This window comes from Pseudorhodoferax aquiterrae (assembly GCF_014652235.1).
Classification (GTDB): domain Bacteria; phylum Pseudomonadota; class Gammaproteobacteria; order Burkholderiales; family Burkholderiaceae_C; genus Pseudorhodoferax; species Pseudorhodoferax aquiterrae.
Map to the genome: position 1 here is coordinate 279,294 of NZ_BMYK01000003.1, position 54,695 is coordinate 333,988.

Annotated in this window: 54 protein-coding genes and 1 tRNA gene (2 of these 55 cut by a window edge); 34 read left to right on the plus strand and 21 right to left on the minus strand. The window is 69.8% G+C overall.

The window, feature by feature from the left end:
* On the plus strand, positions 1 to 389 hold the 3' portion of the coding sequence (locus tag IE209_RS06615) for a hypothetical protein (protein ID WP_189686166.1). 2,101 nt of this gene lie to the left of the window's left edge; the window shows 389 of its 2,490 coding nt (coding positions 2,102-2,490); its start codon lies off the left edge, out of view; the stop codon is at positions 387 to 389.
* Positions 390 to 422: 33 nt separating this feature from the next.
* Positions 423 to 2,210 carry an ATP-binding response regulator gene (locus IE209_RS06620; protein WP_189686167.1) on the plus strand — a complete coding sequence of 596 codons (1,788 nt, stop codon included), beginning with the start codon at positions 423 to 425 and terminating at the stop codon, positions 2,208 to 2,210.
* On the opposite strand, the gene IE209_RS06625 is transcribed toward IE209_RS06620, so the two are convergent.
* The 5 genes from IE209_RS06625 to IE209_RS06645 all read right to left on the minus strand — a co-directional run bounded on the left by IE209_RS06625 (position 2,170) and on the right by IE209_RS06645 (position 6,732).
* Entirely contained in the window at positions 2,170 to 3,333 is a 1,164-nt protein-coding gene (locus IE209_RS06625) for an acyl-CoA dehydrogenase family protein (protein WP_189686168.1), read from the minus strand. The two genes, IE209_RS06620 and IE209_RS06625, sit on opposite strands and share 41 nt — an antisense overlap.
* Positions 3,334 to 3,341: 8 nt before the next feature.
* Entirely contained in the window at positions 3,342 to 3,719 is a 378-nt protein-coding gene (locus IE209_RS06630) for a cupin domain-containing protein (RefSeq protein ID WP_189686169.1), read from the minus strand.
* Positions 3,716 to 4,945, minus strand: a complete 1,230-nt coding sequence (locus tag IE209_RS06635) for a CaiB/BaiF CoA transferase family protein (RefSeq protein WP_189686170.1) — start codon at positions 4,943 to 4,945, stop codon at positions 3,716 to 3,718. The genes IE209_RS06630 and IE209_RS06635 overlap by 4 nt, the downstream gene beginning before the upstream one ends.
* Entirely contained in the window at positions 4,942 to 5,907 is a 966-nt protein-coding gene (locus IE209_RS06640) for a Bug family tripartite tricarboxylate transporter substrate binding protein (RefSeq protein WP_189686171.1), read from the minus strand. Before IE209_RS06640 ends, IE209_RS06635 begins: the two co-directional genes overlap by 4 nt.
* Before the next feature lie 132 nt (positions 5,908 to 6,039).
* Positions 6,040 to 6,732, minus strand: a complete 693-nt coding sequence (locus tag IE209_RS06645; protein WP_189686172.1) for a histidine phosphatase family protein — start codon at positions 6,730 to 6,732, stop codon at positions 6,040 to 6,042.
* A gap of 75 nt (positions 6,733 to 6,807) precedes the next feature.
* On the opposite strand from IE209_RS06645, the gene IE209_RS06650 reads away from it, so the two are divergent.
* Positions 6,808 to 7,509, plus strand: a complete 702-nt coding sequence (locus IE209_RS06650; protein WP_189686173.1) for an alpha/beta fold hydrolase — start codon at positions 6,808 to 6,810, stop codon at positions 7,507 to 7,509.
* A gap of 4 nt (positions 7,510 to 7,513) precedes the next feature.
* Here the strand turns inward: IE209_RS06650 and coaD are convergent, their stop codons facing one another.
* From coaD to IE209_RS06665, 3 genes are read right to left on the minus strand one after another with little or no spacing between them, the layout of a single operon-like run.
* A complete protein-coding gene (gene coaD, locus IE209_RS06655) occupies positions 7,514 to 8,008 on the minus strand; it encodes a pantetheine-phosphate adenylyltransferase (protein ID WP_189686174.1) in 495 nt (164 codons plus the stop codon).
* A 39-nt stretch (positions 8,009 to 8,047) separates the two neighbouring features.
* Positions 8,048 to 8,650: a 16S rRNA (guanine(966)-N(2))-methyltransferase RsmD gene (rsmD, locus tag IE209_RS06660; RefSeq protein ID WP_189686175.1), complete on the minus strand. Its 603-nt coding sequence runs from the start codon at positions 8,648 to 8,650 to the stop codon at positions 8,048 to 8,050.
* 9 nt (positions 8,651 to 8,659) lie between these two features.
* On the minus strand, positions 8,660 to 9,274 hold the full coding sequence (locus IE209_RS06665) for a LysE/ArgO family amino acid transporter (RefSeq protein WP_189686176.1): 615 nt from the start codon (positions 9,272 to 9,274) through the stop codon (positions 8,660 to 8,662).
* A gap of 87 nt (positions 9,275 to 9,361) precedes the next feature.
* On the opposite strand from IE209_RS06665, the gene IE209_RS06670 reads away from it, so the two are divergent.
* Complete coding sequence (locus tag IE209_RS06670) at positions 9,362 to 10,249, plus strand: LysR family transcriptional regulator ArgP (protein ID WP_189686177.1); 888 nt, start codon at positions 9,362 to 9,364, stop codon at positions 10,247 to 10,249.
* A gap of 5 nt (positions 10,250 to 10,254) precedes the next feature.
* Here IE209_RS06670 and IE209_RS06675 read toward each other — a convergent pair whose 3' ends face one another.
* Together IE209_RS06675 and IE209_RS06680 are read right to left on the minus strand one after the other, a co-directional pair.
* Positions 10,255 to 11,589 (minus strand): M16 family metallopeptidase, encoded by a 1,335-nt coding sequence (locus IE209_RS06675; protein ID WP_189686178.1) that lies wholly within the window; start codon positions 11,587 to 11,589, stop codon positions 10,255 to 10,257.
* Positions 11,586 to 13,016, minus strand: a complete 1,431-nt coding sequence (locus IE209_RS06680; protein ID WP_373305294.1) for a M16 family metallopeptidase — start codon at positions 13,014 to 13,016, stop codon at positions 11,586 to 11,588. The genes IE209_RS06675 and IE209_RS06680 overlap by 4 nt, the downstream gene beginning before the upstream one ends.
* A gap of 29 nt (positions 13,017 to 13,045) precedes the next feature.
* Here IE209_RS06680 and ftsY point away from each other — a divergent pair, with 29 nt between their 5' ends.
* Positions 13,046 to 14,137, plus strand: a complete 1,092-nt coding sequence (gene ftsY / locus IE209_RS06685) for a signal recognition particle-docking protein FtsY (RefSeq protein ID WP_189686179.1) — start codon at positions 13,046 to 13,048, stop codon at positions 14,135 to 14,137.
* 6 nt (positions 14,138 to 14,143) lie between these two features.
* On the opposite strand, the gene IE209_RS06690 is transcribed toward ftsY, so the two are convergent.
* A complete protein-coding gene (locus tag IE209_RS06690) occupies positions 14,144 to 14,806 on the minus strand; it encodes a hypothetical protein (protein WP_189686180.1) in 663 nt (220 codons plus the stop codon).
* Positions 14,807 to 14,915: 109 nt separating this feature from the next.
* Entirely contained in the window at positions 14,916 to 15,800 is an 885-nt protein-coding gene (locus tag IE209_RS06695) for a transporter substrate-binding domain-containing protein (RefSeq protein WP_189686181.1), read from the minus strand.
* 192 nt (positions 15,801 to 15,992) lie between these two features.
* On the opposite strand from IE209_RS06695, the gene IE209_RS06700 reads away from it, so the two are divergent.
* Positions 15,993 to 16,970, plus strand: coding sequence for a Bug family tripartite tricarboxylate transporter substrate binding protein (locus IE209_RS06700; RefSeq protein WP_189686182.1), 978 nt, complete (start codon positions 15,993 to 15,995; stop codon positions 16,968 to 16,970).
* Between the two features lie 315 nt (positions 16,971 to 17,285).
* Here the strand turns inward: IE209_RS06700 and IE209_RS06705 are convergent, their stop codons facing one another.
* Complete coding sequence (locus IE209_RS06705) at positions 17,286 to 17,465, minus strand: hypothetical protein (protein WP_189686183.1); 180 nt, start codon at positions 17,463 to 17,465, stop codon at positions 17,286 to 17,288.
* A gap of 475 nt (positions 17,466 to 17,940) precedes the next feature.
* Here IE209_RS06705 and IE209_RS06710 point away from each other — a divergent pair, with 475 nt between their 5' ends.
* The 4 genes from IE209_RS06710 (at position 17,941) to IE209_RS34160 (ending at position 19,312) form a co-directional block, all read left to right on the plus strand.
* On the plus strand, positions 17,941 to 18,174 hold the full coding sequence (locus IE209_RS06710) for a hypothetical protein (RefSeq protein WP_189686184.1): 234 nt from the start codon (positions 17,941 to 17,943) through the stop codon (positions 18,172 to 18,174).
* Between the two features lie 99 nt (positions 18,175 to 18,273).
* Positions 18,274 to 18,480, plus strand: a complete 207-nt coding sequence (locus IE209_RS06715; protein ID WP_189686185.1) for a hypothetical protein — start codon at positions 18,274 to 18,276, stop codon at positions 18,478 to 18,480.
* A 369-nt stretch (positions 18,481 to 18,849) separates the two neighbouring features.
* Positions 18,850 to 19,044, plus strand: coding sequence for a hypothetical protein (locus IE209_RS06720; protein WP_189686186.1), 195 nt, complete (start codon positions 18,850 to 18,852; stop codon positions 19,042 to 19,044).
* A gap of 136 nt (positions 19,045 to 19,180) precedes the next feature.
* Positions 19,181 to 19,312: a hypothetical protein gene (locus tag IE209_RS34160; protein WP_268245947.1), complete on the plus strand. Its 132-nt coding sequence runs from the start codon at positions 19,181 to 19,183 to the stop codon at positions 19,310 to 19,312.
* 289 nt (positions 19,313 to 19,601) lie between these two features.
* Here the strand turns inward: IE209_RS34160 and IE209_RS06725 are convergent.
* The 3 genes from IE209_RS06725 to IE209_RS06735 form a co-directional block, all read right to left on the minus strand.
* Positions 19,602 to 19,678, minus strand: a tRNA-Met gene (locus IE209_RS06725).
* A gap of 35 nt (positions 19,679 to 19,713) precedes the next feature.
* A complete protein-coding gene (locus tag IE209_RS06730; protein WP_189686187.1) occupies positions 19,714 to 20,493 on the minus strand; it encodes an enoyl-CoA hydratase in 780 nt (259 codons plus the stop codon).
* Positions 20,494 to 20,557: 64 nt separating this feature from the next.
* The gene (locus IE209_RS06735) at positions 20,558 to 22,246 is read right to left on the minus strand and encodes an AMP-binding protein (protein WP_189686188.1); all 1,689 of its coding nucleotides are present in this window, start codon (positions 22,244 to 22,246) and stop codon (positions 20,558 to 20,560) included.
* A 101-nt stretch (positions 22,247 to 22,347) separates the two neighbouring features.
* On the opposite strand from IE209_RS06735, the gene IE209_RS06740 reads away from it, so the two are divergent.
* On the plus strand, positions 22,348 to 23,238 hold the full coding sequence (locus IE209_RS06740; RefSeq protein ID WP_189686189.1) for an esterase/lipase family protein: 891 nt from the start codon (positions 22,348 to 22,350) through the stop codon (positions 23,236 to 23,238).
* 47 nt (positions 23,239 to 23,285) lie between these two features.
* Entirely contained in the window at positions 23,286 to 23,759 is a 474-nt protein-coding gene (locus tag IE209_RS06745) for an Lrp/AsnC family transcriptional regulator (protein WP_189686190.1), read from the plus strand.
* Between the two features lie 6 nt (positions 23,760 to 23,765).
* On the opposite strand, the gene IE209_RS06750 is transcribed toward IE209_RS06745, so the two are convergent.
* On the minus strand, positions 23,766 to 24,188 hold the full coding sequence (locus tag IE209_RS06750; RefSeq protein ID WP_189686191.1) for a hypothetical protein: 423 nt from the start codon (positions 24,186 to 24,188) through the stop codon (positions 23,766 to 23,768).
* A 181-nt stretch (positions 24,189 to 24,369) separates the two neighbouring features.
* Here IE209_RS06750 and IE209_RS06755 point away from each other — a divergent pair, with 181 nt between their 5' ends.
* The 9 genes from IE209_RS06755 to IE209_RS06795 all read left to right on the plus strand — a co-directional run bounded on the left by IE209_RS06755 (position 24,370) and on the right by IE209_RS06795 (position 33,567).
* Positions 24,370 to 25,089: a GNAT family N-acetyltransferase gene (locus IE209_RS06755; protein WP_189686192.1), complete on the plus strand. Its 720-nt coding sequence runs from the start codon at positions 24,370 to 24,372 to the stop codon at positions 25,087 to 25,089.
* Positions 25,090 to 25,179: 90 nt separating this feature from the next.
* Positions 25,180 to 26,070, plus strand: coding sequence for a CorC family transporter (locus IE209_RS06760; RefSeq protein ID WP_189686193.1), 891 nt, complete (start codon positions 25,180 to 25,182; stop codon positions 26,068 to 26,070).
* Positions 26,067 to 27,611 (plus strand): apolipoprotein N-acyltransferase, encoded by a 1,545-nt coding sequence (lnt, locus tag IE209_RS06765; protein WP_189686194.1) that lies wholly within the window; start codon positions 26,067 to 26,069, stop codon positions 27,609 to 27,611. The genes IE209_RS06760 and lnt overlap by 4 nt, the downstream gene beginning before the upstream one ends.
* A gap of 73 nt (positions 27,612 to 27,684) precedes the next feature.
* The gene (gene glyQ, locus IE209_RS06770; protein WP_189686195.1) at positions 27,685 to 28,593 is read left to right on the plus strand and encodes a glycine--tRNA ligase subunit alpha; all 909 of its coding nucleotides are present in this window, start codon (positions 27,685 to 27,687) and stop codon (positions 28,591 to 28,593) included.
* Positions 28,594 to 28,599: 6 nt separating this feature from the next.
* The gene (glyS, locus tag IE209_RS06775; protein WP_189686196.1) at positions 28,600 to 30,717 is read left to right on the plus strand and encodes a glycine--tRNA ligase subunit beta; all 2,118 of its coding nucleotides are present in this window, start codon (positions 28,600 to 28,602) and stop codon (positions 30,715 to 30,717) included.
* A gap of 7 nt (positions 30,718 to 30,724) precedes the next feature.
* The gene (gene gmhB / locus IE209_RS06780; RefSeq protein WP_189686197.1) at positions 30,725 to 31,312 is read left to right on the plus strand and encodes a D-glycero-beta-D-manno-heptose 1,7-bisphosphate 7-phosphatase; all 588 of its coding nucleotides are present in this window, start codon (positions 30,725 to 30,727) and stop codon (positions 31,310 to 31,312) included.
* A gap of 29 nt (positions 31,313 to 31,341) precedes the next feature.
* A complete protein-coding gene (locus IE209_RS06785; protein ID WP_189686415.1) occupies positions 31,342 to 32,085 on the plus strand; it encodes a lysophospholipid acyltransferase family protein in 744 nt (247 codons plus the stop codon).
* Positions 32,082 to 32,930 carry a M48 family metallopeptidase gene (locus IE209_RS06790; protein ID WP_189686198.1) on the plus strand — a complete coding sequence of 283 codons (849 nt, stop codon included), beginning with the start codon at positions 32,082 to 32,084 and terminating at the stop codon, positions 32,928 to 32,930. The genes IE209_RS06785 and IE209_RS06790 overlap by 4 nt, the downstream gene beginning before the upstream one ends.
* A 16-nt stretch (positions 32,931 to 32,946) precedes the next feature.
* On the plus strand, positions 32,947 to 33,567 hold the full coding sequence (locus IE209_RS06795) for a hypothetical protein (RefSeq protein ID WP_189686199.1): 621 nt from the start codon (positions 32,947 to 32,949) through the stop codon (positions 33,565 to 33,567).
* Between the two features lie 15 nt (positions 33,568 to 33,582).
* On the opposite strand, the gene IE209_RS06800 is transcribed toward IE209_RS06795, so the two are convergent.
* Positions 33,583 to 35,706, minus strand: coding sequence for an FUSC family protein (locus IE209_RS06800; protein WP_189686200.1), 2,124 nt, complete (start codon positions 35,704 to 35,706; stop codon positions 33,583 to 33,585).
* A complete protein-coding gene (locus tag IE209_RS06805; RefSeq protein WP_189686201.1) occupies positions 35,703 to 36,662 on the minus strand; it encodes a LysR family transcriptional regulator in 960 nt (319 codons plus the stop codon). The genes IE209_RS06800 and IE209_RS06805 overlap by 4 nt, the downstream gene beginning before the upstream one ends.
* A gap of 109 nt (positions 36,663 to 36,771) precedes the next feature.
* On the opposite strand from IE209_RS06805, the gene IE209_RS06810 reads away from it, so the two are divergent.
* The gene (locus IE209_RS06810) at positions 36,772 to 38,001 is read left to right on the plus strand and encodes an MFS transporter (RefSeq protein WP_189686202.1); all 1,230 of its coding nucleotides are present in this window, start codon (positions 36,772 to 36,774) and stop codon (positions 37,999 to 38,001) included.
* Here IE209_RS06810 and uraD read toward each other — a convergent pair whose 3' ends face one another.
* Positions 38,002 to 38,886: a 2-oxo-4-hydroxy-4-carboxy-5-ureidoimidazoline decarboxylase gene (gene uraD, locus IE209_RS06815; protein WP_189686203.1), complete on the minus strand. Its 885-nt coding sequence runs from the start codon at positions 38,884 to 38,886 to the stop codon at positions 38,002 to 38,004.
* Between the two features lie 86 nt (positions 38,887 to 38,972).
* Between uraD and IE209_RS06820 the strand changes: the two genes are divergently transcribed.
* The 11 genes from IE209_RS06820 to IE209_RS06870 all read left to right on the plus strand — a co-directional run bounded on the left by IE209_RS06820 (position 38,973) and on the right by IE209_RS06870 (position 52,764).
* Positions 38,973 to 39,929 (plus strand): LysR family transcriptional regulator, encoded by a 957-nt coding sequence (locus IE209_RS06820; RefSeq protein ID WP_189686204.1) that lies wholly within the window; start codon positions 38,973 to 38,975, stop codon positions 39,927 to 39,929.
* Positions 39,930 to 39,934: 5 nt separating this feature from the next.
* Positions 39,935 to 40,354 (plus strand): hypothetical protein, encoded by a 420-nt coding sequence (locus IE209_RS06825; protein ID WP_189686205.1) that lies wholly within the window; start codon positions 39,935 to 39,937, stop codon positions 40,352 to 40,354.
* Between the two features lie 71 nt (positions 40,355 to 40,425).
* Complete coding sequence (gene miaB / locus IE209_RS06830) at positions 40,426 to 41,778, plus strand: tRNA (N6-isopentenyl adenosine(37)-C2)-methylthiotransferase MiaB (protein ID WP_189686206.1); 1,353 nt, start codon at positions 40,426 to 40,428, stop codon at positions 41,776 to 41,778.
* Positions 41,775 to 43,193 carry a HAMP domain-containing sensor histidine kinase gene (locus IE209_RS06835; RefSeq protein WP_189686207.1) on the plus strand — a complete coding sequence of 473 codons (1,419 nt, stop codon included), beginning with the start codon at positions 41,775 to 41,777 and terminating at the stop codon, positions 43,191 to 43,193. Before miaB ends, IE209_RS06835 begins: the two co-directional genes overlap by 4 nt.
* 170 nt (positions 43,194 to 43,363) lie before the next feature.
* Positions 43,364 to 43,858, plus strand: a complete 495-nt coding sequence (locus tag IE209_RS06840; protein WP_189686208.1) for a hypothetical protein — start codon at positions 43,364 to 43,366, stop codon at positions 43,856 to 43,858.
* Between the two features lie 2 nt (positions 43,859 to 43,860).
* Positions 43,861 to 45,279: a sigma 54-interacting transcriptional regulator gene (locus IE209_RS06845; RefSeq protein WP_189686209.1), complete on the plus strand. Its 1,419-nt coding sequence runs from the start codon at positions 43,861 to 43,863 to the stop codon at positions 45,277 to 45,279.
* 223 nt (positions 45,280 to 45,502) lie between these two features.
* Positions 45,503 to 47,548, plus strand: coding sequence for a glucans biosynthesis glucosyltransferase MdoH (gene mdoH / locus IE209_RS06850; protein ID WP_189686210.1), 2,046 nt, complete (start codon positions 45,503 to 45,505; stop codon positions 47,546 to 47,548).
* Positions 47,549 to 47,705: 157 nt separating this feature from the next.
* A complete protein-coding gene (locus tag IE209_RS06855; RefSeq protein WP_189686211.1) occupies positions 47,706 to 48,755 on the plus strand; it encodes a purine-nucleoside phosphorylase in 1,050 nt (349 codons plus the stop codon).
* A 7-nt stretch (positions 48,756 to 48,762) separates the two neighbouring features.
* Entirely contained in the window at positions 48,763 to 49,677 is a 915-nt protein-coding gene (locus tag IE209_RS06860; RefSeq protein ID WP_189686212.1) for a LysR family transcriptional regulator, read from the plus strand.
* Positions 49,678 to 49,816: 139 nt separating this feature from the next.
* Entirely contained in the window at positions 49,817 to 51,898 is a 2,082-nt protein-coding gene (locus IE209_RS06865) for a LamG-like jellyroll fold domain-containing protein (protein ID WP_189686213.1), read from the plus strand.
* Between the two features lie 77 nt (positions 51,899 to 51,975).
* Positions 51,976 to 52,764 (plus strand): PEP-CTERM sorting domain-containing protein, encoded by a 789-nt coding sequence (locus tag IE209_RS06870; protein WP_189686214.1) that lies wholly within the window; start codon positions 51,976 to 51,978, stop codon positions 52,762 to 52,764.
* Positions 52,765 to 52,825: 61 nt separating this feature from the next.
* On the opposite strand, the gene ffh is transcribed toward IE209_RS06870, so the two are convergent.
* On the minus strand, positions 52,826 to 54,217 hold the full coding sequence (gene ffh, locus IE209_RS06875) for a signal recognition particle protein (RefSeq protein ID WP_189686215.1): 1,392 nt from the start codon (positions 54,215 to 54,217) through the stop codon (positions 52,826 to 52,828).
* Between the two features lie 87 nt (positions 54,218 to 54,304).
* Here ffh and IE209_RS06880 point away from each other — a divergent pair, with 87 nt between their 5' ends.
* A protein-coding gene (locus IE209_RS06880; RefSeq protein WP_189686216.1) for a cytochrome C assembly family protein crosses the window boundary here: on the plus strand, positions 54,305 to 54,695 show its 5' portion. Its footprint extends 422 nt past the window's final position; only the first 391 of its 813 coding nucleotides appear in the window; its start codon is at positions 54,305 to 54,307; its stop codon lies off the right edge, out of view.

Here is a 54,695-nt window from a genome sequence, read left to right on the forward strand (position 1 = left end):
GGCAGGAAGGCATCGGCGATGTGAACACGCTCTGGTCGCGCAGCTACCAGACCACGACCGGCTGGAACGGCACGGTGCAACAGGTCGACGCCGCCCTGCCCGCCACCGACGCCATGGCCAGGCTGTGCCTCGCCAGCGACGCGGGCGGCGACGCGATCGCGGTCTGGTCGCACAAGGCGGCGGGCGGCCACCGCGACCTCTATGCGAGCCGCTGGAGCCCGGCCGGCAGCGCCTGGAGCACCGCCACGCTGCTGGAGACCGACGACAGCGGCAGCATGGGCGTGGACCAGTGCGGCCTGGGCACGGACGCAGGCGGCAATGCCGTCGCGCTCTGGAACCAGGCCGGCAGCGACGACGTCTTCCGTCTGCACAGCAGCCTGTTCCGCTGAACCGCTGCGCGCCGGGCCCTAACATGGGGTCCCATGCCCCCAGCCCCGCCCTCCGCCAGCACCGATGCGCGCGTGCTGCGCGAACAGGTGGCCGCGCTGTACGCCACGATGCCGGCGTCCACCGCCATCGACGTGCTGCTGGCCTGGGGCCTTTGCGCCCTGCTGTACTGGCAGACGCGCAACGCAGGCATCCTCGTCTGGCTGGGCCTGCACTTCATCCAGGTGCTGCGCTACCCGCTGATCCACGCCTACTTCCGCGACCCGCAGGCGGCCGAGCGCAGCGCCTTCTGGGCCCGACGCCATTGGCGCGAACTGCTGTACTACAGCATCACCTGGGGCCTGGCGCCCTGGCTGTTCCTGCCGGCCGACAGCCTGCCGCTGACGGCGCTGATGATGCTCACCATGCTGGGCCTGTGCAGCGGCGGCGTGCCCTCGGTGGCACCGCGCTGGCCCTCGGTGCTGGCCTTCGTCGTGCCGATGACGGTGGGACTCATCACGGCCCTGGCCTGGCGCGCCGACACCATCCACCTGTTCCTGGCGGCCTGCGCCGTTCTGCACGTGGGCGCCACGCTGCACTTCGCGCACGCCCAGCACCGGCTGCTGACCACGGCACTGACCACGCGCTTCGAGAAGGAGGCCCTGGCCGACGCGCTGGCGCACCAGGTGCAGATCACGCAGCAGGCCAGCGAAGAGAAGACGCGCTTCTTCGCGGCCGCCAGCCACGACCTGCGCCAGCCGCTGCACGCGATCGCGCTGTTCGGCGTGGTGCTCGAGCGCGAGCTGCAAGGCCATGCGAGCCAGCCGCATGCGCAGCGCCTCATGCGCGCCGTGAACGCACTGAGCGGCTCGCTGGACACCATGCTGGACGTCTCGCAGCTCGACGCCGGCGTGGTGCCCGCGCAGCCGCAGGCCGTGCCGCTGCGCAGCGTGCTGCTGGCCGTGCAGGCCCTGGCCGCCACGCGCGCCGAGGCGCGCGCGCTGCAGCTGCGCGTGCGCACCACGCCGCTGTGGGTGCGCACCGACCCGCAGCTGCTGCAGCGCCTGCTGGCCAACCTGGTGGAGAACGCCATCAAGTACACGCCCACCGGCGGCGTGCTGGTGCTCGCGCGTGCGCGCGGCGCCGAGGTCTGGCTGGACGTGGTGGACACCGGCGTGGGCATCGCGCCCGAGCACCACGAGCGCGTGTTCCAGGAGTTCTACCAGGTGCACAACCCGGGCCGCGACCGCGCCCAGGGCCTGGGCATCGGCCTGTCCATCGTCCGCCGGCTCTCGCGCCTGCTGGACCATCCGGTCGCGCTGCACTCGCGGCCCGGCCGCGGCAGCCGCTTCCGCGTGCGGCTGCCGCTGGCCCAGGCACCGGCCCAACTGCCCACGCCGGCCGCCGCACCGGCGGGCGCGCTGGCCGCCGCCACCCTCCCACGCCATGTGCTGCTGCTAGACGACGAGGCCGACATCACCGATGCGCTGGCCGCCTTCCTGCGCGGCGAGGGCATCGCCACCGCAAGCGCGCGCGACGAGCACGAAGCCATGCAGCAGCTGGAGCGGGCCACGGCCGCCGGCCAGCCCTTCGACGCACTGCTGTGCGACTACCGCCTGGCCGACGGCGCCGACGGCCTGGACGCCGCGCTACGCCTGCAGGCACATGCGGGCAATACTCCGGGCCTGCTGCTCATCACCGGTGAGACCGCGCCCGAGCGCCTGCAGCGCGTGCACGACTCGGGCGTGCCGGTGCTGTTCAAACCGGTACAGCCCGAGCGGCTGCTGCAGGCGCTGGCCGAACTCAGTACGACTTCGGCAGGCCCAGCACCTTCTCCGCGATGAAGCACAGGATCAGCTGCGGGCTGACCGGCGCTAGCCGCGGGATCCAGGCCTCGCGCATGTAGCGCTCCACGTGGTATTCCTTGGCGTAGCCCATGCCGCCGTGCGTGAGGATGGCGTTCTCGCAGGCGTGGAAGCAGGCCTCGGCCCCCAGGTACTTGGCGGCATTGGCCTCGGCACCGCAGGGCTGGTGGGCGTCGTAGAGGCTCGCGGCCTTGTGCACCATGAGGTGGGCCGCCTCGAGTTCCATCCACGACTTCGCCAGGGGATGCTGGATGCCCTGGTTCTGGCCGATCGGCCGGTCGAACACCACGCGCTCCTTCGCGTACTGGGCACCACGCGCGAGTGCCGCGCGGCCCAGGCCGATGGCCTCGGCCGCGATCAGGATGCGCTCGGGGTTCAGGCCGTGCAGGATGTAGCTGAAACCCTTGCCTTCCTCGCCGATGCGGTCCTCCACCGGAATGCGCAGGCCGTCGATGAAGACCTGGTTGGAGTCCACCGCCTTGCGGCCCATCTTCTCGATCTCGCGCACCTCCACCGTGCTGCGGTCCAGGTCGGTGTAGAACAGGGAGAGGCCCTCGGTTCCGCGCGCCTCCTCCACCGGCGTGGTGCGCGCCAGCAGCAGGATCTTGTTGGCCACCTGGGCCGTGGAGATCCAGACCTTCTGGCCCGACACCCGGTAGTGGTCGCCCTGGCGCACGGCGCGCGTCTTCAGGCGCAGCGTGTTCAGGCCGGTGTTGGGCTCGGTCACGCCGAAGCAGGCCTTGTCGCGCCCGGCGATCAAGGGCGGCAGCCAGCGCTGCCTCTGCGCGTCGCTGCCGAAGACCACGGCCGGATGCAGGCCGAAGATGTTCATGTGCACGGCCGAGGCGCCCGACAGGCCGGCGCCCGTGGCGCTGATGGTGTGCATCATGAGCGCGGCCTCGGTGATGCCCAGGCCGGCCCCGCCATAGGCCTCGGGCATGGCGATGCCGAGCCAGCCGGCCTGCGCCATGGCCTGGTGGAAGTCGTCGGGAAAGCCGCCCTCGCGGTCGCGGCGCAGCCAGTAGTCGGCATCGAAGGGCGCGCAGACGCGCTGCACGGCATCGACGATCTGCTGCTGTTGTTCGCTCAGGTTGAAGTCCATGGGGGCTCTCAGGGGCGGCGGACCAGGGCCGGGTTCTCGCCGTAGGGGGGGCTGTAGATGACGAGCAGGCGCGCGGGCTGTTCGCTCGTCACGGTGAAGACATGCATGGTGTCGGCCGGGAACAGGCAGCAGTCGCCGGGCTGCATCTCGAACACCTCGCCGCCGACCTCGGCGCGCGCCTGGCCTTCGAGCAGGTAGCAGACCTGCTCCATGCCTGGGTGCGCATGGGGCAGCGCGCCGCCGCCGGCGCCTATGGTGCCCAGCACCACTTCCAGATGCCGCGCGCCGTTGGCCGGGCCGATCAGGCGCTGGTTGTGGGTGTGGTCGTGGTTGGCCGGGCTGTAGGCGGGCACTTCGCTGCTGCGCACGAACAGGGGCGATCTCATGGGCAGGTCTCCTCGGGGGCTTGGTGGCAGGCGCCGCTGTGCAGCAAGGCGGTGATCTCGGTTTCGGTGAAGCCGGCCTCGCGCAGCACCGCGTGTGAGTCCTGGCCCAGCCGCGGCGCGGGGCCGGGCTGGTCGGCCGGCGGCGTGCCGCTCCAGCGCGTGGGCACGCCGGTGCCGACCAGCCGGCCTTCGCTGGGGTGGTCGAAACGGCGCACGAAACCGGTGGCCGCATGGTGCGGGTCGGCCAGCAGTTCGGCCGGCCCCAGCATCGGCATGTTGGGCACGTCGGCTGCGTCCAGCAGCGCCTGCCACTCGGCCGTGCTGCGCCCCCGCATGAGGCGCGCGACCTCGGCGTACACCGCGTCGATGTGCGCGGCACGCGCGCCGTGCGTGGCGAAGCGCGGGTCCTGGGCCAGCGCGGGCGCGTCGATGGCGGCAAAGAAGCTGCGCCAGTGCTTGTCGTTGTAGATCAGCACGCACAGATGGCCGTCGCGCGTGCGGTAGGGCCGGCGGTGCGCCGTGAGCAGCCGCGCGTAACCGGCATCGCCCTGCGGCGGGTCGAAGGCCAGGCCGGCCAGGTGGTCGCCCAGCACGAACTGCGTCATGGCCTCGAACATGGGCACGACCACGGCCTGGCCCTGGCCCGTCTTCTCGCGCGCATAGAGTGCGGCCGTCACGGCGTAGACCACGTGCAGGCCGGTCACGCGGTCGGCCAGCGTGACGGGCGCATAGGCCGGCTCGCCGCCCGCGTAGGCCTGCGTGAGCCAGGGGATGCCGGTGGCGCCCTGGATCAGATCGTCGTAGGCCGGCCGTGCGGCGTAGGGCCCGTCCTGGTCGAAGCCGCAGCAGCTCACATGGACCAGGCGCGGGTGCGCGGCGCGCAGGCTGGCCGCGTCCAGGCCCAGCCGTGCCAGCGCCTGCGGCCGCATGTTGCTGACCAGCACATCGCTTTGCCCGGCCAGGCGCAGCGCGGCGGCCCGCCCGGCCGGCTGCTTCAGGTCGAGCACGATGCTGCGCTTGCCCTGGTTGGCCTGCAGGAAGATGGGGCCCATGCCGGGGTTGCGCATGGGGCCCACATGGCGCATGTTGTCGCCCTCGGGGCTTTCGAGCTTGGTCACCTCGGCGCCCAGCGAGGCCAGGATCTGGGTCGCGAATGGCCCCATGATGACCGCGCTGAGGTCCAGCACCTTGACGCCCGCGAGCGGGCCGCTCGTCCTGGCGCTCATTCCGGCTTCACCCCGGCCTGGCGGATCAGTTGGCCCCAATGCGCCAGCTGGTCGGCCACGTACTGCGTGAACTCCTCGGGCGTCTTCGAGGGCCAGACCTCGAAGCCCAGCTGGCGCAGCTTGTCCTGCGTGTCCGGATCGGCCAGCACCTGCTGCAGCGCGGCGTTGACGCGGTCCACGGCCGGCTTGGGCAGACCGGCCGGGCCGAAGATGCCGTTCCAGGAGGTCAGGTCGAAGCCCTTGACGGTGGCGCCCACGGGCGGCACGCCGGGCAATATCTGCGATTCGCGTGCGGTGGTGATGGCCAGCGTGCGGATCTTGTCGGTCTTGAGCATGGCCATGCCCGAACCGAGGTCGGCCACGTAGACCTGCACCTGGCCGCCGACCAGGTCGGTCATGGCCTGCGGGCTGCTCTTGTAGGGAATCTGTGCGATGTCGATGCCGGCGATGCGCTTGATGGTCTCCATGGCCACCAGCGAGGTGCTGTTGGGCGTGGCGTACGAGAGCTTGCCCGGTTGGGCCTTGGCATAGGCGATGAACTCGGCCAGCGTCTTCGCCGGCACGGACGGGTGCACGGCCAGTGCGAACGGCAGTTCGCCCACGCGCGCGATCGGCGTGAAGTCCTTGATCGGGTCGTAGCGCAGCTCCTTGTACAGGGCCGGATTGGCCGAGTGCGAGGTGTTGGTGGTCATGAACAGCGTGAGCCCGTCGGGCTTGGCCTTGGCCACGTACTGGGCTGCCACCTGGGCGTTGGCGCCGGGCTTGTTGTCGATGACCACGGTCTGGCCCAGCTTCTCGGCCAGCTTCTGGCCCACAGTGCGGGCCACGGCATCGGTGCCGCTGCCGGCCGCGAAGGGCACGACCAGGGTCAGGGGCTGGGTGGTGGGGGCCTGTGCCATCGACAGGCCGGGCAGGCCGGCGGCCAGGGCCACGGCGAGGGCGGTACGGCGCGAAAAGCGCATGGACTTGTCTCCTTCGGAATCGTTGGGCGAAGTGCGCACGCATCTTCCCCATCCCGAGCATTCGAGTCCAATTGCTCTTTCGGCTCAGATCATTGCTTTCGCAAATGGTCGGCCGGCCGCTGGCCGCCGGCGTCAGACGCGCTGGCGGATCTGGGCCAGTCGCGCCTGGTCGTAGACCGGCTGCGGTGGCATGCCGTCCAGGTGGGCGATGTCGGCCCAGTCCAGGATGTCCAGCCGGTGCGGGTCCACATCCACATACACCTGGACGCGGTTGACGCCGCCATTGGGGATGTGCGTCACGCGCGGACCGTCCAAGGACAGCGCGCGGGCGCTGCGCCAGACCATGTCGAGCACGCCACCGTGCGTGACGGCCACCACGGTCTCGCCCGGATGCGCCAGCACCAGCGCACGCAGCGCCGCCATGACCCGGGCGTGGAAATGGCGCGTGCTCTCGCCGCCCTCGAAGGCGTAGTCGGCGCGGTAGTCGATCCACGCGTTCCAGGCGGCGGGATGGCGGCGCTTGATCTCGTCCACGCTCATGCCGTCGACGATGCCGAAGCTCTGCTCGCGCAGGCCGGCGATGGCAACCGGATCCGGCAGGCCACGCCGCGCCAGCAGCTCGGCCAGCGGGTCGGCCGTCTGGCGTGCCCGCACCAGGTCGCTGCTGACCACGCGGTGCACGGGGTCGCCGTCCGCCAGGCGCCGGGCGACCCTCAGCGCCTGCTCGTGGCCCGTGGCGTTCAGCGGCACGTCCACCTGGCCCTGAAAGCGCAGTTGGCGATTCCACTCGGTTTCACCATGGCGCACGAGAATCAGACGGGTCATGCCACGGATTATCCGAAAGCCCTCTGCGGATAAGCTCAGGCAGTGCACGAGTTCCATCGTCGATTCTGAGCATAAATGGACAAGTTGATCCTGATCCCCGGCCTGGCCTGCGATGGCGGGCTCTGGTATGCGCAATTGCAGGCCTTGCCCGCGCGCTGGAGCGCCAGCGTCACGGACGTGGCGGAGCGCAGCGCCAGCATCGAGGAGATGGCGCAGCGCCTGCTGGCCGAACACGCCGGTCCGCTGGTGCTGTGCGGCGCGTCCATGGGTGGCATGGTGGCCATGGAGGCCGCGCGCCAGGCTCCGGCGCGCGTGCGCGGCCTGGCCTTGTTGGGAACCTCGGCCCGGCCCGAGACGCCGGACATACGCCAGTTGCGCGAGCAGGCCATCGGCCTGTTCGAAAGCGGCCGTGCCGACGAGGTGCTGCGCGCCAACGTGCCCTTCGCCTTCGACCGGCGCCATCCCGAGCTCAAGGCCCTGGCCAGGAGCTATCTGGAGATGGTGTTGCGCGTGGGTGCCGCGCAGCTCGTGCGCCAGAACCGCGCCGTGATGGCCCGGCCCGATGCGCGCATGCACCTGCCGCAACTGCGCTGCCCGGTGCTGGTGGCCAGCGGCGAATCCGACAGCCTGACGCCGCCCGACTGCGCGCGCGAGATTGCCGCCCTCGTGCCGCAGGCCGAGCTGCACCTGCTGCCGCTGTGCGGCCACATGCTGACGATGGAGCAGCCCGGCGCGGTCAACGCGCTGCTGCTGGACTGGCTGGCGCGGCTGGCGTGAAGCTTCAGCCCGCGCGGCCGACCTTGGCCAGCAGGCAGCGCAGAACATAAGGCGAGACGAACTTTTCGACCTCGCCGCCCAGTGTGGCGATCTCGCGCACGAAGGTGCTGGAGATGAACTGGTACTTGTCGCCCGGCGTCAGGAACACGGTTTCCACATCGGGCATCAGCGCGCGGTTCATGCCGGCCAGCTGGAATTCGTAGTCGAAATCGGTCACGGCGCGCAGGCCGCGCACCATGGCCTTGCCGCCCTTGGCCACGACGAAGTCGCGCACCAGGCCGGAGAAGCTCTCGACCTGCACCTGCGGATACGGCTTGACCGATTCGCGCACCATCTCGATGCGCTCGTCGAGCGAGAACAGCGTCTTCTTGTGGTGGCCGGCCGCGACCGCCACGATCACGGTGTCGAACAGCTGGGCCGCGCGACGCACCACGTCTTCGTGGCCCAGGGTCATGGGGTCGAAGGTGCCGGGATAGACGGCGATCACAGGGTGGCGCATGGGCGGCTTGCTCCTCTGGGCTTGTCTCGTGCGGCGCGATTATGCGCGGGCCAGCAGGTGGGCATGGACGGCGCCGGCCTTGAGGTGGCGCAATTCCGCCAGGCCCTGGCCGGCTAGCCTGTCGGCCGCCCAATGCTCGGGCGCTTCCAGGTACAGCCGCCCTGACGGAGCAAGCACGCGCAGCGCAACCGCCACGGCGGCCGGGTACTGCGTGGTGCCGAAAGGCGGGTCCAGCAGCACGAGATCGATGCTGCCGGCAGCCAGGCGGCCCGCCAGCGCGATGCCGTCACCGCGCGCGATCTGCAGCGCCCCCGCACCGAGCCGGGCCTTGAGCTGCTGCAGCTGGGCCACCAGGGCTGCATCGGTCTCGAACAGGTGCACTTCTGCGGCGCCGCGCGAGGCCGCCTCCAGGCCCAGCGCACCGGTGCCCGCGAACATGTCCAGGCAGCGCCAGCCCGTGAGGTCCTGGCCGAGCCAGTTGAACAGGGTTTCGCGCACGCGGTCGGGCGTAGGACGCAGGCCGGGCTTGTCGGCCACGGGCAGCTTGGTGCGTTTCCATCGGCCGCCGATGATGCGGACTTCGTGCGGACGGGCCGGCGCAGCGGTGGTCTTGGCGGTCTTCTGTGCAGTGGGACGGGGCATGCGGCGAGCTTACGCGAGCCCAGCGGCACCCAGCGCCAGCCCCGCCGCCAGCGCCAGCATGGTGGCGCCGATCACGCGGTCCAGCCACTGCCAGGCCCGCGGCCGCGCGAACACCGGGGCCAGCCAGCGCGCGCCGAAGCCCAGCGCCGCGAACCAGCCGGCACTGGCCAGCGCCGCACCTGCCACGAAAGCCGCACGCGCCAGCGGTGCGTGCTGGGCGCCGACCGAGCCCACCAGCAGCACCGTGTCCAGGTACACGTGGGGATTCAGCAGTGTGAACGCCGCGGCCTGGGCCAGCACGGCCGCCCTGCCGCCGGCGCCGGTGGCAGCGGCCTGCAGTGCGGCCGGCTGCCGGCTGCGCCACAGCGCGCGCAGGCCGTAGCCGGCCAGGAACACCGCGCCCAGCGCCGCAAGCACGCGCGCCAGCAGCGGCTGCGCGCCCAGCAGGCCGGCCATGCCATAGACGCCGGCGCCCACCAGCAGCGCGTCGGCCAGCGCGCAGAACAGCACCACCTGCGGTACATGGGCACGGCGCAGACCCTGGCGCAACACGAAGGCGTTCTGCGCGCCGATGGCGACGATCAAGGCGAGGCTCAGCGAGAAGCCCTGGAGGAATGCGGACATGGGGTCAGAGCATGCCGGCGCCCTGCCGCGCGGGCCAGCGCAAACTTCTAAACTTGGTTCAGTTCTGCTTCATCGCCAGGAGAGCCCGTGCTGGACTATGCCGCCCTTGCCGCGCTGGCCGCCGTGGTCCGCGAAGGCAGCTTCGAACGCGCTGCCCAGGCGCTGCATGTGACGCCCTCGGCCGTCTCGCAGCGCGTGCGCCTGCTCGAGGAACGCGTGGGCTGCGCGCTGGTGATCCGCGGTCAGCCCTGCCGCGCCACCGAAGTCGGCCAGCACCTGTGCCGCCACCTGGCCCAGGTGCGCCTGCTGGAGCACGACCTGCAGGACGTGCTGCCGGTGGCCGCCCCGACCGCCGAGCGCGCGCGCCTGCCGGTGGCCGTGAACGCGGACAGCCTGGCCAGCTGGTTCGCGCCGGCCGCAGCGCAGTACGCGGCCTCGGCGCCGGTGCTGCTGGAGCTGACCGTGGACGACCAGGACCACACGGCCGAGCGGCTGCGCAGCGGGGCCGTGCTGGCGGCCGTGACGGCGCTGGCCAAGCCCGCGGCCGGCTGCAACAGCCAGGCCCTGGGCACGCTGCGCTACCTGGCCGTGGCCAGCCCCGGCTTCATGGCCCGGCATTTCGCCGAGGGCGTGCAGGCGCGCAGCCTGGCGCTGGCGCCCAGCCTGCTGTTCGACCGTAAGGACCAGCTGCAGGCCCGCTGGGTGCGCCGGCAGTGCCGCAAGGCGGTGCCGCTGCCCTGCCACCTGCTTCCTTCGCCGCAGGCCTTCGTCGAGGCCGGGCTGGCCGGCATGGGCTGGGGCATGCAGCCGCTGCCGCTGGTACAGCCGCTGCTCGCAGCCGGCCGGCTGGTGGAGCTGGTGCCGGGCACGCCAATGGACGTGCCGCTGTACTGGCAGCACGCGCGGGCCGCCTCGGCCTTGCTCGACGGGCTTGGCCGCGCGGTGCTGGCGGCCGCGCGCGCGGCGCTCGGCTGACCCGATCAGGCGCCGCCGACCACCACCGTCACCATGCGCTCGGGCTGCAGCATGCGCGCGAACGCGGCGCGGATCTGCGCCACCGTGACGGCCTCCACCCGCTGCGTCCAGGTGTCCAGGTAGTCCAGCGGCAGGCCGTTCCAGGCGATGTTGGCCACGTTGCCGAGCAGCTTGCGGTTGCTGTCCAGCCGCAGCGCGAAGCCGCCGACCAGGTTGTCCTTGGCGGCCTTGAGCTCTGCCTCGGTCGGTCCTTCGGCGACGAAGCGCGCCAGCGTCTCGCGTGCCACGGCGATGGCCGCATCGGCCTGGTCGGCACGGGTCTGCAGGCCCACCGTGAAAGCGCCCGCATGGCGACCCGGGGAGAAGTCGCTGGACACGCCGTAGGTCAGGCCGCGCTTCTCGCGCACCTCGTGGGTGAGGCGCGAGGTGAAGCCGCCGGCACCCAGGATGTGGTTGCCCACGAGCACGGCGAAGAAATCGGGGTCGTCGCGCTGGATGCCGGGCTGGCCGATCAGCACCTGGGCCTGGTTGGACGCGAACGGAATGCGGCGCTCCTCGGCCTTGGCCAGGGCCGGCACCTCGCCCACCGCAGGCAGCGGTGCACAGGCCGTGTGCGGCAAGCGGGACAGCAGGGCCTGCACCAGCTGGTCGGCCTGCGCGCGGGTCACGGCACCCACCACGCTGACCTTGGCGCGGCAGGGCAGGATGCTTTGGGCATAGAAGGCGCGCAGGTGGTCGACCGAGATGGCGGCCAGGGTCTGCTCCGTGGTCTCGCGGCCATAGGGGTGGCCGCCGTAGACCAGTTGCTGGAAGGCGCGGCCCGCCACGGGGCCGGGGCGCGTGTAGGACTCGCGCAGTGCTGCGCCGATGCGCTCGCGGTCGCGCTGCCACACGGCGGCGTCGAAGGCCGGCGCGCCCAGCTGGCGCGCCGCCAGCGCCACGGCCTTGGGCAGCAGGTCCGGATAGGTCAGCGTGCGCAGCGAGAAACTCATGCGGTCGCGGCTGGCATTGGCGCCGAACGAGGCGCCGAGGTCGGCCCAGGCCTCTCCGAGCGCGTTCTCGTCCAGCGCCGGCTCCTGGCCTTGTGCAGCGATGCCCTTGTTGGCCTGCCCGGCCGTGGCATCGGCCAGGCCCGCCTGGGCGGGCGGGTCGCGGCGCGAGCCGGCATCGAAGTCGAGCTGCACGTCGACCATGGGAATGCCCGGGCTTTCCACGAGGTAGACCTCGGCGCCATTGGCCTGGATCCAGCGCTGCAGCGGAATCGCGGCGCTGGCCCAGCCAGCCGCCACGAGCAGGGTTGCGGCCAGGGGCAGCCGCGCAAGGGACATCAGCTTGTTCATCGGCTCGGCTCGGTGGTGGGGTCCTGGCGGGCACCGGCAGGCGCCTTCTTGCGGGCGGCCGGATCGACGGGCTGCGGCCGCAGCACGGCCACATTGAGCTGGTCGTCGCCGAAGTAGCGCGCCGCCACCGCCTGCACCTGCTCGGCCGTGACCTGCCTCAGCCGCTCGATCAGCCGGTCGGACAGGTCGGGCGCAAAGCCGGTGGCCCACTGGCTGCCGAGTTCGCGCGCCTGGTTGAACAGCGAATCGCGCTTGTAGACCTGGCCGGCCACCCATTGCGTCTTCACACGGGCGAGCTCCGCCGCGCTGACTCCTTCGCGCGCCACGCGCGCCACCTGCTCGCGCAGCGCCGCCTCCAGTTGCTCGGTGGTCTTGCCGGGCGCCGGCACGCCGTCCAGCACGAACAGCTGCGGGCCGCGGCCCATGAGGCCGTTGCTGGCGCCGGCGCTGTCGGCCAGGCGGTCGGGGCCCTGGGTCAGCGCGCGCTCCAGCCGGGCACCGGGGTAGCCATCGAGCACGGCCGACAGCACGGTCAGAGCCAGCGCGTCGTCGCTGGCCTCCAGGGTCGTGAGCTTGGGCACCTTGAAGGCCATGGCCAGGTAGGACTGCTCGGCCGGTGCCTTGAGTTCCAGCCGGCGGATGCCGCGCTGCGCGGGCTCCTCGCGCGGCTTGCGGCCCGGCACGGCGGCAGCGGGGATGGCGCCGTAGATGCGTTCGGCCTGGGCCCGCACCTGGGCCACGTCCACGTCGCCCACGATGACCACGGCGGCATTGGCCGGCACGTACCACTGGCGGTAGAACTGGCGCACATCGTCCGCCGTGAGGCTGTCCAGGTCGCCCATCCAGCCGATGATGGGCCGGCGGTAGGGCGCAGCCTGGTAGGTCATGGCGTAGAGCGCCTCGTACAGCCGGGCGCGCGGCGCATCGTCGGTGCGCATGCGCCGCTCTTCCTTGATGACGGCCAGCTCGCGCGTGAATTCCTCGTCGGCCCAGCGGTTGTGGGCAAAGCGGTCGGCCTCTAGCCGCATCACCTCTTCGAGCCGGCCGGCCGGGATCTGCTGGTAGTAGCCGGTGTAGTCGTAGGAGGTGAAGGCGTTCTCGGAGCCGCCGATGGCCGCCACGCGGCGCGAGAATTCCCCGGGCTTGAGTTGCTCCGTGCCCTTGAACATCATGTGCTCGACGGCGTGGGCGACGCCACTGGTGCCGTCCACCTCGTCCATGCTGCCCACGCGCAGCCAGACCATGTGCACGGCTGTGGGCGCACGCCGGTCCTGCTTGACGATGAGCGTCATGCCGTTGGCCAACTGGAATTGCTGGGCGGTGGCTGCCGCCACGGCAGGCGCGGGGGGTGCGGTCTGGGCTTGCAGACCGGGTGCCGCCCAGGCCAGCGCGAAGGCCATGGTGCACGCAGAAAGAATGCGTTTCATAGAATCATCCGATTCTAAGAACGCCCCAAATGTTCAGTTTCTTCAAGAAAAAACCGCCCGCGGCGGAGCCAGCAGCCGTTGAAGCGCCCCCTGCGCCGGCGGCGCCCGAGCCGGTGGAGCCCGCCGGTCGCAGCTGGTTGCGCAATCCCTTCGCGGCCAAGCCCGAGGCTGCGCCGGAGCCGCCGCCGGCCGAGGCCGCCGCCGAACCCGTGGCCCGCGCGGGCTGGGTGGACCGGCTCAAGCTGGGCCTGCGCAAGACCGGCAGCAGCATCACCACGGTCTTCACGGGCACCCGCATCGACGAGGCCTTGTACGAGGAGCTCGAGGAGGCCCTGCTGATGGCCGACACCGGCGTGAAGGCCACGACGGTGCTGCTGGACGACCTGCGCCGCCGCGTGAAGGAGGCCCGGGCCACCGAACCGGCCGCCGTGCGCGAACTGCTGATCGATGCCATCGCCGACCTGCTGCGTCCGCTGCAGAAGCCGCTGGTCATCGGCGAGCACAAGCCCACCGTGGTGATGGTGGCCGGCGTCAACGGGGCGGGCAAGACCACCTCCATCGGCAAGCTGACCCGGCACCTGGCCGCGCACAAGGCCTCGGTGCTGCTGGCCGCGGCCGACACCTTCCGCGCCGCAGCGCGCGAGCAATTGGCCGTCTGGGCCGATCGCAACTATGTGGAGATCATCAGCCAGCAGGGCGGCGACCCCGCGGCCGTGGCCTTCGATGCGGTGAACGCCGGCCGCGCGCGCGGCAAGGACGTGGTGCTGGTCGATACCGCCGGCCGCCTGCCGACCCAGCTCCATCTGATGGAGGAGCTCAAGAAGATTCGCCGCACGCTGGTCAAGGCCGACACGGCCGGCACCGGCGTGCCGCACGAGGTGCTGCTGGTCATCGATGGCAACACCGGCCAGAACGCGCTGATGCAGGTCAAGGCCTTCGACGACGCGATCGGCCTGACGGGTCTCATCGTGACCAAGCTGGACGGCACGGCCAAGGGCGGCGTGCTGGCCGCCATCGCGCAGGAGCGGCCGGTGCCGGTCTACTTCATCGGCGTGGGCGAGAAGCTGGAAGACCTGGAGACCTTCGACGCGCGCGAATTCGCGCAGGCCCTGCTGGGCTGAACACACTCAGGGCCGGTCGTCGCAATCGCCCTTGAACAGCTGGCGGCCGTTGTCGCGCAGCAAGCGGGCCTGGCGCTTGCGGGTGTCCACGCGCCATTGCGCACCGGTGCCGAACACGACCTCGTCGCCCGCCACGAAACCCGAACTGAGCCACTGCCCGTTCACGGCCACGGCGTTCTCGGCCACGCTGTAGCGCACCTCCACGCGGCGTTCCGCCCGCCCGGCATCGGGCTTCATGCGGCAGTACAGGCTGCGGCTGTCGGGCGGGCTGCCGCGCGCCGCCAGTTCGGCCGCGATCTGTGCGGCACGGCCCGGCGCGCCGCTGGCCTCGCAGCTGAACTGGGCCACCATGGCGGTGCCGTCCATGGTGTGCACGGGCTCGAACACCAGGTTGGTGAGGTCGGTGCGGCCGCTGCGGCGCGGCGGCTGCACGAAGGGCTGCTCGGGCTCGAGCCGGCCCGAGGGCATGACGGAGTTGAGGATGGCGATGCGCTGCGGCGTGCGGCAGTCCACCACGTAGTTGGCATAGCCGACCAGGGGCGATGGCCGCAGGGCGTGCACGAGGAAGTAGGTGCCGGCGACATGGTCGCGGTCGACCACGTCGAGCGCGATGGCGTCCACGCCGACCAGCATCTCGTCGATGCGCTGCACCATGTGGAAGCTGGCCACCGTCTGGGCGGTTGCCGGCAGGGCTAGCAACACGGCGACAACGCAAAGAAGAGGGCGGCAGGAAGGCATCAAGGAATTCAGGGCCCGGCCTGCGCCGCACTGCGCGGACCTACATGGCGGGCTTGTCGCTCAGGGCCTTCAGATTGTCGCGCAGCTGCTGGCTCATCGGCAGGCCGAGGTTGATGCCGCGCGGCGGGATCGGCGACATGAACCACTTGTTGTACAGGCGCTCGAACTCGCCCGACTTCATGGCATCGGCGAACACGCCGTCGACCAGCGCCTTGAAGGCCGGGTCGTCCTTGCGCACCATGCAGGCATAGGGCTCGACCTGCAGCGAATCGCCGACCACCTCGAGCTGCTCGGACATCTTGGAGTTCGCGCGCAGGCCGAACAACAGGATGTCGTCCATCGCGAAGGCGACGGCACGGTCGCTCTCGACCAGCAGTAGCGAATCGTCATGGTCCTTGCCCAGCACCACCGTCATGCCGATGTTGTTGTCCTGGTTGTACTTGCGGATGACCTGCGCATTGGTCGTGCCGGTCGTCGTGGCCACGGTCTTGCCGGCGAGGTCGGCGTAGTTTTTGATGCCCGAACTCTTCTTCACGAGCAGGCGCGTGCCGGTGTAGAAGTGGTTGATGGCGAAGGCCACGTCCTTGCCGCGCGCGGTGTTGTTGGTGGTCGAGCCGCATTCCAGGTCGATGGTGCCGTTGGTGAGCAAGGGGATGCGGTTCTGCGAGGTCACGGCCATGGCGCCAACCTCCAGGTTGGGCTTGTTGAGCTTCTTCTTGACGGCCTCGACGACGGCGTCGGTCAGGTCGACGGCGAATCCCACGGCCTTGGTCGAACCCGCCAGGTAGCTGAACGGTACCGACGATTCGCGGTAGGCCACGGTGATCTTGTTGCTGTCGGCCACCTTCTTCAAGGTGTCGGCATGGACGGCGGACAGGCTGGCGCAGCACAGCGCGATAGCGCTCAGGCGGGACAAGGCAGACATGGGCTTCCTCGGCAAGCGGATGGGGTTTGCAGTGTAGGCAGGCGGCACACGTCGGGAAGCAAGGGATATGCCTGAGACCGGCTCCCTTGCCGCGCGCCAGCGGCCGCCGTGGGCCGGTAAAACCCGCTCACGCGCTCGGCGCAGCTTGCTTACGCTGGCGGCCTCGCCCACACGACAAGGAGACCCGCCACCATGCAGACTGCCCCCCGCCGACTGCTGCTGTCCACCGCCCTGCTCGCCCTCGTGGCCAGCAGCCTGCCCGCCAAGGCGCAGCCGGCGGCCTGGCCGAGCAAGCCGGTCCGCATCGTCGTCACCTTCCCGCCGGGGGGGGCGCCGGACACGTTGGCGCGCCTCCTGGCCGACAAGTGGAGCGCGCTGGGCCAGCCCGTGACGGTGGACAACAAGCCGGGCGCCGGCGGCAACATCGGTGCCGACACAGTGGCCAAGAGCCCGGCCGACGGGGCCACCCTGGTGCTGGGTACGGTGGGGACGCACGCGATCAACGCCGCGCTGTACGACAAGATGCCGTACAACAACCTCAAGGACTTCACGCCGATCAGCTTCCTGGCCAGTACGCCCAACCTGCTGGTGGTCAACAAGGCCGTGCCAGCCAACAACGTGCAGGAGCTGGTGGCGCTGGCCAAGCGCGAGCCACTGGCCTTCGGCTCGTCGGGCAGCGGTACCTCGATCCACCTGTCGGGGGAGCTGTTCAACACGCTGGCCGGCGTGAAGATGCAGCATGTGCCGTACAAAGGGCGCGCTCAGGCGATCCCGGACCTGCTGGGCGGACGCATCGCGATGATTTTCGACAACATGCCGTCGGCGCTGCCGCTCGTGAAGTCCGGCGAACTCAAGGCCCTGGGGGTGACCAGCGCGCAGCGCTCCCCTGCCGCGCCGGACATCCCGACCATCGCCGAGGCCGGCCTGCCCGGATTCGAGGCCACCTCCTGGTTCGCGCTGCTCGGGCCGGCCGGGATGCCGCGCGAGGTTCAGTTGCGCATCAACCAGGAAGTCGCGCGTGTGCTGGCGCTGCCCGATGTGAGGGAGAAGCTCGCCACGCTGGGCCTGGAGCCGAACCCCGGCACCCCCGAAGCCCTGATGTCGCTCATGCAGAGCGAGACCGCCAAGTGGGCCAAGGTGGTCAAGGCGTCCGGCGCGAAGCCCGACTGAGCTACAATCGGGGGCTCACTGGTTCTGCAACCAGTGAAATCGCCTGGCCAGGCAACGCCGAATCTCACGGCGGCACGTCGACAAGATCGCTCACGACGAAAAACGCAGAGTGGTCCTGCATGCGAAAGTGCCGTAAACGTGGACCGCGTAAGAGTCCACGACCAAATTCTTGAAGTCCCGCTGCAACGCCAGTCTGTGTTTTGCCACGACTGGCGTTTTGCATGGTGCGCATGCCCCGTGGCCCCGGCCCGTGTCCTCGCACGCAAAAAAGCCCCGCTCACGCAGGGCTTGGAAAGATGGCGGCCGCAACCCGGCTCAGGTTGGCAGCCCCTTGGTGGCATGCCGTTTGTGGTCTTCGGCGCCGGCGCGGACCGGCACCGATTTGCTCGGCACATATGGAACGGTCATTGCGCTGTTCACATGGGTTCTGGGCTCGACGGCCGCCGATGCAGGCGGTGCGGGCTTGGAACTGTCGCTCCTGGTCTGGTCGCTCATGCTTGAAGAATCCGGTTGGTCATCAGGTCCGCAGGCGTGCTGTCCACGCGTCAGGTGCACCTCGGCGTTGCACAGCCCGAGGCCAACGCATCTCGACGCAACATTCGCGCCATGCGGATGACTGCAATGAAATCAACACGGAACTTGCCGCGCCGATCGCGCGGCGGCCCAGCTTGTAAAAAGGACCGACAGAACGTCCAATTCGCGTCACGCACGGGGGCAATTCGCCTGGACGCCGACCTCTGACCAGAAAAGCCACGATTCCCCTCATGTAGCGCTTGGGGCCTCCCATCTCAAGCCCAGCAACAGCACCACCAACGACACCAAATCAAGGCCGCATCGCGACCATCCATGTGTCCAGTCTTGTAGGACATGGCCGATGACGACCCACGTTACAGGGAGCCCGGGAATACCCTAGGTACTCTCGCAAGTGCTTGAATCTTAAAGGCGGCACAGTGCTTGCTTGGAGTTCATGATGACTCCCATTCAGTTGATGAAGCGTCTCTTGATTGCCATTGCATCGCTGCTTGCTGTGTCAGCGGCGTTCGCATTGGGCGCATACCCCGACCTTCCCTCCGTTCAAGCCCTGCCCGGCGCAGCGGTTTCGTGGGCGACGTCCACGTTCAGTGGCGACCACAGCGGCATGTGGGAAGTGGCGGCGGCGATCGCCGTGATGGCTGTGATTGCCAAGCGCAACGGCAAGACATGATCCACCGGCGCGCCGCGCATGGCCGCGGTGCGCATGCGACATGCAAAACATGTGCGGCATGTCACATTGGAAATACCGTCTCATGGTTACGCTCGCGCGATGAAACAAATTCGCATTGCAAGCACGCGCGAAATCGCGCAGAACGACCAAGGCCAACGTTTCGTCTGCGAGTGGATGGAAGGCTCGCTGATGAACCGGTGGCTGCTGAAGAACCGACTGGCCGAAGCACTGGAGGTGCACGGCACGGGAAGCCACTGGGTTGAAGTCCGGGACGCGCACCCCGTGCGCCACACAGCACCGGCCTGACGTCGAAACAACGTCGCCGAGCGTTGCAGCCGGCAGAGTCGATCAGGCGCGGTGGTCGTGGTCTCGCGCCAACAAAAAGCCTCCCCGGTTCGAAGACCGGAGAGGCTTTGAATTTTGCTGACGCGTCCCGCCGATAGCGCAAAACCAGCGTCCTGAGAGACGCAGTCCCACGGGTCGCGTTGGCCGGATGTGAACGCGACAAGTCAGGGGGCACGGCGCTGCCAATGAAACCGTGCGGAAAGTCGCCAACGGTTTGCATGAGTTCCTGCATCATGCCGCACCTCCGCGCCCCGTGCCGGCCAACTTCCCAGCGCATTGCAGGCAGCCGACGCTCGCCACCTGCGCAGTGCGCATCATCAAAACATGCCAATGAAGCGCGCCCTGATCGCTCTCGTCTCGGTAGTGTCCGTCTCTGCCGTCGTGGCCTTCGGGCCCCGTTCCGACGTTCAACCATCCGCTCAGGAACCGCCGCTGCTGACTGCCAGTTGGTTTGCCGACGACGGCTGGGCGGTGGTCGCGGCGATCATCGCAATGGTTTTGATCGCCAACAGAAGAAATCGTTGAGTGTGCCTGTGGCTTGAACGGCCAGTAGTGGCCAAGAGACGCCACACCAGGGTTTGCACCCGTTCATCAATCCATCGATGGCGCGGAAGATCGCTGGTATCAATTAGTTTCAGATCTCAACGATTGAGACGCTTCCATGACGCTCACCGCACTCATCGCCATCGCTTGCATTGCATGTCTTGCCCGCGGGGCATTGGCGGCCGGCCTCCGGCTGGAGCAAATCAGCAAGGAGCGCCAGGAAAACGCTGAGTTCCGCCAGGCGTCCTGAAGCCTCCGCGAAAGAAACCGTGGGCGCCACCCTCGCGGCCGCTGGAACCGTGCCAATCAACGAGAACGCCGCAACGGCCGCTGTCGGCGACGGCAACAGGCTCTTCCACCCACTGCACGCCCGGATGCAGCGCCGTCAGTGGCACGGGCGGTAGCTGGAAGGCCTCCTCACCCGCTCAACCTGCACTGCAACAAACGCAGTGCGGAAACCGGTGAAGTGCGCAGCCCACACCACACTCCGGAAAATAAAAAAGCCTTCGAAACCATTGATTTCGAAGGCTTTCGGATGTTGGTGGCGCTTCACGGATTCGAACCGCGGACCTGTGGATTATGATTCCATCGCTCTAACCGACTGAGCTAAAGCGCCGAGCCGCTAATTATAGCGTGGATTTCGCGCCGCCTTCAAGTGTTGGTGAAGCCGGCCTTGCGCTTGTTCATGAAGGCGTCCATGCCTTCCTTCTGATCGGCCGTGGCGAACAGGCCGTGGAACAGCCGGCGTTCGAACATGACGCCGTCGGACAAGCCGCTTTCGAAAGCACGGTTGACGGACTCCTTGGCGGCCATCACGGCGATCTGCGAGAACTCGCAGATCGACAGCGCAGCGCCCAGTGCTTCCTCCATCAGCTTGTCCAGCGGCACGACGCGGCTGACCAGGCCGGAGCGCTCAGCTTCGGTCGCGTCCATCATGCGTCCCGTCAATGCCATGTCCATGGCCTTGGCCTTGCCGACCGCGCGCGGCAGACGCTGCGTGCCGCCCGCACCGGGGATCACACCCAACTTGATCTCGGGCTGGCCGAACTTGGCGTTGTCGGCCGCGATGATGAAGTCGCACATCATCGCCAGCTCACAGCCGCCGCCCAGCGCGAAGCCGCTGACGGCCGCAATGACGGGCTTGCGCACGCTGCGGATCTGCTCCCAGTTGCGCGTGATGTAGTCGCCCTTGTAGACGTCGGCGAAGCTGTACTTGGCCATGGCGCCGATGTCGGCACCAGCGGCAAACGCCTTCTCGCTGCCCGTCAGCACGATGCAGCCGATGCTGTCGTCCCGGTCCAGCTTCTTGAGCGCGTCGCCGAGCTCGTTCATGAGCTGGTCGTTCAGCGCATTGAGCTGCTTGGGGCGGTTCAGCGTGACGACGCCGACTTTGCCGGCTTCCACACGCAAGGTGATGGTCTCGTACTCCATGGTCTCTCCGATGTTGTCGAACAGCAAAAAACGCCGACGACTATAGCGAGCACTGGCGCATCCTTCAGGCCCTTTCGCGACGCAGTTCGCGGCGCAGGATCTTGCCTACGTTGCTCTTGGGCAGCTCGTCGCGGAACTCGATGTGCTTGGGGCGCTTGTAGCCGGTCAGGTTGTCCTGGCAATGGCGCGCGACATCCTCTTCCGACAGCGCGGGGTCGCTGCGCACCACGAAGACCTTGATGGCCTCGCCCTGCTTCTCGTCCGGAATGCCGATGGCCGCGCACTCGACCACGCCGGGACACAACGAGATCACGTTCTCCAGTTCGTTCGGGAAGACGTTGAAGCCGCTGACGAGGATCATGTCCTTCTTGCGGTCGACGATGCGGAAGTAGCCGCGCTCGTCCATGGTGCCGATGTCGCCGGTGCGCATGTAGCCATCGGACGTGAAGGCCGCCGCGGTTTCCTCGGCCCGCTGGTAGTAGCCGCGCATCACGTTCGGCCCCTTGATGCAGATCTCGCCGGCCTCGCCCTGCGCCAGCGACAAGCCGTCGTCGTCCTTGATGGCGACCTCGATGCCGGGCAACGGCAGGCCGATGGTGCCGCTGAAGGATGTCGCCGTCACCGGGTTGTTGGTGCCGATCGCCACCGTCTCGCTCATGCCCCAGCCTTCGATCATGGGGCAGCCCGTCACCTCGAACCACTGCCGCGCCGTGCCTTCGGATGCGGCCATGCCGCCGGCCTGCGTGACGCACAGCTGCGAGAAGTCCAGGTGTTTGAACTGCGGATGCTGCAGCAGGGCGTTGAACAGGGTGTTCACCCCCGGCAGCAGATGGAAGGGCCGCGCCTTGAGCACCTCGACGAACTTGCCGATGTCACGCGGGTTCGGGATCAGCGTGAGGTGCGCGCCGAGCCGGACGACCAGCAGGCACAGCGTCAGCGCGAAGATGTGGTACAGCGGCAGCGCCGCGATGCTGTTGACCTTGCGCAGATCGCCCACGCGCGCAAGCGCTGGTGAGAACCAGGCCTCGGACTGGAGCACGCCCGCGATCACATTGGCATGCGTGAGCACTGCGCCCTTGGACAGGCCGGTCGTCCCACCCGTGTATTGCAGGAAGGCGATGCTCTCCAGCGTGGCCTGGCCCGGACGCAGGCTGCGCCGCCCGCCCTCCACCAGCACGGTGCGGAAAGGCGTCACACTGCGCCCCCCCTCCAAGGGCAGCTTGAACTCCGGCACCATCTTGGCGAGGTGGCGCACGGCAAACGTGATCCACGGGCCGTAGAAGGTGCCCAGCATGTCTCCCATCGAGGCCACGACCACGTGCCGCAGCGGCGTCTCGGCGATCACGCTCTCCAGCGTGTGTGCGAAGTTTTCCAGGATCACGATGGCGCTGGCGCCGGAGTCCTTGAGCTGGTGCGCCAGCTCGCGCGCCGTGTAGAGCGGGTTGACGTTCACGCAGGTGTAGCCCGCGCGCAGCACACCGGCCATGGTCACCGCGAACTGCGGAATGTTGGGCAGCATGATGGCCACGCGCGCGCCCTCCTCCAGCCCCATGCCTTGCAACCAGGCGCCCACGGCCGCGGACGCCTCGTCGAGTTCGCGGTAGCTCATCCAGCAATCCATGCAGACCGAGAACGGCTGCGCCGCGTTCTTCTTGAACGACTCTTCCAGCAACTGGGCAAGCGAGCGGTAGCGCGCGACATCCACGTCGTGCGGCACGTTCGGGGGGTAGCTGTCCAACCAGGGCTTTGCCATCTGCGTCTCCTTGTGCGGCGGCATTGTGCTCAGCACCCGCGCCATCGCCAGCGGGGCTTGCCCTAGGACGACAATGCAGGCCGCTCCACCGCCCCGCGCCCATGCTCGCACGCCTGCAACGACTGCTTTGCCTGCTTCTCACCTCATTGGCCCTGGCCTGGCTGCTCGGTTTCTGGTCGTCGTCGCCGTTGCTGGCCTTGGCGGGCCTGGCCTTGCCGGTGCTCGGCTACGGCGCTCTGCTGGCCTGCGAGTTCGCGCTGCTGGCGCGCCAGCACGAGGACCCCGCACCCCGGCCCACGCCGGCGCAGCTGCTGGGGGCCTGGTGGGCCGAGCTGCGCAGCGGCATGCAGGTGTTCTTCTGGCGCCAGCCCTTCCGCGAACATGCCGAGCCCGACCACCTGCCGGCCGGCACACGGCAGCGCGGCGTGGTGTTCGTGCACGGCCTGTTCTGCAACCGCGGCTTCTGGGCACCCTGGATGCGGCGCGCCCGGGCATGGGGCCTGCCCCACGTCGCCGTGAGCCTGGAACCGGTGACCGGCTCGATCGATGCCTATGTGCCGACCATCGATGCCGCGGTCGCCAGGCTCATCGCAGCGACCGGCCAGCCGCCGGTGCTGGTGTGCCACAGCATGGGCGGCCTGGCGGCCCGCGCCTGGCTGCGCACGCCCGGTGCGGCAGCCCGCGTGGCGCATGTGGTCACGATCGCGAGCCCGCACAGCGGCACCTGGATGGCCCAACTGGGCCACGGCGAGAACGCCCGCCAGATGGAGCGCGACAGCCACTGGCTGGCCCAACTGGCGCGCGACGAGGCCCATGCCGCGCCCGTGCCCTTCACCTGCTGGTACTCCAACTGCGACAACGTGGTGTTCCCGGTGTCCACGGCCGCGCGGGCCGGTGCCGACAACCGCTTCCTGCCGGGCCAGGCGCATGTGGCCTTGGCATTCCACGAACGCGTGGTGCACGACAGCCTGCAAGCCGTCCGCAGCGCCTGAATCCAGCGGCAGAATCGCACCCCATTTCCTTCTGAGCAGGAGCGGCCTTGGAAACGCTGGACAAGCTGGATCGCCAGATCCTGAACGCGCTGCAGACCGACGGGCGCGCCACCTACGAGCAGATCGCCGAGCAGGTGGGCCTGTCGGCCAGCGCCGTGCTGCGGCGTGTCAAGCGGCTGGAAGACACTGGCGTGATCGACCGCTACGTGGCGCTCGTCAAGCCCGAGTCCGTGGGCCTGGCGCTCACGGCCTACCTCAACGTGCGGCTGGAAAAGCTGGCCGAGACGCACAAGCGCAACCCCATGGACCTGTTCCGCGCCAGCGTCGTGACCTGGCCCGAGGTCGTGGAATGCGAGGCCCTGACGGGCGACATGGACTATTTGCTGCGCGTGGTGGTGCGCGACATGGCGCACTACCGCAGCTTCGTAATGGGCACGCTGCTCAAGCACCCCAGCGTGCAGGACTGCAAGACCAGTTTCGTGCTGGACCGCGTCAAAGCCACCACCGCGCTGCCGCTGTAGCGTGGCTCAATGGTCGGCGCGCATCTGCGCCGCGTGGCGGACCAGGCCGCGCGGCACGTCGGTGCGCAGCACTTCCAGGCCGGTGCGCGCGTGCTCCTCCCGGTCCAGCAGGCCGGCGAACATGAAGCTGACGTCGCTCATGCGCTGGCGCGCCAGCAGTAGTCCCTCATGGTCCGCGAGTGCCGCCATCCAGTCGCCACGCAGCGCCCACAGTGCCTCCGGATCGGCGGCCGATTTGATCCGGACGGCCAGGCCGGCCCGTTGCTCCGAATCGGCGATGGTCGCGAGCTGGGCCAGCATCAGGCGCCGGATCTCGTCCAGGCGACCTTCCCGGCGGGACCAAAGCCAGCGCAGCCAGCCCTGGCGTCCGGTACGCTGCCCAAAAGCCGAGCGATCGCCGGAAACATTTCCAAGAGGGGTCAAAGGCACGGGGTACTCCTGCTGCGGACCAACTTCACCGACGCAGTATCCAAACGGCTGGTTACAGCCAGATTGCAGCCTGCGCCGCGCTTTGTTTCGTTTGTTGCGCGATACCAATCGCCCCGCAGGCGGGGCCGAAATCCGTGCAGAACTGCCTGCGACAAGCGCGCATTGGTCGTATATTGCTGCAATGCAGCATAACACCCGATCCCCAGCACCGTCCGCGGCCGACGGCATTTCGCGCGCCCATGGGCGCGACGGGGCCGAAAAACGCCGCAGCGCTCCGGTCATCGTGCCGATCCGCTCCCTGGGCCCGGAGCACCGCGAACGCATTTCCCGCCACCTGATGGCGTTGAATCCGCACGACCGCTACCTGCGCTTCGGCTATGCGGCGGCCGACGAGCACGTGCGCCGCTATGTCCACAGTCTGGACTTCGACCGCGACGAGATCTTCGGCATCTACAACCGCCGGCTCGAACTGATCGCCATGGCGCACCTGGCCTTCTCCATCGATCCCTCGCTGACCTCCTGCGCCGAGTTCGGCGTGTCGGTCTCCGAGCATGTGCGCGGACGCGGCTACGGCGCACGCCTGTTCGAGCGGGCCGTCATGCATGCGCGCAACGAGGGCGTGCAAAGCCTGTTCATCCACGCCCTCAGCGAGAACACCGCCATGCTCAAGATCGCGCGCAACGCCGGCGCCACGGTGGAGCGCGATGGCTCGGAGACCGAGGCCTTCCTGCGCCTGCCCGCCGCCACGCTGGACTCGCGCGTGACCGAACTCATGCATCAGCACCTGGGCCTGACGGATTACCACCTCAAGGCGCAGGCCCAGCAGTTCCGCCGCTTCCTGGAAGGCCTGCAGGAAGTACGCCAGGGCGTGCAGGGCGCACGCGGAAAGTCCGGCCGTTGAACGCTGCCGGCCGCCCCCCGGCTGGGTGCCCGGGCAGCGATCCGCTATCCTTGCGGTTCCCCCACAGCCGCACGCCGTGCACCCCCGTCAGTGTCAGACCCCTATCCTGGGCGCTCCGCGCCCGGTAGCCCCGAGCGCGAAGACAAGCGCAGCTTCCTGCAACGCCTGGCCGAATTCATCCATCCCGGCCCGGATTCGCGGGCGGAACTGATCGAAACACTCAACGACGCGGAACAGAACGACATCATCGGGCCGGACGCCCGCGTGATGCTCGAAGGCGTGATCCGCATGGCCGACCAGACGGCCGGCGACGTGATGGTGGCGGCCACGCGCATGGACTGCCTGGACATCGACGCCCCTTACGAAGAACTGCTGCACCAGGTCATCAACACGGCGCACTCGCGCTTTCCCGTCTACGAGGGCGAGCGCGAGAACATCATCGGCATCCTGCTGGCCAAGGACCTGCTCAAGCTGCAGCGCGCGCCCGAACTGAACCTGCGCGCACTGCTGCGCCCGGCCGTGTTCGTGCCCGAGAGCAAAGGCCTGAACGACCTGCTGCGCGAATTCCGCGGCAACCGCAACCACCTGGCCGTGGTCATCGACGAGTTCGGCCGCGTGGCCGGGCTCATCACCATCGAGGACGTGCTCGAGCAGATCGTCGGCGAGATCGAGGACGAGTTCGACATCGTGGAAGACCACGGCGACATCTTCGGCCTCGCGGACCGCACCTACCGCGTCAGCGGCGACACGCCGGTCGAGCGTGTCGAGGAGGCCTTCGCCGTCACGCTGCAGACCGGCCCGGAGGATGACCGCTTCGACACCATCGGCGGCCTCATCGCGCACGAGGTCGGCCATGTGCCGCGCCGCGGCGAGAGCCACGACCTGGCCGGCCTGCGCTTTCTGGTGTTGCACACCAAGGGCGGCGCGGTGCGCTGGTTCAAGGTGTTCCCCGCGACCGACACCGGCGACACCACCGCATGAACGTGCGCGCCCTGCCAGGCGCCTGGGTGGCCATGGCGGGTGCGCTGCTGGCCGGCGGGGCCCATGCCTTGTCCATCGCCTCGCCCTGGGACGGCCAGCCGCAATGGTGGCTGCAGCTGTTCGCGCTCGAGGTGCTGGTGCGCCTGGTCGACAGCGCGCCCAGTGCGCGCGCCGCAGCGCTGCGCGGCTTCCTGTTCGCGCTGGCCTGGTTGGCGGGCACCTTCTGGTGGCTGTTCATCTCGCTGCATGTCTACGGCGGGCTCCCGGCTGTGCTCGCGGTGCTCTCGGTCGGCGCCCTGGCGGCCCTGCTGGCGCTCTACTACGCGCTGGCCGCCGGCATCGCACGCCACTGCGAGCTGCAGAACCCGCTGGGCCGCGCGCTGCTGTGGGCCGCGCTCTGGACGCTGGCCGAGCTCGCCCGCGGCCTGCTGTTCACGGGCTTCCCCTGGGGCGCGGCGGGCTATGCGCACGTGGACGGCCCGCTGGCCGCCTTCGCGCCCTGGGTCGGCGTCTACGGCATCACGGCCATCGCCGCGCTGTCGGCGGCGCTGCTGGCTTCGGTCGCCGCCTCCGCGCAAGGTCGCCTGCCGGCCGCGCTGGCGCTGGCGGCCGTCGTCGCGCTGTCCGTTGCGCTGGGCCGCATCCAGCCCGCCGCCGAGAGCGCCGTCATCGCCCAGCCGCTGCGCGTGAGCCTGTTGCAAGGCAACATCCCGCAGGACGTGAAGTTCGAGCCCGGGGTCGGCATCGAGCAATCGCTGCAGTGGTATGGCCAGCAACTCAACCTGGCCTCGGCGCCGCTGGTGGTGGCGCCCGAGACCGCGCTGCCGCTGCTGCCCGAGCAGTTGCCGATCGGCTACTGGCAGGCGCTGCAGGCGCGCTTCGCGTCCGGCGGCCAGAGCGCGCTGATCGGCATGCCCATGGGCGACATGCGCAGCGGCTACATCAACGCGGCCGTCGGCTTCACGCCCGGCCGCACGGCCCACTACGAATACGCCAAGCACCACCTGGTGCCTTTCGGCGAGTTCATCCCGCCGCTGTTCCGCTGGTTCACCGAGATGATGCACATCCCGCTCGGCGACTTCCGCCGCGGCGACGTGGGCCAGGCCTCGATGGCACTGGGCGCGCAGCGGCTGGCGCCCAACATCTGCTATGAGGATTTGTTCGGCGAGGAACTCGCGGCGCGCTTCGTCGACCCGGCCAAGGCGCCCACCGTCTTCGTGAACATGAGCAACATCGCCTGGTTCGGCGACAGCATCGCGATCGACCAGCACCTGTCCATCTCGCGCATGCGCGCGCTGGAGTTCCGCCGGCCCATGCTGCGTGCCACCAACACCGGCGCCACCGCCATCGTCGATGCACAGGGCAAGGTCACGCACGCGCTGCCGCGCCTCACGCAGGGCGTGCTGACCGGCGAGGTCTACGGCCGCACCGACATCACGCCGTTCGCCTGGTGGGCCGGGCGCTTCGGCCTGGCCCCGCTGTGGGGGCTGGCGCTGGCCGCCGTGGCGCTGGCCCTGCTCCGGCGCAGACGTCACCCGTAGAATCTGCCGTTTGCGCGTCCCCGGGGCGCGCCGCCTTCGACTTCCTGGCCGGCCCTCGCCCGGCTCCGCATCGATGCTGTCATTCCAACAAATCATCCTCAAGCTGCAGGCGTACTGGGCCGAGCAAGGCTGTGCGCTGCTGCAACCCTACGACATGGAGGTGGGCGCCGGCACCTCGCACACCGCCACCTTCCTGCGCGCCCTGGGCCCCGAGCCGTGGAAGGCCGCCTACGTGCAGCCCAGCCGCCGCCCCAAGGACGGCCGCTACGGCGAGAACCCGAACCGCCTGCAGCACTACTACCAGTACCAGGTGGTGCTCAAGCCGGCGCCCAGCAACATCCTGGAGCTGTACCTGGGCTCGCTCGAGGCGCTGGGCTTCGACCTCAAGAAGAACGACATCCGCTTCGTCGAGGACGACTGGGAGAACCCCACGCTGGGCGCCTGGGGCCTGGGCTGGGAGGTCTGGCTCAACGGCATGGAGGTGACGCAGTTCACCTACTTCCAGCAGGTCGGCGGCATCGACTGCAAGCCCATCACGGGCGAGATCACCTACGGCCTGGAGCGCCTGGCCATGTACCTGCAGGGCGTGGACAACGTCTACAACCTGCAGTGGACGGAAGGCCTCAGCTACGGCGACGTCTACAAGCAGAACGAGGTGGAGCAGTCCACCTACAACTTCGAGCACTCCGACGCCGACTTCCTGTTCACCGCCTTCAACGCGCACGAGAAGCAGGCCAAGCACCTCATGGAGCAGCAGCTCGCGCTGCCGGCCTACGAGCAGGTGCTCAAGGCTGCGCACAGCTTCAACCTGCTAGACGCGCGCGGCGCCATCAGCGTGACCGAACGCGCCGCCTACATCGGCCGCATCCGCAACCTGGCCCGCGCCGTGGCGCAGAGCTACGTCGACAGCCGCGAGCGCCTGGGCTTCCCCATGGCACCGCGCGAATGGGTCGCGCAGATCCCCCCGAAGAAGGCGGCCTGAGAACCTATGACTGCCCAGAACCTTCTCGTTGAACTGTTCGTCGAAGAACTTCCGCCCAAGGCCTTGCGCAAGCTCGGCGACGCTTTTGCGGGCCAGTTGCTGGAGCAACTGCGCGCCCAGGGCCTGGCCAGCGCCGATGCGCAGCTGACCGCGTTCGCCTCGCCGCGCCGCCTGGCCGCGCACATCACGGGCGTGCTGGCCCGCGCGGCCGACAAGCCGCAATCGACCAAGCTGATGCCGGTTTCGGTCGGCCTCACGGCCGACGGCCAGCCCACGCCCGCGCTGCTCAAGCGCCTGGCCGCGCTGGGCGCCGATGCCTGCGCCGTGCCGCAGCTCAGGCGCGCGCCCGACGGCAAGGCCGAAGCCCTGTTCTTCGACAGCGTGCAGGCAGGCAGCGCCTTGGCCGACGGCCTGCAAAAGGCCTTGCTCGAAGCCATCGCCAAGCTGCCGATCCCCAAGGTCATGAGCTACCAGCTGGAAGAAGGCTGCGAGCTGCCGGGCTGGACCAGCGTGAGCTTCGTGCGCCCGGCCCATGGCCTGGTGGCGCTGCACGGCAGCGAGGTCGTGCCCGTCACCGCCCTGGGCCTGAAGGCCGGCAACAGCACGCAGGGCCACCGCTTCGAGGCGGCCAAGTCGCCCGTGGTGATCGCCCATGCCGACCGCTATGCCGAGACACTGGCCCAAGACGGTGCCGTGATCGCCGGCTTCGACGCGCGCCGCGCCGAGATCGCGCGCCAGCTGGCCGCCGCGGCAGCCGAGGTCGGTGGCGGCGCCCGACCCATCGAGGACGAGGCCCTGCTCGATGAGGTCACCGCCCTGGTGGAACGCCCCAACGTGCTGGTCTGCGCCTTCGAGGAGCAGTTCCTGGGCGTGCCGCAGGAGTGCCTGATCCTCACGATGAAGGCCAACCAGAAGTACTTCCCGCTGCTGGATGCGGCCGGCAAGCTGACCAACCGCTTCCTGGTGGTCAGCAACATCCGCCCCGATGACGCCAGCGCCGTGACCGGCGGCAACGAGCGCGTGGTGCGCCCGCGCCTGGCCGACGCCAAGTTCTTCTACGACCAGGACCGCAAGAAAACCCTGGCCGCGCGCGTGCCCGGCCTGGACAAGGTCGTCTACCACAACAAGCTGGGCAGCCAGGGCGAGCGCATCGCGCGCGTGCGGGCCATCGCGGCCGCCATCGCCCGGCAACTGGGCGGTGCCGAACTCGCAGCCCAGGCCGACCAGGCCGCGCAGCTGGCCAAGAGCGATCTCGTGACCGACATGGTCGGCGAGTTCCCGGAACTGCAGGGCACCATGGGCCGCTACTACGCGCTCAACGACGGCCTGCCCGAGGCCGTGGCCGACGCCATCGAGGACCACTACAAGCCGCGCTTCTCAGGCGACGCGCTGCCGCGCAACGACGTGGGCCTGGTGGTCGCGCTGGCCGACAAGCTGGAAACCCTGGTCGGCATGTTCGGCATCGGCAACCTGCCCACGGGCGACCGCGACCCCTTCGCGCTGCGCCGCCATGCGCTGGGCGTGCTGCGCATGTTGTCCGAGAAGAACCTGCCGCTGGCACCCGAGGCGCTGGTGCGCGCGGTCGTGCCGGCCTTCGGCGACAAGATCCAGGATCCGACCGAGGCGCTGCTGAATTTCCTCGACGAACGGCTGGCCGGCAGCCTGCGCGAGCAGGGTTACAGCGCCCAGGAAGTTGATGCCGTGCTGGCCCTGCGCCCGGCCCGCCTGGGCGAAGTGCCCAAGCGCCTGGCGGCCGTGCGCGCCTTCGCCGCCCTGCCCGAGGCCGCCGCGCTGGCCGCCGCCAACAAGCGCGTGTCCAACATCCTCAAGAAGGCCGGCGATGTCGATGCCCATGTCAGCGAAGTGCTGCTGCAAGAGCCCGCCGAGAAGGAGCTGTACGCCGCGCTGCAGCGCATCGCGCCGGCGGCCGACGCGCAGTTCGAAGCCGGCGACTACACCGCCTCGCTGCAGACCCTGGCCGCACTGCGTGCACCGGTGGACGCCTTCTTCGACGGCGTGATGGTCAACGCCGAGCAGGCGGACCTGCGGCTGAACCGCCAGGGACTGCTCAAGTCCCTGCATGTGGCCATGAACCGGGTTGCCGACCTGTCGGGACTTGCCTAATTCCGCCATGAAACTGGTCATCCTGGACCGCGACGGCACGATCAACGTCGACAGCGACGAGTTCATCAAGTCGCCCGAGGAATGGGAGCCCTTGCCCGGCGCGCTGGAGGCCATCGCCAAGCTCAACCACGCCGGCTGGCATGTGGTGATCGCCACCAACCAGTCGGGCCTGGGCCGCGGCCTGTTCGACGTGGTCTCGCTCAACGCCATCCACGCCAAGATGCACAAGGCCCTCGCGGCACTGGGCGGCCGCATCGATGCGGTGTTCTACTGCCCCCACACACCCGATGACCACTGCGCCTGCCGCAAGCCGCAGCCCGGCCTGTTCCAGCAGATCGGCGAGCGCCTGGGCGTGGACCTCCAGGACGTGCCCACGGCCGGCGACAGCGCGCGCGACCTGCAGGCCGGCGTCGCGGCCGGCTGCGAACCGCACCTGGTGCTGACCGGCAAGGCCGCCGCCTGGCGCGACCAGGGCGCGGCACCGCCGCTGCCCAACGACTTCCCCGCCCACACCATCGTGCACCAGGACCTGGCGGCCTTCGCCGAATTCCTGACCGCGCGCGAACTGCTGCAACGCCCGGCCCCTGCACCATGAGAAACGGTTTGTCTGCCGGCGCCTGGCTGCTGGCCTTCGTGCGCTCGGTGCTGCACCTGCTCTGGATGGTGGTCACCATCGTGCCCTGGGCCACCTTCGCGATCATCGCCTCGCTGTTCGTGAGCCCCACGCGCATGTACTGGATCTGCGCGGGCTGGCTCAAGACCGCCGTCAGCGGCGGCCAGTGGATCCTGGGCATCCGCAACCGCATCACGGGCTTCGAGAACCTGCCGCATGGCGAACTCGACGCCGCCGTGCTGCTGGTCAAGCACCAGTCGACCTGGGAGACGCTGGTGATGCCGGCCATCATGCCGCACCCGCTGGCCTATGTGTTCAAGCGCGAGCTGCTCTACATCCCGTTCTTCGGCTGGTCCATGGCCCGCATGGACATGATCCACATCGACCGCTCGCAGGGCGCACGCGCCTTCGCCAAGGTCGTGCAGCAGGGCCGCCGCCTGCTCAAGCAGGGCAACTGGGTCATCATGTTCCCCGAGGGCACGCGCATCCCGCGCGGCGGCGTCGGCAACTACAAGTCGGGCGGCACGCGGCTGGCGATCGCCTGCGGCGCGCCCGTGGTGCCGATCGCCGTGACCTCGGCCAAGTGCTGGCCGCGCAAGGCCTTCGTCAAGCGGCCCGGCATCGTCGACATCTCCATTGGCAAGCCGATTCCCACCGAGGGCCGCCAGGCCGACGAACTCATGCGCGAGGTGCAGGCCTGGATCGAATCCGAGATGCACCGGCTCGACCCCGAGGCCTATCCGGGCTTGAAGTGAAGCCCCTGGTCCAGCTGGCGCTCGACTTCTTCGCGCCACCGCCGCCACCGGAACCCAGCGCGCCTGCCGCGCCGCTGGCGCCGGCCGGCAGCGCCGTGCGCTTCTCCCATCCACAGGCCAACCGCCAGGCCCTGCTCGGCCCGGCCGTGGTCGACTACCTGTTCAAGCGGGCCAAGCGGCGCAGCATCGGCTTCGTGGTCGCGGCCGACGGTCTGGTCATCAGCGCGCCGCGCTGGGTACCGCTCGCCGAAGTGGACAACGCCGTGCGCGACAAGAGTGGCTGGATCCTGCGCAAGCTCGGCGAGGCCCAGGACCGGCAACAGCGCATGTCCCAAGCCCGCATCGTCTGGCAGGACGGCGCCGAACTGCCCTTCCTGGGCCAGCGCATCCGGCTCGTGCTCGACCCGAGCCACCGCTTCGCGGGCAGCGGCGGTGCCGCGCTGGACGCCGAACGCGGCCTGTTGCAGCTGGCCCTGCCCGGCAGCGCCGCGCCCGAGCAGATCCGCGACACCGTGCAGGCCTGGCTCATGCGCCAGGCCAAGCACCTGTTCACCGAACGGCTGCAGCACTATGCGCCGCAGCTGGGCGTGCAGTGGACCCGGCTCACGCTGTCCAGCGCCGGCACGCGCTGGGGCAGCGCGAGCAGCAGCGGCACGATCCGGCTGAACTGGCGGCTGATCCACCTGCGCCTGTCCATCATCGACTACGTGGTCGTGCACGAACTGAGCCATCTGCGCGTGATGGACCACAGCCCCCGCTTCTGGGACACGGTGGCCTCCATCGTGCCCGACTACGCCGCGCTGCGCGGCCAACTCAAGGACGAGCCCATCCCCCAATGGCCATGAATCCAGGAATGCGCCCATGACCGAACTCCTGCTGCTGCTGGCCGTGCTGGCCGTGGCCGCACAGGTGCGCAAGACGCGCGAACAGCAGGCCCGCGTGGCCCTGCTTGCGCAGTACCTGCGTCCCTACCAGATCGAGCAGCAGATGGAAGCGCTGATCGATGGCTACCTGCGCTGGCTCGGCGAGGCCGATGCCGAACGCGCGCTGCAGATCCGCGGCGTGCTGGCGGGCACCGAGCAAGGGCTGGCCGGCCAGTTCCAGCGCTTCGCGGCCGACGTGGCCGGCATGCCGGCACCGCAGGCCCAGGTCAGCAAGCTGCCGATGTGGATCCCCTGGGCCCAGCAGCTGCTGCCGCGCTACCGCATGTTCGACGTGCGCGAGGCGTTCAAGATCCATGCGCGCGGCATCGCCGACGTCGCCGCCAACAGCGCGAACCTCAGCGACAAGCAACTGGCGCGCCGCATGATGGCCGAGCTCCTGCTCATGCAGCACACCTGCCATTGGTTCTGCCGCTCCAAGGCCGTGGCCGATGCGCGCCTGGTCATGCGCCACCAGACCGCCTGGCAGCAGGCGCTGGACACCGTTTCGCCGCAGACGGCGCGCGATTACCGCGAACTGCTGGGGCTGCCGGCCGCCTGATCGTGGCCTGATGCCTCAGCGGCGCGCGCCGGCCGCCTGCACGGCGGTGGCGGCTTGCCGCACGCCGCGCGCCCCCTGCACGACGAGCTGCAGCCGGCGCTGCAGCCAGGGCAGCAGCGGCGCCTGCGGGTCGGGCCAGTCCAGGCCCGCACCGGCAAGGTGGCCCACGCCGGCTTCCACGGTGCCGGCCAGCACCCCGGCCACCTCGGCCTGCGCCGCCACCAGGGCCTGGCGTGCCGAGGGCTCGTCGAGCCGCTCGCGCCTGCGCTCCAGCATGGTCCGCACGGCCGACAGCTGCGCCAGCAGCACATGGCAGCGCGTGAGCAGCGTGGCCATGGCCGGCACCGGCAGCTGCACACGACTGGGCTCGGCAGCGCTGCGCTGGGCGCTCGCGGCGATGGAGCCGATGGCTTCGTAGAACTCGCGCCGCGCCAGCCGCAGCGCGAGGTCGGAACGGCCGGCCTCGGGCCAGCGCAGCGCCTCGGCCGCGAGCACGCGCGCCGCCTCCTGCACGCGCGCCACCAGCCGCGCGAGACTGCGCCGCTCCCAGGCCGGCAGCACGTAGCAGAAGGCCCAGGCCAGCAGCGCGCCCAGCACCGTGTCGGCCAGCCGCTCGCCGATGGCGAAGCCGCCGGCCGGGTGCGCCATGTGGGCCTGCAGCAGCGCCATCATGGTCGCGGCGGTGGCCGTCACGAGGTAGCGCACGTTGACGAAGGCGTGGGCCACGCCCACGGCCAGCACGAACACCGCGCCCGACAGCCAAGTCTGGCCCAGCCAGGCGAACAACAGCACCAGCAGGCAGCCCAGCACGGTGCCGGCCACGCGCGCGTCGCGCCGGGCCAGGGTCTGGTCCAGGTTGCCGCGCAGCACCACGGCCACGCTGAGCACCAGCCAGTGCGGATGCGAGGCCCAGGGCAATGCCAGCGCCAGGAAATACGCCGTGCCCAGCGCCGCGGCGCTGCGCAGGGCCTGGCGCAGGATGGGCGAGGACAGCCGCCGGTGCGGCGCCAGCGCGGCCAGCGGCCAGCCCTCGGGCGAGACGAAGAACTGCAGTTCGGCAGCACTCAGCGGCACGGGCTGGGCCTGGCCGCGCCAGGTCTGCAGCATGCGCTCGAGGTCGTCGGCGATGTGCTGGGCCCGTTCGCCCAGGGCGGCCGCCAGCGCGCTGCGGCGCGGATCGTCGCCGAAGGCGGCTAGTGCGGCCGGCAGCCCCTGGTCGCCCACCGGCGCAGCGGCCATGGGCCGGTCCCATTGCACGGCCTGGGCCAGCCAGTGCAGTGCGTCGGCCGTGGCCGCGATGCGCGCGGCCAGCGCCAGGCGCAAGCGCTCGGCCGCGGCATCCTCGCCGAGCAGGTCCAGGTCGAGCTCGCTGCCCAGCAGCGTGTCGCGCAGCGCGATGGCGTGCAGCAGGATCGCGATCTGGCGCTGCGCACCAGGTGCCTCGGTGGCCGGGAACAGCAGGTCGCGCGCAGGCTGCAGCCGCTCGTCCAGGCCCACCTGCCGCTGCATCCAGTCCTGCAGCGGCAGCGCGCCCGCGATCTCGCGCGGGCCGGCCGAGAGCATGGCCGCGCGCGAGCGCAGCAGCGCGGCCGTGCCCTCGACCACGGCCGCCAGCGCCAGCGCGCGGTAGCGCGGCTGCAGCCAGCGCGAAGCGAGAACGGCCCAGCCCAGGTAGACCAGGCTGCCGAACGCCGTCCACAGCGCATGTTCGATCTGGACCTGCCAGGAGCCCGGCGCCGGGCCGGCCATGGTGAACACGATGGCCAGCACCGGCACGAAGGAGATCGGCCCGGCGCGGGGGCCCCAGGCCAGCAGCATGCTGGCGCCGAAGGCCAGCAGCGCGACGAGAGCGCCGAGCACCACCGCATGCCCGCGCAGGGCCGTGACCAGCACGCTGGACACCAGGCCCACGGCCGCGGCCATCGCGACGCGGCGCCAGGTCCGGTGCGGCGGATTCGGCGTGTCGGCCAGGCTGGCGTAGATGGCACCGCTGGAGGCCAGCAGCGAGGCCGGCAGGCCACCCAGCGCAGCGGCCAACAGCTGCACGAGCAGCACGCCCAGCGCCGTGCCGATACCGTTCAGACCGTAGGCCGGCAGTTGCACCAGCCAGCGGCGAATGGCTTCGAGGGGGAATGTCAACGCACGGCCTCCATGAGGCCGGCGATCTTAGACGCCACCGGCGGCACATAGGCCGCCCATTCGGCTTCCGGCGCCTGCATGGCCTGCGCCAGGTAGTTCACCATCGAGGCGATGCGCACCGACACGGCCGACTGCTGGTGGTAGACCGCATGCACCGGCCGCGGCTTGTCCAGCGTGGCCTGCGGCAACACCTCCACCAGCCGTCCTTCGGCGACATCGCGTGCGGTCATGAAGTCGGCCAGGTAGGTGATGCCCATGCCGGCGATCGCCATCTGGCGCTGCGTTTCGCCGCTGGACGACAGCAGCGTGGGCTGGATGCGCACCACGCTGCCATCGGCGCGCTGCACGGGCCACAGATTCAGCACCTCGGGCTGGCTGAAGCCCAGCAGTTCGTGCGACAGCAGCGCCTCGGCATCCGCCGGCGTGCCGCGCCGGGCCAGGTAGGCGGGACTGGCCACGAGCCGGTTGCGGCACTGGCCCAGCAGGCGGCTGTGCAGGGTCGAGTCCTTGAGCTCGCCGATGCGGATAGCCAGGTCCACCCGCCGCTCCAGCAGGTCGATGAAGCCCTCGTTGTTGTGCAGCACCAGGTCCACGCCCGGATGCAGCGCGCGGTAGCCCGGCAGCAGCGGCACCAGCACATGCAGCATGAAGGGCGAGGACGCATCGATGTGCAGCGGCCCGGACAGCCGCCCGCGCCGTTCCATGAGGCGGTCTTCGGCCACACGCACCGACTCGACGATCTGGCGCGCGTCGTGCACGAAATTGCAGCCCTCGTCGGTCAGATCCAGCCGCCGGGTGGTCCGGCGCAGCAAAGTGGTCTGCAGCTTCTCCTCCAGCCGCGCCAGCAGCCGACTGGTGGTCGAGACCGGCTGGCCCAGGTGCTCGGCTGCGGCCGTCAGCGAACCTGTGTCGACCACGGCCAGGAACACGGCGACCTCTTCGAGCGTGATCTTCATATTCCCATCTGAAGCAAAAGTATTTTCGAAATTCTGCCGTTTACTGGAAAGGTCTGCCTCGCCACAATCGCCAACCTCGGGTTAACCCTAGACACACCACGCCACCGCCATGCACACCACCACCTCCATTGCGCCGGCCACGGCCGGGCACCCGCCCCGCAGCGCCACGGGCCCGCTGCTGGCCCTGGCCATCGGCTCCTTCGGCATCGGCACGACCGAATTCGGGCCCATGGGCATGCTGTCGTCCATCGCCGAGGGCGTGGACGTGTCCATCCCGTCCGCCGGCCTGCTGGTCTCGGCCTATGCCATCGGCGTGACGCTGGGCGCGCCCTTCATGACGCTGCTGCTGGGCCACTGGTCGCGGCGCAAGGCCTTGATGGTGCTGATGGCCATCTTCACGCTGGGCAACCTGCTGTCGGCGCTGGCGCCGGGCTATGCCAGCCTGATGGTCGCGCGCGTGGTGACCAGCCTCACGCACGGCGCCTTCTTCGGCATCGGCGCCGTGGTCGCGGCCAGCCTGGTGCCAGCGAACAAGCAGGCCAGCGCGGTCGCCACCATGTTCATGGGCCTCACGCTGGCCAACATCGGCGGCGTGCCGGCCGCCACCTGGCTGTCCGACAGCTGGGGCTGGCGCCAGTCCTTCGCCGCCATCGCGGTGCTGGGCGTGCTGGCCATGGTGGCGCTGCGCCTGGCGCTGCCGCGCGACGCTGCGGTGCGCGCGCGCACCGACGTGCGGGCCGAACTCAAGGTGCTCACGCGGCCCGTGGTGCTGCTGGCCATGCTGACCACGGTGCTGAGTTCGGCCGCCATGTTCTCGCTCTACACCTACATCTCGCCCGCGCTCAAGACCTTCAACGCGGCCTCGCCGGCGCTCATCACGGGGCTGCTCGCGCTGGCCGGCGTCGGCTTCACGGTCGGCAACAGCCTGGGCGGCCGGTTCGCCGACCGCTCGGTGGACAAGACGCTGGTCGGTTTCCTGGCGCTGATCGCGGCCAGCATGCTGGCCTTCCCCTGGCTGGCGCAGACGAACGTCGGCGCGGCGCTGGGCGTGCTGGTCTGGGGCATCGGTGCGTTCGCCGTGGTGCCGCCCATCCAGATGCGTGTGATGCGCGCGGCGGCCGGCGCGCCCGGCCTGGCCTCGGCCGTGAACATCGGTGCGTTCAACCTGGGCAACGCGCTGGGTGCCGCCATGGGCGCGGCCGTGCTGAGCGCAGGCCTGGGCTATGCGGCAGTGATGTTCGCGGGCGCCGCCGTGGCGGTGCTGGCGCTGCTGCTGGTGCTGTGGTCCGCCCGGCGCGGTGCCCGGCAGGACGTGCCGCACGCGGCAGCCTGCTGCTGATCAGCCTTCGCGCTCGCAGGCCAGGCTGTAGGACCAGGGCGCGACGGACAGCGCGAGCCGGTAGGCGGCCTCGGGCGCATCGATGGCAAAGGCGATCGGCACCACATCCGGCAGCTCGGCCGCGTCACCGTGTCGCCGCAGGTAGTCGCCGAGGGCCACGCGCAACTCATAACGGCCCATGCGCAGCGGGGCGCCGGTCATCAGCGCCACGCCGGCGCCGTTTTCCACGGACGCAGCCAGCAGCGCGCCATCGGCATCGTGCAGCGCCAGGTGCAGGCCCTCGGCGGGACGGCCGCGCTGGCGGTCCCGCGCCTGCACGGCCAGGCTGCCGTGCAGCCCGTTCAGCCCATGGTCCGCGATGCGCTCGGCCAGCCGCAGCCGCGTGATGCGGCCGATCTCCACCAGCGTGTTGGCCAGTTCGGTACCGCGGTCGTTGGCCAGCCGCTGCGCGAAGGCCGCCAGCGCCGACGCCCGCGTGTGCCGCTTGATGCACAGGATGAACGGAAAGCCGAAGCGCGCGCGGTAAGCCGCGTTGAGCGCATCCCAGCGTGCGCTGTCCTGCGGGCTCAGCGCATCCAGGGCCAAGCCGCCCTGCTCGCGCACCGAGTCGGCGGTCATGTGGCCCAGGCGCGCCGCCGCACCGGCCAGTTCGGGATGGCCGTTGAACAGCGCCACGCGCGCATCTTCCGCGCGCGCCGCCACGGCCGCCAGCATGGCGCGGTGCAAGGCGTCCGCAGTCGCGAAGGGACGCTGGTCGACGATGGCCGCGGCCACCCAGGGCGCATGCTCGAACACATCGCCCAGCAGGCTGCAGAACACGGACGCATCCGCTGCGTTGAGCTGCGCCAGCGTGGGGCGGACGGCGGTGTCGGAAACGGCAGGCATGGCGGCCATCGTAGGAAACATCCAGCATTGCCGTCCATCACCGATTCAGCACGCTTGCATGCGCAAAATGCGTATGCTCGGCGGCCATGCCGCAGTCCCTCGTCCCGCCCAACCTGCGCTACCTGGACCAGGTGGCGCGCTCCGGCTCGATCCAGGCCGCCGCCAAGGAACTGCACGTGGCGGCCTCGGCCATCCACCGGCAGATCCTGCAGCTGGAGGAGCAGCTCGGCGCGCCGCTGTTCGAACGCCTGCCGCGCGGCATGCGGTTGACCGTAGCCGGCGACGCCGTGGTCACGCTGGCGCGCCGCTGGCGCCAGGACGAACGGCGGCTGGCGAGCGAGATCCGGCGCTTCCAGGGGCAGCACCAGGGCCATGTGACGCTGCACGCCATGGACAGCCATTCCACCAGCGTGCTGCCCGCGCTGGTGGCCGCGCTGGGCAGCGACCACCCTCTGATCTCGCTCTCGGTCAACCTGGGCAGCACCGACGAAGCGCTGGGCGCCCTGATGGCCGGCACGGCGGACATCGCCGCCGTGTTCAACCTGCCGCCACGGCGCGAGGTGCTGCCGCTGTGGCGCGCCGAGCTGCCGTTCGGCTGCGTGGTGGCGCCGAACCATCCGCTGGCCGCTGCGCGCTCGGTCAGCCTGCAGGAGGCGGCGGCCTACCCGGTGGCTCTGCAGAGCCGCGCACTGGCGATCCGGCGCTACCTGGACGCGCAATACGGCTGGCTGTTCGACCCCACCCGCGGTCGCTTCGAGAGCAACTCGCTGCAACTGGTCAAGCAGCTGGCCCTGGGCGGGCGCTACGTGGTGTTCACGTCCGAGCTCGATGCCGCGCCCGAACTGGCGCAGGGCCTGCTGCGCTTCGTGCCCGTGCGCGACAAGGGCGCCGAGCCCCAGACCATCGCCATCGCGGTGGATGCGACACGCCCCTTGGGGCCGGTGGTCAAGGTGGTGGCCGAGCATTTGCAAACCGCGATCGAACGGGCCTTGGCGGCCAGCCGCGAGGGGGCTTCTAAAATCGCGCCCCCAGCCTCTGGATGAACACCATGAACCGCTGCCACACCACGATCGCCCTGCTCACCACGTTGCTCGCTGCCACCGCCGCCCAGGCCCAGGTGCGCGAATTCCCCGCCGCCGCCCTGCGCGGCACCTTCCAGGTCACCCAGCCGCCCGAGATCCTGCTGGACGGCAAGGCCGACCGGCTCTCGCCCGGCGCCCGCATCCTGGGCGTGCGCAACGAGCTCGTGATGTCGGCCGGCATCGTCGGCGAGCGCCTGGTGGTGAACTACACGCGCGAGCCAAACGGCATGGTCCACCAGGTCTGGCTGCTGAACCAGCAGGAGGCCGCGCTCAAGCGCAACAGCGCCACGCGCGAGCGCAACTTCCTGTTCGCGTCCGAAGAGGACACCCGGCCCCGGGACGACGGCAAGACGCCGTTCCACCTGTTGCCCAAGTACGGGCAATAAACCCGTCCCCTCGAACCCATTCGAACGGAGCGGCCCGCGCCGCCCGTCCTGCACTGCCCCGCGAGACCGCCATGACGAAAAAAGTCTTCATCAAAACCTTCGGCTGCCAGATGAACGAGTACGACTCGGACAAGATGGCCGACGTGCTGCATGCCGCCGAGGGCTACGAGCCCACGCAGGACGTGGACGAGGCCGACCTGATTCTGTTCAACACCTGCTCGGTGCGCGAGAAGGCGCAGGAGAAGGTCTTCTCCGACCTCGGCCGCGTCAAGCACCTCAAGAAGAAGGGTGTGCAGATCGGTGTGGGCGGCTGCGTCGCCAGCCAGGAGGGCGAGGCCATCATCGCGCGCGCGCCCTTCGTGGACGTGGTGTTCGGCCCGCAGACCCTGCACCGCCTGCCCGAGCTGCTGGCCCAGCGCCGCCGCCAGGACGAGCCGCAGGTGGACATCAGCTTTCCCGAGATCGAGAAGTTCGACCACCTGCCGCCCGCACGCGTGGAAGGCGCCACGGCCTTCGTCTCCATCATGGAGGGCTGCTCCAAGTACTGCAGCTACTGCGTCGTGCCCTACACGCGCGGCGAGGAGGTCTCGCGCCCGTTCGAAGACGTGCTCGTGGAAATCGCCGGCCTGGCGGACCAGGGCGTCAAGGAGGTCACGCTCTTGGGCCAGAACGTCAACGCCTACCGCGGCCGCATGGGCGAGACCAGCGAGATCGCCGACTTCGCGCTGCTGCTCGAAACCGTGGCCGAGATCCCCGGCGTCGAGCGCATCCGCTACACCACCAGCCACCCCAACGAGTTCACGCCGCGGCTGATCGAGGCCTACGCACGCGTGCCCAAGCTCGTGAGCCACCTGCACCTGCCCGTGCAGCACGGCTCGGACCGCATCCTGATGGCCATGAAGCGCGGCTACACGGCCATGGAGTACAAGTCCACCGTGCGCAAGCTGCGCGCGATCCGGCCCGACATGGCCATGAGCAGCGACTTCATCGTCGGCTTCCCGGGCGAGACCGAGGAGGACTTCGGCAAGATGATGAAGCTCATCGACGACATCGGCTTCGACAACAGCTTCTCCTTCATCTTCAGCCCGCGCCCCGGCACGCCGGCCGCCAACCTGCACGACGACACGCCGCACGATGTCAAGTTGAAGCGCCTGCAGCACCTGCAAGGCGTGATCGACGCCAACGTGCGCGCCATCGCCGCGCGCCGCGTGGGCACGGTGCAGACCATCCTGGTCGAAGGCCCTTCCAAGCGCAGCCATGCGGGCCAGCCCGAGCTCATGGGCCGCACCGAGTGCAACCGCGTCGTCAACTTCCCCGGTCCGGACCGCCTGGTCGGCCAGATGGTGGAGGTGCGCGTGACCGAGGCCATGTCGTACTCGCTGCGCGGCGAGGTCTGCACGCGCGAAACCGCGTCGGCCGCGTGACGCGCAAACGCCTGTCCTTCCGCCAGCTGCTGCTGCTGGCCTTTCTGCTGATCGCCGCGCTGCTGGGCGGCGTGGCCGTGCGCGCGGTCTTCACCTTCGACGTGCTGATGCAGCGCAGCCTGGGTTTTTCGGCCCGCACGCTGCAGTTGAACGGCGTGGCGCAGGCGCTCAGCGAGCGCAGCGCCACGGCAGAGCGCGCCGCGCGCCAGTCGCTGATCCTCAACGACGCGCTGCTGCGCAAGCGCTTCGCCGACAGCGCGCGCGAGGCCCAGGGACTGGTGGACGGCCTGCAGCCGGCCGACCTGCCGCCGGCCCTGGCCGCGCGCTGGCGGGGCCAGATGGCCCGCATCGCGCAGCTCATGGAGGGCCCGGCCGAAACCGCGCTGGACCGCGAGCGCGCCGTCGCGGCCGAGTTCCGCGAACTCGACGTGCTCAACGTCACGCTCGCGCAGCAGATGCAGGCCGCCATCGAGCAGCGGCGCCAGGCGCTCAACGCCGAGCTGGACACCAGCCGCATGCAGATCACACAGCAGGTGATCGGCATGGTGGTGCTGGCCGTGCTGCTGGCCATCGCACTGGGCCTGTGGCTGGCGCGCCCGCTCAAGCGCGTGGAGCGCGCCATCGTGGGCCTGGGCGAGAACCGGCTGGACCAGGCGATCGAGATCCAGGGCCCGTCCGACGTGCACCGCATCGGCCAGCAACTGGACTGGCTGCGGCTGCGCCTGTCCGAGCTGGATGCCGACAAGGCGCGCTTCCTGCGTCACATTTCGCACGAGCTCAAGACCCCGCTGGCCGCGCTGCGCGAGGGCGTCTCGCTGCTCGAAGAAGGCGTGGCCGGCGAGCTCAACGACAGCCAGCGCGAGGTCGCCGGCATCCTGCGCCAGAACACCATGCAGCTGCAGAGCCAGATCGAGGCGCTGCTGCGCTTCAACGCCGCGGCTTTCGAGGCGCGCCAGCTCAAGCGCGAGCGCGTGGATCTGCTGGAACTCATCGAAGCCCAGGTCGACGCCCAACGCCTGCAGTGGCGTGCGAACCAGCTCACGGTGCAGGTCGAGGGCGAGAGCCTCACGACGCGGGTGGACGCGGAGAAGATCGGCACGGTGCTGGCCAACCTGCTGTCCAACGCGATCCGCTTCTCGCCGGCCCGCGGCCGCATCCTGATCCGGCTGCAGCAGCACGCGCAGATCGTGCAGATCGACGTGCAGGACGAAGGCCCTGGCGTGGCCGAGCCCGACCGCGAGCGCATCTTCGAACCCTTCTTCCGCGGCCAGCGCCAGCCCGAGGGCGCCGTGAAAGGAACGGGCATCGGTCTTTCCATCGTTCACGAATACATCGCCGCACACGGTGGCAAGATGGCGCTGTTGTCCGGCACGCCCGGCGCCCATTTCCGCATCGAATTACCCCATGTGCCCTGAACCACGCGCGGCCCGCGCGTCTTCCCCCTTGCTGTGCGCGCTGGCCGCGGCGCTGCTGNNTGGCCGGCTGCGTCGCGCCACCGCCCGCACCGCCGCCTGCGCCGCCGCCTCCGCCGCCCGCCGTCGCACCGGCGCCGCCCCCGACCGCCGCGCCGCCGTTGGCATCGGCCGTGCCGCAGCCTGTGCAGGGCGGGCAGCCTGGCGGCGTGCGCACCGACAGCAGCACCGTGGCCCAGGGTCTGCTGTTGTATGCCGACCGTGTGCGCCGCATGGCGCCTGCCGAACTGGCGCAGGAGGTCACGCGGCTGTCCGACATCCCCGAAGCGCAGCGCCAGCCGGCCGAGGAGATGCAGTTGGCCATCCTGCTCGCGCAGACGCGCGTGCCGGCCGACCTGGTACGCGCCCAGGGTCTGGCCCAGCGCGTGCTGGGCAACCCGCGCGAGGAAGCGCGCGGCCTGTACCCGCTGGCCGGCATGCTGGTGGCGCGCTATGCCGAGCAGCGCCGTGTGGAGGAAGCGCTGGACCGCCAGGCCCAGCAGCTGCGCGAGCAGCAGCGCCGCATCGACCAGCTGACCGAGCGCCTCGAAGCCGTGCGCGCCATCGAGCGCAGTCTGACCTCGCGTCCCCCCCCGAACGGCCACCGCCCTCCGCCGGGGCAGCCCTGAACATGCCCGGCAGCGACTCCTCCCCGGCGCGCACCAACATCCTCGTCGTCGACGACGACGCGGACATGCTGCGCCTCTTGTCCATGCGCCTCACGGCCGCCGGCTACCGCGTCACGGCGGTGGGCTCGGCCGAAGCCGCGCTGAACCAGCTGGACATCGAGCAGCCGCAGCTGGTGCTGTCCGACGTGCAGCTGCCCGGCCGCGACGGCCTGGCGCTGTTCGACCTCGTGCGCGCCCGGCATCCGGCTTTGCCCGTGATCCTGCTGACCGCGCACGGCACCATTCCCGACGCCGTGGAGGCCACGGCGCGCGGCGTCTTCACCTACCTGACCAAGCCCTTCGACGGCAAGGCGCTGCTGGACAAGATCGCGCAGGCGCTGTCGCTGTCGGCGCCCACGGCCGCCGTGGTGCCCAAAGGCGGCCACGACGAGAGCTGGCGCGACGAGATCGTGAGCCGCTCGGCCCGCATGGCCGAGGTGCTGGCCGAGGCCAAGATGGTGGCCCAGTCCGATGCCAGCGTGCTGATGCTGGGCGACAGCGGCACCGGCAAGGAGTTGCTGGCACGCGCCATCCACAAGGCCAGCGCGCGCGCCAAGAAGCCGTTCGTGGCCGTGAACTGCGGCGCCATCCCCGAGGCGCTGCTGGAGTCCGAGCTGTTCGGCCACATGCGCGGCGCCTTCACCGACGCCGTGACCAACCACAAGGGCCTGTTCCAGACCGCCGACGGCGGCACGCTGCTGCTCGACGAAATCGGCGACATGCCGCTGGCGCTGCAGGTCAAGCTGCTGCGCGTGTTGCAGGAGCGGGCCGTGCGGCCGCTGGGCTCCAGCCAGTCCATTCCGGTGGACGTGCGCATCCTCTCGGCCACGCACCGCGACCTGGAGCAGGCCATGGCGGCCGGCCAGTTCCGCGAAGACCTCTACTACCGGCTCAACGTGGTCACGCTCACGCTGCCGCCGCTGGGCGAGCGGCGCGAGGACATCGCGCTCCTGGCCCAGCACTTCCTGCAGCTGCTGGCGGCCAAGTACCACAAGCGCCTGTCGGGCTTCGCGCCCGAGGCGCTCAAGGCGCTGACCACCGCCGCCTGGCCGGGCAACGTGCGCCAGCTGCACAACGTGGTCGAGCAGGTCTGTGCGCTGTCGACCACGCCGCTGGTGCCGCTGGCCCTGGTGCAGCGCGCGCTGCGCCAGCCCGCCATCGAGGTGCTGCCCTATGCCGAGGCCAAGCGCAAGTTCGAGCGCGAGTACCTGATCAACCTCTTGAAGCTGACCGACGGCAACGCCGCCGATGCGGCCCGGCTGGCCGACCGGAACCGCACGGAGTTCTACCGGCTGATGCAGAAGCACGAGCTCACGCCGGGGCTGTTCAAAGGGGATTCTGCGGCTTCCGGCGAGGGCGTCGCCGAACCGCGACAAGGCTAAGTCCTTGTTTTTCCTGGAGATCGCCGAACTGCGACCAGCGCTTGTCGCTGTTCGGCGACAAAAACCAGGGTTCTGGGGGCCGTTTTCCGGCCAAGTCCAAGAAAACCGCGACAGAAGCACCCAACCCATTGATCCATAAGGTGTTTTTACGCTGGCATGGGGTTTGCACTAGGACAGGCATATGAGCTCTGTCTCTCCCCACTCCTCCCACAGCGAGAACACCATGGACCAACCCAATATCGTCCGCGTTGGCCGGCAGATCGTCGGTCGCTCCTGGGACAAACAGCGCAGCCCGCTGCGCTCTGAACGCCATCCCAATTCCGTCACCGCACCGCCCGTGAACCGCGGCTCCATGACGCCCCGCCCCTGGCGCGGCTTCTGGAACAGCGTGGGCACGGCGCTGCTGATGTCCGTCCCCGGCATGCGCCCGGCTGCCGCCAAGGCCGCTGCGCCCGCACCGGAAGCCTGGCAGCAGGCCGCCAGCCGCCGCCGCATGGCGCTCATGCTGATCGTGCTGGTCACGACCGCGCTGGCCACCACCCTGTTCGCCAGCATGCAACCCGACTACGACAGCCTGCTGCTCGAAGTTGGCCAGCTGTCGCTGTTCGCGCTGCTGTCGGCCTGGATCGTGTCGGGCTTCGGCACGGCGCTGATGGGCTTTTTCGTCGTGCTGCGCGGCGACAAGCACGCGCTCTCGGTCAAGGAAGTGCGCGACCACGCGATGCCCACCGGCGCCGACGCGCGCACGGCCATCATCATGCCGATCTGCAACGAGGACGTGGCCACCGTGTTCGCCGGCCTGCGCGCCACCTGCGAATCGGTGCTGGCCACGGGCCATGGCCGCGCCTTCGACGTGTTCGTGCTGTCCGACAGCAACGACCCCGAGAAGCGCCGCGCCGAGCGCGCCGCCTGGGAAGACCTGCGCGCCGTGCTGGCCGCCGAGGCCAATGGTGCCCCGGCCATCGAGGTCTACTACCGCCTGCGCACCCGCCGCACGCACCGCAAGGCCGGCAACGTGGCCGACTTCTGCCGCCGCTGGGGCAAGGACTACAAGTACATGGTCGTGCTGGACGCCGACAGCGTCATGAGCGGCGACTGCCTGACCTCCATGGTCAAGCTCATGGAAGCCCACCCGCGCGCCGGCATCATCCAGACCGCCACCCAGTCCATCGGCCACCAGACCCTGCACGCCCGTGCGCAGCAGTTCGCCTCGCGCATGACCGGCCGTCTGTTCACGCTGGGCATGCAGTACTGGCAGCTGGGCGAATCCCACTACTGGGGCCACAACGCCATCATCCGCGTCAAGCCCTTCATGGAACACTGCGCGCTGGCCCCGATCAAGGGCACGGGCGGCCTGTCGGGCGGCATCCTGTCGCACGACTTCGTCGAAGCTGCGCTGATGCGCCGTGCCGGTTTCCACGTGTGGCTGGTGTCCGACCTGGTCGGCAGCTACGAGCAGCAACCGCCGGACCTGCTGTCCGAGCTGCAGCGTGACCGCCGCTGGTGCCAGGGCAACCTGCAGAACGCCCGCCTGATGGCCGAACCCGGCATCGCCGGCGTGCACCGCGCGATGTTTATCACGGGCGCGATGTCCTACCTGTCGGCCCCGCTGTGGCTGGCCTTCATGACGCTGGGCACCGCGCTGTGGCTGTCCGGCCATGCCCAGGCCACCGGCCTGGCGAACGTCGGCCAGGCCCTGTCGGCCATCCCGGCCGAGCTGATCGGTCTGTGGGTCTGGACGCTGGCCGTGCTGTTCCTGCCGCGCCTTTTGGGCATCGCCGCCGTGCTGATCCAGGGCGAGCAGCGCCGCTACGGCGGCACTGCCGGCCTGATCAAGAGCGCCGCGCTGGAAAGCGTGCTGGCCATGCTGCAGTCGCCGGTGCGCATGCTGGCCCACTCGCTGTTCGTGCTGGTCGCGCTGACCGGCGTGAAGCTGGAGTGGAAGTCGCCCCCGCGGGATGCCGAAGCCCTGCGCTGGCGCGATGCGGCCCGCAGCCTGGCGCCCATGAGCGGCATCATCGCGCTGCTGGCCGTGGGCATCGCGCTGATCGACCCGAGCGCCCTGGTCTGGCTGATCCCGGTCGGTCTGCCGCTGCTGCTGGCCATCCCGGCCAGCGTGCTGACCAGCCGCAGCGACCTGGGTGCCGCCATGCGCCGCCAGCGCTGGCTGCTGATCCCGGAAGAAAGCTGGTCGCCGGCCGTGCTGCGCCGCGCCTGGATGCACGCCAAGCTGCCGCTGCGGCAGGCTCCGCTCGCCCTGGCGGCCTGAGCGGCCTCTCTCCCAGGAACGCCCCTCGCCGAGGGGCGTTTCTGTTTCTGCGGCGCGTGCGTTTTTTTCGCACGGCTAGCACGAAAATCGGCGCTTGAGAGCAGCACCCCGTTTGCCTAGGATGCGGCCCCATTCCCAACAGCACAAGGCGAACCCCATGCGTGCCCCGCGATCCACCCTGGCCTGGCTGGCCGCCGCCGCTCTGCTGGCCGGCTGTGCCAGCCCCCCACCGTCCACGCCATCCGCCAGCGCGGCGCCGACCCGGACCCAGGCCGCCGCGCCCGTGCGCGTGAAGGTCTTCGTCGCCGCCATGTTCGAGATCGGTCAGAACACCGGCGACCGCGCCGGCGAGTTCCAGCACTGGTACGAGCGCTACTGGAGGAACGCCACGCCGGTCCGCGTGCCGGGCGCGCTCGCGCCCGTGTACTGCAACAGCGACGGCGTCTGCGGTGCCGTGCTGGGCATGGGCAAGGTCAACTCCTCGGCCTCGATGCAGGCCATCCTGCTGCACCCGGGCTTCGACTTCTCGCAGGCCTACTACCTGATCACGGGCGTGGCCGGCACGCCGCCTTCGCGCGGCACCATCGGCGACGTGTTCTGGGGCAGCTGGCTCGTGGACTACGACCTCGGCCACCGCTGGGCGCCCGAAGAGAACACGCCGGGCGCGCCGACCTTCATGCCGCGCAAGGGCTACGAGGAATACCGCCGCTTCCGGCTCAACCCGGCCTTGCAGGCCTGGGCCATGCAGCTGTCGGCCAAGACCCCGCTCTTGGACTCGGACAGCGCGCGCGCCTACCGGCTGCGCTACCCCGAGCCGCGCGCGCGGCAGGCACCCTCGGTGGGGCTGGGCACGCACATGACGGGCGACACCTTCTTCCACGGCCCCGGCCTGTCGAAGCAGGCCCAGTACATCGCCAGGCTGTACGGCGCCGACGACTACGTGATCACCGAGATGGAGGCGGCCGCCATCACGCTGGTGATCCAGCGCACCCACGGCACGGACCGCATCATGAGCCTGCGCGGCGCCGTCAACTTCGACCAGGGCAACCCGCGCGAGACCACGCTGCAGCACCTGGACCCGGCGCCCGGCGAGACCGCCGGCGGCTTCGCCGAGACGGTGGAGAACATCGCGCGCGTGGGCGAGCGCGTCGTCGACCACATCGTGAGCCAGTGGACGGAGTGGGCGGGCGGCGTGCCGCCGCGCTGACCCTTCCATGCACGCCAGCGTCCTCAGCTACTTCATCGAGGTGGCGCGCAGCGGCTCGGTGCGCAAGGCATCGGAGCGGCTGCACGTGGCGGCCAGCGCCGTGAACCGCCAGATCCTGAACCTGGAAGAGGAGCTGGGCACGGATCTGTTCGACCGCCTGCCCGGCGGCATGCGGCTGAACCCCGCTGGCGAGCGCTTGCTGCGCCATGCGCAGGAGACGCTGCACGGCTACCAGGTGCTGCGCACGGAACTCGACGCGCTGCGCGGCGAGCGCAGCGGCCATGTGAAGCTGGCGGCGATGGATTCATGCTTCGAGGGTCTGCTGCCCGCCGCGGTGGAAGAGTTCTCGCAGCTGTTCCCCGCCGCCACCTACACCATCGTCTCGACCCAGCCCATGGAGGTGCCGCAGCTCGTGGCGTCGGGCCAGGTCGACCTGGGCATCAGCTTCGTCACGCGGCTGCCGGCGGGCGCAGTGGCCGTGAGCCTGGCGCACCTGCCCCTGGGCGTCGTGATGCCGCCGGGCCACCCGCTTGCGGCGCACGAGCGGGTGGCGCTGCGCGACTGCGCGCGCCACCCCTTCATCCGTTCGGGCGCGCAGCCGGTGTTCGGTCCCACGCTGTCGGCCGAGTACACCGCCTTCTGGGAGGCCATGGAGCCGGTCGCCACCTGCAACTCCACACCCTTGGTCAAGCGCCTGGTCATGGCCGGCAAGGGCATCACGACCTTCTCCAAGATCGCGCTGCTGGACGAGTTGCGCCGCGGCGAGCTGGTCTGGCGGCCGTTCGCGCTGCCGGTGCTGGCCCAGCTGCAGGTCGGCATCGTGGTGCCGGCCCAGCGCGCACTGCCGCAGCTCACGCAGAACTTCGTGGGCCGGCTCGCGCGCCGGCTGGCGCAGCTGGAGCAGGAAGCGGCCGCGCTGTAGGCGCGTCCGCACCTGTGCGGACGAAGCGGCCCCACGCGGGGCGACATGTCATGCACACGTCGTGCTGTGTCACTGCCTTGTCGCGTGCACTGCCGACACTGCGCGGCTCCGGGCAAGCGCCCACAACCGCTCCAGTGCAATGACCCAAGAACCACGCGACGCCATCGAGCCGGACGCCGCGACAACACCAACGCACCCCTTCGCCAGCGACCGCCGCAACATGCTGCGCGGCGCGGCCGGCCTGTCCGCCGTGGCGGTGGGTGGCGGCTTTCTGCAGGCCGCGCAAGCCGCGACCGCAGCCACCACAAGCTTCGCGATCGCCGTGCTGCCCGACACGCAGTTCTATTCGCGCTATGCGACGACCGATGAAGGCCAGCAATTCCAGAACCGCTACGGTTCCACGCCCTACGCCGCGCAGACCAGCTGGATCGCCAACAACGCGGGCCGCTACAACATCCCGTTCGTGATCCACCTGGGCGACGTGGTCGACCAGGTCGGCAAGCCCAACCAATGGCGCGTGGCCGACGAGGCCATGCGGCAGCTGGAGAACGCCAGCGTCCCCTACGCCATCCTGGCCGGCAACCACGACGTGCTGGCCGACCACGACTACCACGGCCCGAGCGACCAGGGCTTCGGCACCGATGCCCAGCGCAACCTGGCGGCCGAGCCCTACCTGCAGTGGTTCCCGACCAGCCGCGCGGCCCGCCAGAGCAGCTTCCGCGAGCGTGACAGCTCGGGCTTCCACGAGTGCCACGTGTTCACGGCCCATGGCGTGCCGTTCATGGTGCTGTCGATGTCCTGGCGCGTCTCCGACGCCGCCATCGCCTGGGCCCGCGACGTGATGCGCCGCAACCCGACGCTGCCCGTGATCCTGTCCAACCACCAGCTGCTCAATATCGCTGCCGACGGCATCACGCCGGCCGAAACGGACTACGGCCAGATGCTGTGGGACAAGCTGATCTGCGACAACGACCAGATCTTCATGACGCTGAACGGCCACCACCACGGCGCGGCCTACCTCAAGAAGTTCAACAACTTCGGCAACGAGGTGCACCAGATGGTGGTGGACTACCAGATGGACTACCAGGGCGGCAACGCCATGATGCGCCTCTACGAGGTGGATTTCAGCGCCAACAAGATCGACGTGATGTCGTTCTCGCCCTGGGTCGTCGGCAAACCCGCCAGCACGCTGACGCAGTTCGACTTCGCCGAGCTCAGCGCGGCCAACCAGCGCTTCTCGATCCCCATCAACTTCAAGAAGCGCTTCGCGGGTTTCCTGCGCTGGCGCCCGCTGCTGGCCACCACGGGCACGCCCATCCTGCCACGCGTGCGCAGCGAGCTCCTGGCCAGCTACGTGGAGCCCACGCCCACGGTGCAGCGCCCGCCGGCGGACGCCAACGACTTTCCGCTGATTGCGGGCGAGGACAACTACGCCCACTGGCGCGCACCGGCCGGCATCGCCGAGGGCCAGGTCGTGCGCGTGGGCGAGGCCCTGCCCAACATCACCACCAGCGGCCAGCACGTGGGCCAGCACATGTACCGCGCCGCGCCCGTGGGCGCCGCGCAGCTGGGCGATGTGGTCTGGTCCACCGACAAGCACTACCTGTCGTCGGCCCCGGGCAGCGTGCGCGTCCTCAACAGCGACAAGACCGTCGGTCGCCTGAACGCCTTCCTGACCCAGGTGGGCGCGTCCATCAACAACCGCAGCTTCTGGAACGGCTACACCATCGAGGCCTTCATCAAGCTGCCGGCCGACTGGGATTCGAACAAGCACCGCTGGGCCAACCTGCTCGGCCGCGTCGGCCGGCGCGGCAACGTGCCGGGCGGTTTCCGCGGCGGCGACCCGGAAGCCTCCAGCGTGCTGTTCGCCATCTCCAGCCTGCGCGAAGTGCAGTGGGAGATCGTGCCGGCCAGCAACGCGCAGTACCCGCAGACGGCCTGGTCGGGCGAGCTGATCCGCAACACCTGGTACCACGTGGCCCTCGTCAACGACCCGACCACGCGCACGACCACGATGTACTTGGACGGCGCGCCGGTGCTGCGCAACATCGCCAACGCCGAGACGGGCACGCGCTCGCAGAGCGTCAACAACCCCTGGATCGTCGGCGCCGGCTGGTGGGACACCGTGCTCACGGACGGCTACTACGGCTGGATCGGCGAGATCCGCCTGGTCGGCCGCCCGCTGCCGTCCGCGCAGTGGCTGACGGCCCGCCGCAGCTGACACGCGCCGCTCCTCACCCGCCAGGGCAGACCGCAGGCGGCTGCCCTGCTCTCATTCGTTCTTCGGAGTTTTTCACCATGTTCTCTCGCATCGTCATGGCCGCAGCCGCTGCGTTGCTGCTCGGCACCGCCGCGCACGCCGCGCCCCTGCAGGCCACCCCCGGCATCTTCAACGGCAGCGGTTACGGCAGCAGCTACACCGGCCCGGGTGGCAGCAGCTCGCCGAGCAACGCCGCCCTGGGCTGGGTCGTCGACGGCGGCAACGGCGCCTTCGACGCCTTCGGCTTCTACAACAGCGGCACCGCCGGCCTCACGCAGACGCGCCAGGTCGAGCTGCTGAGCGGCAACGTGTTCCGCTTCTTCGACAGCTTCGCCAACACCTCCAGCCAGGTCATCACTACCACGCTGAACTTCTTCGGCAACCTGGGTTCGGACGGCGACGAACTGGTCCACACCCACCAGAACGGCCTGATCGTCAGCTGCGAGGACGACTGGACCGGCCACTGCGGCAGCGACCCCGTGCTGGCGCTGGTCTCGGGCAACAACGGCCTGGGCATCGCGTCGATCAGCCCGGACCGCTACAACGTGAGCTTCTCGGTCAGCATCGCGCCCGGCGAGGTCCTGAGCCTGCTGAACTTCGCCTTCCTGGCCAGCGACGAGAACGGCCCGACCTTTGAAGATGTGGCCCTGGCCCAGTCCACCGGTCTCGCCCTGCTGGACGCGCCGCGCCTGGAAGGCCTGACTGCGGAGCAGCTCGCCACGTTGGCCAACTACACGCTGGCGGGCGAGGTGCCCGAGCCCTCGGGCATGGCGCTGGTGCTGGCCGGCCTGGCGGCACTGGGCTGGCGCGCCCGGCGCAAGGTCTAGAACGCCATGAAAAAAGCCCGCGGCGCTGGCGCATCGCGGGCTTGTCGGGCCGGGGAGCCGTTCAGAACGGCAGCTTGGGCATGCCGCCCCCGCCGCCCATGAGGCCCTTCATGCCGCCCATGCGCTTCATCATCTTCATGAGGCCGCCGCCCTTCATCTTCTTCATCATCTCCTGCATCTGGCCGAACTCGTTGAGCAGACGGTTGACTTCCTGCACTTGAACGCCGGCCCCGGCGGCGATGCGGCGCTTGCGCGTGGCCTTGATCAGATCGGGCTTCTTGCGCTCGGCCGGCGTCATGCTGTGGATGATGCCCTGCTTGCGGCGGATCTCCTTCTCGGCGCGGTCCATGTCGACCTGGCCGGCCTTGGCCGCCATCTGCGTGGGCAGCTTGTCCATCAGGCTGGACAGGCCGCCCATCTGGTTCATCTGCTGGATCTGGGCCAGGAAGTCGTTGAGGTCGAAGCCCTCGCCGCCCTTGACCTTGGCCGCCAGCTTCTGCGCGGCCGCCATGTCCACGTTGGCCGTCACCTGCTCGACCAGGGCCACGATGTCGCCCATGCCCAGCACGCGGCCGGCATGGCGCTCGGCGTCGAACACCTCCAGGCCGTCGATCTTCTCGCTGGTGCCGGCGAACTTGATCGGCACACCCGTGACATGGCGGGCCGACAGCGCGGCACCGCCGCGCGAGTCGCCGTCGGTCTTGGTCAGCACGATGCCGGTGAGCGGCAGCGCCTCGCCGAAGGCCTTGGCCACGTTCATCGCATCCTGGCCCTGCATGGCGTCAACGACGAACAGCGTCTCCACCGGGTTCAGCGCCGCGTGCAGCTCGCGGATCTCCTGCATCAGCGCCTCGTCGACGGCCAGGCGGCCGGCCGTGTCGACCAGCAGCACGTCGAAGTAGTGGCGGCGGGCGTGGTCCAGCGCGGCGCGCGCGATGTCCACGGGCTTTTGCTCGCCCGTGCTCGGGAACCACTCGGCACCGGCCTGCTTGGTCACCGTCTTGAGCTGCTCGATGGCAGCCGGGCGGTAGACGTCGGCCGAGACCGTCAGCACCTTCTTCTTGCGCCGCTCGGTCAAGAGCTTGGCCAGCTTGGCCGTGGTGGTGGTCTTGCCGGTGCCCTGCAGGCCGGCCATCAGCACCACGGCGGGCGGCTGGGCCGCCAGGTTGAGCTCGGCACCCGGCTGGCCCTGGCCCATGGTGGCGGCCAGTTCGCGGTTGACGATGCCGACCAGGGCCTGGCCCGGCGACAGCGAGCCCAGCACCTCCTGGCCCAGCGCCTTCCCCTTGACGCGCGCGATGAAGTCGCGCACCACGGGCAGGGCCACGTCGGCCTCCAGCAGCGCCATGCGCACCTCGCGCAGCATGTCGGTGACGTTGGCTTCGGTGATGCGGGCCTGGCCGCGGATCTCCTTGACCAGACGCGAGAGTTTTTCGGTGAGGGCGGACGCCATGGAGGTCCTTTGCTCCTGCGCAAGGAGCGCGGTTGCGAGACGGGGGAAGCGGCCGGCGCCCAGAAGGCGTGCCGGTAAACTGAGCGCATGATTTTAGCGAGCGCCTCCATGGCCACCGTGTTGCTGTCGGCCGCCGCCGCCGCGGCCTATGCGGTGCCCGCGGCGGTCGCCTCTCGCCTGCAGCCCGAGCGCAGCCGCCACGCCCTGCTGCCGGCCTGGGTGCTGCACGCGCTGCTGCTGTGCTGGGGCCTGTGGTTCACGGCCACGCCGCGCTTCGGTTTCGCGCCGGCGCTGTCGGTCACGGCCTGGCTGGTGCTCACGGTGTACGCCGTGGAAAGCCATGTGTTCCCGCAGCTGCGCGCGCACTGGGCGCTGGCCGGTTTCGGCGCCGTGGCCGTGCTCATGGCCCTGGTGTTCCCGGGCACGCCGCTGCACGAGAACGCCTCGCCCTGGCTGCCGCTGCACTGGGCCTTGGGCA

What these genes read in the sequence shown, in the direction of transcription:
- lnt (WP_189686194.1), top strand. Translation starts at nt 26,067, where the DNA reads ATGAACGTGCGCGCCCTGCCAGGCGCCTGGGTGGCCATGGCGGGTGCG.
- ffh (WP_189686215.1), bottom strand. Translation starts at nt 54,217, where the DNA reads ATGGCGTCCGCCCTCACCGAAAAACTCTCGCGTCTGGTCAAGGAGATC.
- IE209_RS06630 (WP_189686169.1), bottom strand. Translation starts at nt 3,719, where the DNA reads ATGAGATCGCCCCTGTTCGTGCGCAGCAGCGAAGTGCCCGCCTACAGC.
- IE209_RS06735 (WP_189686188.1), bottom strand. Translation starts at nt 22,246, where the DNA reads ATGGCAAAGCCCTGGTTGGACAGCTACCCCCCGAACGTGCCGCACGAC.
- rsmD (WP_189686175.1), bottom strand. Translation starts at nt 8,650, where the DNA reads ATGCCCCGTCCCACTGCACAGAAGACCGCCAAGACCACCGCTGCGCCG.
- IE209_RS06805 (WP_189686201.1), bottom strand. Translation starts at nt 36,662, where the DNA reads ATGAAGATCACGCTCGAAGAGGTCGCCGTGTTCCTGGCCGTGGTCGAC.
- IE209_RS06865 (WP_189686213.1), top strand. Translation starts at nt 49,817, where the DNA reads ATGACCCAAGAACCACGCGACGCCATCGAGCCGGACGCCGCGACAACA.
- IE209_RS06820 (WP_189686204.1), top strand. Translation starts at nt 38,973, where the DNA reads ATGCCGCAGTCCCTCGTCCCGCCCAACCTGCGCTACCTGGACCAGGTG.
- ftsY (WP_189686179.1), top strand. Translation starts at nt 13,046, where the DNA reads ATGTTCAGTTTCTTCAAGAAAAAACCGCCCGCGGCGGAGCCAGCAGCC.
- IE209_RS06740 (WP_189686189.1), top strand. Translation starts at nt 22,348, where the DNA reads ATGCTCGCACGCCTGCAACGACTGCTTTGCCTGCTTCTCACCTCATTG.
- IE209_RS06675 (WP_189686178.1), bottom strand. Translation starts at nt 11,589, where the DNA reads ATGAACAAGCTGATGTCCCTTGCGCGGCTGCCCCTGGCCGCAACCCTG.
- IE209_RS06665 (WP_189686176.1), bottom strand. Translation starts at nt 9,274, where the DNA reads ATGTCCGCATTCCTCCAGGGCTTCTCGCTGAGCCTCGCCTTGATCGTC.
- IE209_RS06795 (WP_189686199.1), top strand. Translation starts at nt 32,947, where the DNA reads ATGACCGAACTCCTGCTGCTGCTGGCCGTGCTGGCCGTGGCCGCACAG.
- glyS (WP_189686196.1), top strand. Translation starts at nt 28,600, where the DNA reads ATGACTGCCCAGAACCTTCTCGTTGAACTGTTCGTCGAAGAACTTCCG.
- IE209_RS06650 (WP_189686173.1), top strand. Translation starts at nt 6,808, where the DNA reads ATGGACAAGTTGATCCTGATCCCCGGCCTGGCCTGCGATGGCGGGCTC.
- IE209_RS06810 (WP_189686202.1), top strand. Translation starts at nt 36,772, where the DNA reads ATGCACACCACCACCTCCATTGCGCCGGCCACGGCCGGGCACCCGCCC.
- miaB (WP_189686206.1), top strand. Translation starts at nt 40,426, where the DNA reads ATGACGAAAAAAGTCTTCATCAAAACCTTCGGCTGCCAGATGAACGAG.
- IE209_RS06710 (WP_189686184.1), top strand. Translation starts at nt 17,941, where the DNA reads ATGACTCCCATTCAGTTGATGAAGCGTCTCTTGATTGCCATTGCATCG.
- uraD (WP_189686203.1), bottom strand. Translation starts at nt 38,886, where the DNA reads ATGCCTGCCGTTTCCGACACCGCCGTCCGCCCCACGCTGGCGCAGCTC.
- gmhB (WP_189686197.1), top strand. Translation starts at nt 30,725, where the DNA reads ATGAAACTGGTCATCCTGGACCGCGACGGCACGATCAACGTCGACAGC.
- IE209_RS06680 (WP_373305294.1), bottom strand. Translation starts at nt 13,016, where the DNA reads ATGAAACGCATTCTTTCTGCGTGCACCATGGCCTTCGCGCTGGCCTGG.
- IE209_RS06625 (WP_189686168.1), bottom strand. Translation starts at nt 3,333, where the DNA reads ATGGACTTCAACCTGAGCGAACAACAGCAGCAGATCGTCGATGCCGTG.
- IE209_RS06870 (WP_189686214.1), top strand. Translation starts at nt 51,976, where the DNA reads ATGTTCTCTCGCATCGTCATGGCCGCAGCCGCTGCGTTGCTGCTCGGC.
- IE209_RS34160 (WP_268245947.1), top strand. Translation starts at nt 19,181, where the DNA reads ATGACGCTCACCGCACTCATCGCCATCGCTTGCATTGCATGTCTTGCC.
- IE209_RS06730 (WP_189686187.1), bottom strand. Translation starts at nt 20,493, where the DNA reads ATGGAGTACGAGACCATCACCTTGCGTGTGGAAGCCGGCAAAGTCGGC.
- IE209_RS06645 (WP_189686172.1), bottom strand. Translation starts at nt 6,732, where the DNA reads ATGACCCGTCTGATTCTCGTGCGCCATGGTGAAACCGAGTGGAATCGC.
- IE209_RS06620 (WP_189686167.1), top strand. Translation starts at nt 423, where the DNA reads ATGCCCCCAGCCCCGCCCTCCGCCAGCACCGATGCGCGCGTGCTGCGC.
- coaD (WP_189686174.1), bottom strand. Translation starts at nt 8,008, where the DNA reads ATGCGCCACCCTGTGATCGCCGTCTATCCCGGCACCTTCGACCCCATG.
- IE209_RS06855 (WP_189686211.1), top strand. Translation starts at nt 47,706, where the DNA reads ATGCGTGCCCCGCGATCCACCCTGGCCTGGCTGGCCGCCGCCGCTCTG.
- IE209_RS06700 (WP_189686182.1), top strand. Translation starts at nt 15,993, where the DNA reads ATGCAGACTGCCCCCCGCCGACTGCTGCTGTCCACCGCCCTGCTCGCC.
- IE209_RS06845 (WP_189686209.1), top strand. Translation starts at nt 43,861, where the DNA reads ATGCCCGGCAGCGACTCCTCCCCGGCGCGCACCAACATCCTCGTCGTC.
- mdoH (WP_189686210.1), top strand. Translation starts at nt 45,503, where the DNA reads ATGGACCAACCCAATATCGTCCGCGTTGGCCGGCAGATCGTCGGTCGC.
- IE209_RS06720 (WP_189686186.1), top strand. Translation starts at nt 18,850, where the DNA reads ATGAAGCGCGCCCTGATCGCTCTCGTCTCGGTAGTGTCCGTCTCTGCC.
- IE209_RS06635 (WP_189686170.1), bottom strand. Translation starts at nt 4,945, where the DNA reads ATGAGCGCCAGGACGAGCGGCCCGCTCGCGGGCGTCAAGGTGCTGGAC.
- IE209_RS06825 (WP_189686205.1), top strand. Translation starts at nt 39,935, where the DNA reads ATGAACCGCTGCCACACCACGATCGCCCTGCTCACCACGTTGCTCGCT.
- IE209_RS06755 (WP_189686192.1), top strand. Translation starts at nt 24,370, where the DNA reads ATGCAGCATAACACCCGATCCCCAGCACCGTCCGCGGCCGACGGCATT.
- glyQ (WP_189686195.1), top strand. Translation starts at nt 27,685, where the DNA reads ATGCTGTCATTCCAACAAATCATCCTCAAGCTGCAGGCGTACTGGGCC.
- IE209_RS06640 (WP_189686171.1), bottom strand. Translation starts at nt 5,907, where the DNA reads ATGCGCTTTTCGCGCCGTACCGCCCTCGCCGTGGCCCTGGCCGCCGGC.
- IE209_RS06695 (WP_189686181.1), bottom strand. Translation starts at nt 15,800, where the DNA reads ATGTCTGCCTTGTCCCGCCTGAGCGCTATCGCGCTGTGCTGCGCCAGC.
- IE209_RS06860 (WP_189686212.1), top strand. Translation starts at nt 48,763, where the DNA reads ATGCACGCCAGCGTCCTCAGCTACTTCATCGAGGTGGCGCGCAGCGGC.
- IE209_RS06715 (WP_189686185.1), top strand. Translation starts at nt 18,274, where the DNA reads ATGAAACAAATTCGCATTGCAAGCACGCGCGAAATCGCGCAGAACGAC.
- IE209_RS06705 (WP_189686183.1), bottom strand. Translation starts at nt 17,465, where the DNA reads ATGAGCGACCAGACCAGGAGCGACAGTTCCAAGCCCGCACCGCCTGCA.